The 57,671-nt window shown below is 62.5% G+C and carries 55 protein-coding genes (2 of these 55 only partly in view); 46 read left to right on the top strand and 9 right to left on the bottom strand.

The annotated features are described in order from the left end of the window. Positions 1 to 393: the 3' portion of a DMT family transporter gene (locus ATN38_RS19280; protein ID WP_218748427.1), read on the top strand. Its footprint begins 564 nt before the window's first position; 393 of the gene's 957 nt are visible here — the last part of the coding sequence; the start codon falls outside the window, past its left edge; it ends in the stop codon at positions 391 to 393. Here ATN38_RS19280 and ATN38_RS19275 read toward each other — a convergent pair. The 3 genes from ATN38_RS19275 to ATN38_RS19265 all read right to left on the bottom strand — a co-directional run bounded on the left by ATN38_RS19275 (position 355) and on the right by ATN38_RS19265 (position 2,411). Continuing rightward, the gene (locus tag ATN38_RS19275) at positions 355 to 1,188 is read right to left on the bottom strand and encodes an SDR family NAD(P)-dependent oxidoreductase (RefSeq protein WP_003942723.1); all 834 of its coding nucleotides are present in this window, start codon (positions 1,186 to 1,188) and stop codon (positions 355 to 357) included. The two genes, ATN38_RS19280 and ATN38_RS19275, sit on opposite strands and share 39 nt — an antisense overlap. After that, positions 1,185 to 1,682: a nuclear transport factor 2 family protein gene (locus tag ATN38_RS19270; protein ID WP_007735030.1), complete on the bottom strand. Its 498-nt coding sequence runs from the start codon at positions 1,680 to 1,682 to the stop codon at positions 1,185 to 1,187. The genes ATN38_RS19275 and ATN38_RS19270 overlap by 4 nt, the downstream gene beginning before the upstream one ends. A gap of 93 nt (positions 1,683 to 1,775) precedes the next feature. Further along, entirely contained in the window at positions 1,776 to 2,411 is a 636-nt protein-coding gene (locus ATN38_RS19265; protein ID WP_218748390.1) for a TetR/AcrR family transcriptional regulator, read from the bottom strand. A gap of 83 nt (positions 2,412 to 2,494) precedes the next feature. Here ATN38_RS19265 and ATN38_RS19260 point away from each other — a divergent pair, with 83 nt between their 5' ends. After that, on the top strand, positions 2,495 to 3,919 hold the full coding sequence (locus ATN38_RS19260; RefSeq protein ID WP_215515860.1) for an MFS transporter: 1,425 nt from the start codon (positions 2,495 to 2,497) through the stop codon (positions 3,917 to 3,919). 51 nt (positions 3,920 to 3,970) lie between these two features. Here ATN38_RS19260 and ATN38_RS19255 read toward each other — a convergent pair whose 3' ends face one another. After that, on the bottom strand, positions 3,971 to 4,426 hold the full coding sequence (locus ATN38_RS19255) for a ferritin-like domain-containing protein (RefSeq protein ID WP_058226297.1): 456 nt from the start codon (positions 4,424 to 4,426) through the stop codon (positions 3,971 to 3,973). Continuing rightward, entirely contained in the window at positions 4,423 to 4,872 is a 450-nt protein-coding gene (locus ATN38_RS19250; protein ID WP_042450877.1) for a hypothetical protein, read from the bottom strand. Before ATN38_RS19250 ends, ATN38_RS19255 begins: the two co-directional genes overlap by 4 nt. Positions 4,873 to 5,143: 271 nt before the next feature. Here ATN38_RS19250 and rimP point away from each other — a divergent pair, with 271 nt between their 5' ends. From rimP to ATN38_RS19190, 12 genes are all read left to right on the top strand, one after another. Beyond that, the gene (gene rimP / locus ATN38_RS19245; protein ID WP_050655155.1) at positions 5,144 to 5,764 is read left to right on the top strand and encodes a ribosome maturation factor RimP; all 621 of its coding nucleotides are present in this window, start codon (positions 5,144 to 5,146) and stop codon (positions 5,762 to 5,764) included. Beyond that, positions 5,761 to 6,792 (top strand): transcription termination factor NusA, encoded by a 1,032-nt coding sequence (gene nusA / locus ATN38_RS19240; RefSeq protein WP_003942738.1) that lies wholly within the window; start codon positions 5,761 to 5,763, stop codon positions 6,790 to 6,792. The genes rimP and nusA overlap by 4 nt, the downstream gene beginning before the upstream one ends. 44 nt (positions 6,793 to 6,836) lie before the next feature. Beyond that, complete coding sequence (locus ATN38_RS19235) at positions 6,837 to 7,187, top strand: YlxR family protein (protein ID WP_019748063.1); 351 nt, start codon at positions 6,837 to 6,839, stop codon at positions 7,185 to 7,187. A gap of 108 nt (positions 7,188 to 7,295) precedes the next feature. Next, positions 7,296 to 10,241, top strand: coding sequence for a translation initiation factor IF-2 (gene infB, locus ATN38_RS19230; RefSeq protein WP_030535614.1), 2,946 nt, complete (start codon positions 7,296 to 7,298; stop codon positions 10,239 to 10,241). Positions 10,242 to 10,354: 113 nt separating this feature from the next. Continuing rightward, complete coding sequence (locus ATN38_RS19225) at positions 10,355 to 10,645, top strand: DUF503 domain-containing protein (protein WP_003942205.1); 291 nt, start codon at positions 10,355 to 10,357, stop codon at positions 10,643 to 10,645. A 310-nt stretch (positions 10,646 to 10,955) separates the two neighbouring features. Next, complete coding sequence (gene rbfA, locus ATN38_RS19220; RefSeq protein ID WP_003942248.1) at positions 10,956 to 11,435, top strand: 30S ribosome-binding factor RbfA; 480 nt, start codon at positions 10,956 to 10,958, stop codon at positions 11,433 to 11,435. 12 nt (positions 11,436 to 11,447) lie between these two features. Further along, entirely contained in the window at positions 11,448 to 12,440 is a 993-nt protein-coding gene (locus tag ATN38_RS19215; RefSeq protein ID WP_063316554.1) for a bifunctional oligoribonuclease/PAP phosphatase NrnA, read from the top strand. Between the two features lie 10 nt (positions 12,441 to 12,450). After that, a complete protein-coding gene (locus tag ATN38_RS19210) occupies positions 12,451 to 13,854 on the top strand; it encodes an MATE family efflux transporter (RefSeq protein ID WP_230359783.1) in 1,404 nt (467 codons plus the stop codon). After that, positions 13,839 to 14,762 (top strand): metallophosphoesterase, encoded by a 924-nt coding sequence (locus ATN38_RS19205; protein ID WP_058226293.1) that lies wholly within the window; start codon positions 13,839 to 13,841, stop codon positions 14,760 to 14,762. Before ATN38_RS19210 ends, ATN38_RS19205 begins: the two co-directional genes overlap by 16 nt. A 13-nt stretch (positions 14,763 to 14,775) precedes the next feature. Next, positions 14,776 to 15,435 (top strand): 4'-phosphopantetheinyl transferase, encoded by a 660-nt coding sequence (locus tag ATN38_RS19200; RefSeq protein ID WP_003942126.1) that lies wholly within the window; start codon positions 14,776 to 14,778, stop codon positions 15,433 to 15,435. A 24-nt stretch (positions 15,436 to 15,459) separates the two neighbouring features. Further along, positions 15,460 to 16,380, top strand: coding sequence for a tRNA pseudouridine(55) synthase TruB (gene truB / locus ATN38_RS19195; protein ID WP_020907442.1), 921 nt, complete (start codon positions 15,460 to 15,462; stop codon positions 16,378 to 16,380). Further along, entirely contained in the window at positions 16,377 to 16,853 is a 477-nt protein-coding gene (locus ATN38_RS19190) for a GNAT family N-acetyltransferase (RefSeq protein WP_218748388.1), read from the top strand. The genes truB and ATN38_RS19190 overlap by 4 nt, the downstream gene beginning before the upstream one ends. A gap of 9 nt (positions 16,854 to 16,862) precedes the next feature. Here ATN38_RS19190 and ATN38_RS19185 read toward each other — a convergent pair whose 3' ends face one another. Beyond that, positions 16,863 to 17,609 (bottom strand): metal-dependent transcriptional regulator, encoded by a 747-nt coding sequence (locus tag ATN38_RS19185; protein ID WP_030535607.1) that lies wholly within the window; start codon positions 17,607 to 17,609, stop codon positions 16,863 to 16,865. A 117-nt stretch (positions 17,610 to 17,726) separates the two neighbouring features. Between ATN38_RS19185 and ATN38_RS19180 the strand changes: the two genes are divergently transcribed. The 23 genes from ATN38_RS19180 (at position 17,727) to ATN38_RS19075 (ending at position 42,598) form a co-directional block, all read left to right on the top strand. Next, positions 17,727 to 18,707: a bifunctional riboflavin kinase/FAD synthetase gene (locus tag ATN38_RS19180; RefSeq protein WP_003942148.1), complete on the top strand. Its 981-nt coding sequence runs from the start codon at positions 17,727 to 17,729 to the stop codon at positions 18,705 to 18,707. A gap of 158 nt (positions 18,708 to 18,865) precedes the next feature. Further along, positions 18,866 to 19,135 carry a 30S ribosomal protein S15 gene (gene rpsO / locus ATN38_RS19175; RefSeq protein WP_007735061.1) on the top strand — a complete coding sequence of 90 codons (270 nt, stop codon included), beginning with the start codon at positions 18,866 to 18,868 and terminating at the stop codon, positions 19,133 to 19,135. 452 nt (positions 19,136 to 19,587) lie between these two features. Beyond that, on the top strand, positions 19,588 to 21,858 hold the full coding sequence (locus ATN38_RS19170; protein ID WP_218748387.1) for a polyribonucleotide nucleotidyltransferase: 2,271 nt from the start codon (positions 19,588 to 19,590) through the stop codon (positions 21,856 to 21,858). A 127-nt stretch (positions 21,859 to 21,985) separates the two neighbouring features. Next, complete coding sequence (locus ATN38_RS19165) at positions 21,986 to 23,344, top strand: pitrilysin family protein (protein ID WP_003942169.1); 1,359 nt, start codon at positions 21,986 to 21,988, stop codon at positions 23,342 to 23,344. Between the two features lie 28 nt (positions 23,345 to 23,372). Continuing rightward, complete coding sequence (locus ATN38_RS19160) at positions 23,373 to 24,485, top strand: alcohol dehydrogenase catalytic domain-containing protein (protein WP_218748425.1); 1,113 nt, start codon at positions 23,373 to 23,375, stop codon at positions 24,483 to 24,485. 181 nt (positions 24,486 to 24,666) lie between these two features. After that, the gene (locus tag ATN38_RS19155) at positions 24,667 to 26,298 is read left to right on the top strand and encodes a cutinase family protein (RefSeq protein ID WP_042450727.1); all 1,632 of its coding nucleotides are present in this window, start codon (positions 24,667 to 24,669) and stop codon (positions 26,296 to 26,298) included. A 149-nt stretch (positions 26,299 to 26,447) separates the two neighbouring features. Beyond that, entirely contained in the window at positions 26,448 to 26,777 is a 330-nt protein-coding gene (gene hypA / locus ATN38_RS19150; RefSeq protein ID WP_073512368.1) for a hydrogenase maturation nickel metallochaperone HypA, read from the top strand. A 2-nt stretch (positions 26,778 to 26,779) separates the two neighbouring features. Next, positions 26,780 to 27,586 (top strand): hydrogenase nickel incorporation protein HypB, encoded by an 807-nt coding sequence (gene hypB, locus ATN38_RS19145; RefSeq protein ID WP_218748385.1) that lies wholly within the window; start codon positions 26,780 to 26,782, stop codon positions 27,584 to 27,586. Positions 27,587 to 27,767: 181 nt separating this feature from the next. Beyond that, the gene (locus ATN38_RS19140) at positions 27,768 to 28,883 is read left to right on the top strand and encodes a hydrogenase expression protein HypE (RefSeq protein ID WP_042922651.1); all 1,116 of its coding nucleotides are present in this window, start codon (positions 27,768 to 27,770) and stop codon (positions 28,881 to 28,883) included. Positions 28,884 to 28,937: 54 nt separating this feature from the next. Further along, entirely contained in the window at positions 28,938 to 30,731 is a 1,794-nt protein-coding gene (locus ATN38_RS19135) for a nickel-dependent hydrogenase large subunit (protein WP_007735075.1), read from the top strand. A 3-nt stretch (positions 30,732 to 30,734) separates the two neighbouring features. Beyond that, positions 30,735 to 31,637: a NifU family protein gene (locus ATN38_RS19130; RefSeq protein ID WP_218748383.1), complete on the top strand. Its 903-nt coding sequence runs from the start codon at positions 30,735 to 30,737 to the stop codon at positions 31,635 to 31,637. A 19-nt stretch (positions 31,638 to 31,656) separates the two neighbouring features. Then, the gene (locus ATN38_RS19125; protein ID WP_042922570.1) at positions 31,657 to 32,277 is read left to right on the top strand and encodes a DUF5947 family protein; all 621 of its coding nucleotides are present in this window, start codon (positions 31,657 to 31,659) and stop codon (positions 32,275 to 32,277) included. Further along, the gene (locus ATN38_RS19120; protein WP_007735081.1) at positions 32,274 to 32,912 is read left to right on the top strand and encodes a DUF6084 family protein; all 639 of its coding nucleotides are present in this window, start codon (positions 32,274 to 32,276) and stop codon (positions 32,910 to 32,912) included. The genes ATN38_RS19125 and ATN38_RS19120 overlap by 4 nt, the downstream gene beginning before the upstream one ends. Beyond that, positions 32,909 to 34,270, top strand: coding sequence for a hypothetical protein (locus ATN38_RS19115; RefSeq protein ID WP_218748381.1), 1,362 nt, complete (start codon positions 32,909 to 32,911; stop codon positions 34,268 to 34,270). The genes ATN38_RS19120 and ATN38_RS19115 overlap by 4 nt, the downstream gene beginning before the upstream one ends. Before the next feature lie 48 nt (positions 34,271 to 34,318). Continuing rightward, positions 34,319 to 34,438: a hypothetical protein gene (locus tag ATN38_RS33425; RefSeq protein WP_003942178.1), complete on the top strand. Its 120-nt coding sequence runs from the start codon at positions 34,319 to 34,321 to the stop codon at positions 34,436 to 34,438. A gap of 6 nt (positions 34,439 to 34,444) precedes the next feature. Continuing rightward, entirely contained in the window at positions 34,445 to 34,939 is a 495-nt protein-coding gene (locus ATN38_RS19110; protein ID WP_218748379.1) for a hydrogenase maturation protease, read from the top strand. A 3-nt stretch (positions 34,940 to 34,942) separates the two neighbouring features. Continuing rightward, entirely contained in the window at positions 34,943 to 35,230 is a 288-nt protein-coding gene (locus tag ATN38_RS19105; protein WP_054825610.1) for a HypC/HybG/HupF family hydrogenase formation chaperone, read from the top strand. After that, positions 35,227 to 37,515 carry a carbamoyltransferase HypF gene (gene hypF, locus ATN38_RS19100; RefSeq protein ID WP_050655148.1) on the top strand — a complete coding sequence of 763 codons (2,289 nt, stop codon included), beginning with the start codon at positions 35,227 to 35,229 and terminating at the stop codon, positions 37,513 to 37,515. The genes ATN38_RS19105 and hypF overlap by 4 nt, the downstream gene beginning before the upstream one ends. A 16-nt stretch (positions 37,516 to 37,531) precedes the next feature. Continuing rightward, on the top strand, positions 37,532 to 37,831 hold the full coding sequence (locus ATN38_RS19095; protein WP_003942168.1) for a HypC/HybG/HupF family hydrogenase formation chaperone: 300 nt from the start codon (positions 37,532 to 37,534) through the stop codon (positions 37,829 to 37,831). After that, positions 37,828 to 38,940, top strand: a complete 1,113-nt coding sequence (hypD, locus tag ATN38_RS19090; RefSeq protein ID WP_007735088.1) for a hydrogenase formation protein HypD — start codon at positions 37,828 to 37,830, stop codon at positions 38,938 to 38,940. Before ATN38_RS19095 ends, hypD begins: the two co-directional genes overlap by 4 nt. Beyond that, positions 38,930 to 40,000 (top strand): hydrogenase expression/formation protein HypE, encoded by a 1,071-nt coding sequence (hypE, locus tag ATN38_RS19085; RefSeq protein WP_058038669.1) that lies wholly within the window; start codon positions 38,930 to 38,932, stop codon positions 39,998 to 40,000. Before hypD ends, hypE begins: the two co-directional genes overlap by 11 nt. Beyond that, entirely contained in the window at positions 40,000 to 40,749 is a 750-nt protein-coding gene (locus ATN38_RS19080) for a DUF6390 family protein (RefSeq protein WP_218748377.1), read from the top strand. Before hypE ends, ATN38_RS19080 begins: the two co-directional genes overlap by 1 nt. Positions 40,750 to 40,780: 31 nt before the next feature. Further along, positions 40,781 to 42,598, top strand: a complete 1,818-nt coding sequence (locus ATN38_RS19075; RefSeq protein WP_218748375.1) for an ABC transporter ATP-binding protein/permease — start codon at positions 40,781 to 40,783, stop codon at positions 42,596 to 42,598. Positions 42,599 to 42,680: 82 nt separating this feature from the next. On the opposite strand, the gene ATN38_RS19070 is transcribed toward ATN38_RS19075, so the two are convergent. Further along, entirely contained in the window at positions 42,681 to 45,086 is a 2,406-nt protein-coding gene (locus ATN38_RS19070) for a LuxR C-terminal-related transcriptional regulator (RefSeq protein WP_218748373.1), read from the bottom strand. Between the two features lie 153 nt (positions 45,087 to 45,239). Between ATN38_RS19070 and ATN38_RS19065 the strand changes: the two genes are divergently transcribed. From ATN38_RS19065 to ATN38_RS19055, 3 genes are all read left to right on the top strand, one after another. After that, complete coding sequence (locus tag ATN38_RS19065) at positions 45,240 to 46,904, top strand: alpha/beta-hydrolase family protein (RefSeq protein WP_218748371.1); 1,665 nt, start codon at positions 45,240 to 45,242, stop codon at positions 46,902 to 46,904. Between the two features lie 103 nt (positions 46,905 to 47,007). Further along, positions 47,008 to 48,435: a hypothetical protein gene (locus ATN38_RS19060; protein WP_218748370.1), complete on the top strand. Its 1,428-nt coding sequence runs from the start codon at positions 47,008 to 47,010 to the stop codon at positions 48,433 to 48,435. Positions 48,436 to 48,748: 313 nt separating this feature from the next. Beyond that, positions 48,749 to 49,411 carry a GAP family protein gene (locus tag ATN38_RS19055; RefSeq protein ID WP_042450708.1) on the top strand — a complete coding sequence of 221 codons (663 nt, stop codon included), beginning with the start codon at positions 48,749 to 48,751 and terminating at the stop codon, positions 49,409 to 49,411. Positions 49,412 to 49,462: 51 nt separating this feature from the next. Here the strand turns inward: ATN38_RS19055 and ATN38_RS19050 are convergent, their stop codons facing one another. Beyond that, positions 49,463 to 50,926, bottom strand: a complete 1,464-nt coding sequence (locus tag ATN38_RS19050; protein WP_161121006.1) for a glycoside hydrolase family 5 protein — start codon at positions 50,924 to 50,926, stop codon at positions 49,463 to 49,465. A 176-nt stretch (positions 50,927 to 51,102) separates the two neighbouring features. Here ATN38_RS19050 and ATN38_RS19045 point away from each other — a divergent pair, with 176 nt between their 5' ends. Then, a complete protein-coding gene (locus ATN38_RS19045) occupies positions 51,103 to 52,023 on the top strand; it encodes an alpha/beta hydrolase (RefSeq protein ID WP_218748369.1) in 921 nt (306 codons plus the stop codon). Positions 52,024 to 52,074: 51 nt separating this feature from the next. Here ATN38_RS19045 and ATN38_RS19040 read toward each other — a convergent pair whose 3' ends face one another. Continuing rightward, positions 52,075 to 53,241 (bottom strand): CdaR family transcriptional regulator, encoded by a 1,167-nt coding sequence (locus ATN38_RS19040; RefSeq protein ID WP_007735099.1) that lies wholly within the window; start codon positions 53,239 to 53,241, stop codon positions 52,075 to 52,077. A gap of 196 nt (positions 53,242 to 53,437) precedes the next feature. On the opposite strand from ATN38_RS19040, the gene ATN38_RS19035 reads away from it, so the two are divergent. The 5 genes from ATN38_RS19035 to ATN38_RS19015 form a co-directional block, all read left to right on the top strand. Next, positions 53,438 to 53,695: a DUF3311 domain-containing protein gene (locus tag ATN38_RS19035; RefSeq protein ID WP_003942271.1), complete on the top strand. Its 258-nt coding sequence runs from the start codon at positions 53,438 to 53,440 to the stop codon at positions 53,693 to 53,695. Continuing rightward, positions 53,692 to 55,188, top strand: a complete 1,497-nt coding sequence (locus ATN38_RS19030; protein WP_030535588.1) for a sodium:solute symporter — start codon at positions 53,692 to 53,694, stop codon at positions 55,186 to 55,188. Before ATN38_RS19035 ends, ATN38_RS19030 begins: the two co-directional genes overlap by 4 nt. Then, complete coding sequence (locus tag ATN38_RS19025; protein WP_042922654.1) at positions 55,185 to 56,774, top strand: amidohydrolase; 1,590 nt, start codon at positions 55,185 to 55,187, stop codon at positions 56,772 to 56,774. Before ATN38_RS19030 ends, ATN38_RS19025 begins: the two co-directional genes overlap by 4 nt. A gap of 50 nt (positions 56,775 to 56,824) precedes the next feature. Next, positions 56,825 to 56,980, top strand: a complete 156-nt coding sequence (locus ATN38_RS19020) for a hypothetical protein (RefSeq protein ID WP_155277914.1) — start codon at positions 56,825 to 56,827, stop codon at positions 56,978 to 56,980. A 107-nt stretch (positions 56,981 to 57,087) separates the two neighbouring features. Continuing rightward, positions 57,088 to 57,671: the 5' portion of a tyrosine-protein phosphatase gene (locus tag ATN38_RS19015; RefSeq protein ID WP_007735104.1), read on the top strand. Its footprint extends 331 nt past the window's final position; only the first 584 of its 915 coding nucleotides appear in the window; it begins with the start codon at positions 57,088 to 57,090; its stop codon lies off the right edge, out of view.

Genomic DNA, 57,671 nt, shown 5'->3' with positions numbered 1-57,671 from the left:
GGACTGCCGGTCACGATTGCGTTGACGGTGGCGTCCATGGCCCAGGCTCCGGTCTCTGCCGATGTGAATTCGTGGCTTTCGTTTGCCTACCTGGGATGCGTGAGTATGTTTCTCGGGTTCTTTCCTTGGTACCGGGGTCTGGCGATCGGTCCCATTTCCACTGTGAGCCAAACACAGTTGGTTCAACCGGTGCTCAGCATTGCCTGGTCGGCGCTGATACTCGGTGAGACGTTGTCACCCTCGATTTTGGCCGGCGGTGTCGTCGTCATCGGGTGTGCCTGGCTTGCCCTGAAGGCGCGAGTGGCAGCGCCGCGTGCTGTGCCGGCACGCGACGCGACCACTGCTACTGATGAATCAGAAAAGCGGGCCGCCACCGAAGGCACTGCGGTGTGACGCCGGTTGTTTCCCGTTGGCGTCGGTGATTCCGTACTCGACGGCCGTCTCGGCGGTGATCAGTGTGTGACCGCTGCGCGCGTTCACTTCTGGATCGTTGGCCAATGCAGTGATGACTTGGCCGACGAATTCCGGGGTTTCGGCCTCGGCCAGTGAGAAGCCTTCGAAGCTCTCGATCCCACTCGCCTCCATCCGCTCGTTGCGGATCAACCCGAGCCAGAAGGAAAGTGCGGTGACGCCGGTCCCCTTCAATTCGACAGCCATGTCCGCGGCCATCTTGTCCAAACCTGCCTTCGACATCCCGTACAGCACAGAGTGCAGGTACCCGCGGGTGCCGAACGACGAGATGTTGCCGATCACTCCACTGCCCCGGGGAACCATCAACTTCGCCGCTTCCACCGAAGCAACGTAGTGGGCGCGCAGTCCGATTCCGATCAGCGAATCCCAATCGTCGATCGGCCTCTTCCAGAACGGATCGGCGAAGCCTGCATAACCCGCCGGGTTTGCCCAGACGTTGTTGACCAGAAGATCGAGGCGGCCTGACTGTTCCTCGGCGATGCGTGCAAACAGGTCGACGATCTGTTGATCGTCGGCGTGATCGCACTGCACGGCAATGCCGTGACCACCGCGCTCGGTGATCTCGGCTGCGGTGCGATCGAGTGGGCCGTCGTCGCCGACGGTTCCTCGGGCCGTCACGTACACCGTCCATCCGTCGCTTCCCAGCGCGAGGGCAATGCCCTTGCCGACGCTCCGGCTGGCACCGGTTACGAGCGCAACTTTTCCGTTCGTCGTCATCGCGGCCCACCCAACGAACCCTCGGCGATGTCAGCGTCCGGGGAAAGGGGAGTGGTGATCGACCACGTCTCCGTGAAATGGCATTGACTCATTTTCCACATACCGTCCTCGATCACGTACTTGTCGTCGTATTCGCCGGTCATCAACTTCTCGGTGCGCCCGACGGTGTCGATCTGGCGGAACTGCAGAGCCCATCGCCCCACCGCCGACGTCTCCGAGGTCAGTGTGATGTCGGGATGCAATCCGTGATGCATGTCGAGGACCGCGTACCGGCCGTCGACCTTGCGAAGAGCGATCTTCTCGAAGATGTCCGCCATCGGCCCCGCGTCGTCGAAGGCGCCGAGGCGGCCGTAGTCGATCGACGCTCCGGAACGGATGAAGCTGTTGCGGAACCCAACTGGATCCTTGGCATCACATGCTCGCCAGTAGCCGTGCTTGAGCTTCTTGATTTCCTCGATCTGTTCGAGCGCGTCGAGGCGTTGTGCGAGATCCAACGTCGGTCCTTTTCGTCTGGGTTTCCCGGAGACATGTCGGATCGACTGTAGGGTGTCCTCAGTCACATGTGTGTAGTTTTTCCCAGTGACCGGTCAGGAATCGGTGTCGGTTTCGCTCGAGGATTCGTCGCCGGTGAGCGTGATCGCAGTCGAGTCGCTGAAGACGCTGCCCCAGAGCTCGCCGAGGGCTGGATCTTCTTCGGCGTGTTCGGGCGCCATCATTGCGAGCAGACTGTTGATCAGCATCCCGTTCGCGATGAACAAACGCGCTTGCTCGGGTGTGCAACCGGTGCGCTCGCGCAGCAAGGTGTAGATGCCGGACATGGCGTTCCGGGAGACGGCGGCGACATCATCGGTGCTGGTGGCGAAGCCGTGCAACATGACAAGCAGTAGATCTCGGTCGAGAACCAGCTCGCCGTAGGCGGATCCGAGTTCGGCCCAGAACTGCGGATTGCTCGGATCGATCGTGACCGTATCCAATTTGTCGTTGAAGGTGCGGACGATTTCGTCGAGCGCGCGCGTGAACACTGCGTGGAACAAATCTGCCTTGGTTCCGAACATGCGCACGACGTAGGGCTGCGAGACACCGGCTTCCTTGGCGACGGCGTCCGTACTGGTCCCCGAGTATCCACCCTTTGCGAATGCTCGCGTTGCCGCGGCAAGGACCAACGCGCGACGTTCCGGTGCGCTCATCCTGCGGGTACGTGGTTCAGCTGCACCGATCGACATGTTGACACGTTATCACCGGATAGCTTAGTTTCGACCTAAGTAATCATTCGATGCCTTAAGGCACCTTCACTCGAGGAATCACGATGACCGTTTTGACGAAGTCCGGATCGGACGCCGCATCCGGGTCGGAAAGCAGTGGAGGACGTAAGGTTCCGATCGCGATAGCGATGGTTGCTGCCTCTCTGCCCATGTTCATGGCCACCCTCGACAACCTCGTGATGACGAGCGCGCTGCCGGTGATCGAGAAGGAGCTGAATGCGTCCGTCGGGCAACTTCAGTGGTTCATGAATGCGTACACGCTCTGCTTTGCGACGCTGATGCTTTCGGCGACGACGCTCGGCGATCGGTGGGGGCGCCGCAAGATGTTCGTATTCGGGATCGGGCTGTTCACGGCGGCGTCGATTGCTTCGGCGTTGTCGACGACACCAAGCCTGCTGATCGCGGCCCGAGCTTTTCAGGGCGCCGGCGCTGCCGCGATCATGCCGCTCTCACTCACTCTCCTCGTGGCAGCGGTACCGGAAGCCAAGCGTGCCATGGCAATCGGCGTGTGGGGTGGCGTCTCCGGCCTGGGGATCGCGATGGGTCCCGTGGTCGGTGGAGCGGTAGTCGACGGGTTCTCGTGGCAGGGGATCTTCTGGATCAACGTGCCGGTTGCGATCGTCGCTGTTCCTCTCGCGTTGTATGCGTTGCGTGAATCGACCGGTCGCACACAGCCTCTCGACCTTCCCGGTGTCGCACTCGCCGGACTCGGTGTGTTCCTGGCGGTGTGGGGGATCGTTCACGGCAACGACGAGGGCTGGGGGTCGCTTGGAGTAGTTGCGTCGTTGGTCGGTTCCGCAGTCGCGTTGGCACTGTTCGTTTTTCGCGAGATGAAGACCTCGCATCCGGTCATGCCCCTACGTCTGTTCCGCTCACGCAGCTTCTCGATGGCGAACGTCATCGGCTTGACCTTCTCGATCGGAATTTTCGGGGCGGTGTTCCTGCTCTCGCAGTACCTCCAGATCGTGATGGGCTACAGCCCGTTCCAAGCAGGCTTGCGGACGCTTCCGTGGACGGCAGCGCCGATGATCTTCGCGCCTCTCGCCGGTTTTCTGGCGCCGAAGGTCGGGCTCCGTTCGCTTCTGCTGACCGGTCTGTTGCTCCAGGCCGGAGCATTGTTCTGGTTGGCAGCGTTGATCGGTCCCGACGTGACGTACGGGTCGCTGGTTCCGGCTCTACTGATGGCGGGAATCGGCATGGGCTTGACCTTCGCGCCGAGCTCGACGGCGGTACTCGTCGACATGGACGAGCCTGATCACGGAACGGCCAGTTCGACCAACTCGACGCTTCGTGAGATCGGTGTTGCACTGGGAATCGCGGTTCTCACTGCGGTCTTCCTTGCCGCCGGCGGTGCCCTCACGCCACTCGGGTACGGAGATGCGCTGACACCTGCACTGCGCGTCGGCGGTTGCTTCGTGTTGGTGGCCGTGGTCGCGGCGTGGTTCGTGCCCTCGCATCGCAAGGCCTGAGCCGCTGTGCGCCTTTATTAACCGCCGGGGGTTAATAAAGGCGCACAGCAGTTACGAAGCCGGGTCCCCCGGGAACGCTGAGGTGGCCGGAGCGGTTCCCAGCGCGGACCGCCATCCGGCGCCGCGGATAGCCGCATCGGTCAGGCCGTCGATTCCGAACGTGCGGAGTTGGTCGGTATCGACCTGTTCGACGAATGCCCGGTAGGTCACGGCGGTGTCGGATTCGATCTGTGCTGCCAGCTGTGCCGCGGTAACGGCGTCCGTCACCGGAAACGGGATCTCGTAAGCTGCCGCGGCTGTCGGCGGGGTCACGCCCGCGTCGGTCGACAGGGCAACCAGCGCATCACGTCGTGCGCGGTGCGCTGCTGTGTGCGTGGCAACCTCGTTGACACGGGCAGGATTCGAAAACGCGGCAACCACTCCGTAAGCGAAGATCGCGGCATTCTCTGATTCGATTGCGGTCAGCAAGGCAGAACTCTCGGATCGACGGGTGTGCGAAATGATCACGGAAGCAACACCGCAACCTGAGTCGAGCACGACGCGCTGATCGAACCGAGCAGGCCCGCGCGATAGCCGGACATCGTCCGAGCGAGATCCGCGGCACTGCGCGCCGAATCGGCCAGCGAGGTACTCAAGGTTTCGACGCCCGTAGGAGCGTTTGCGACCGAGGTCGACGGGGGCGCTGTGGTCGTAGCGGCGCCGCTGCCCGCTGCTCGCGCAATCTCGGCGTCGAGTTCGAGTGCATGCGCTGTGCGTTCGGCGCTGATCGTGGTCAGTGATGCCGACTTGTCCGGCGCAAGAGCGATGGCGGCGGTTGCGGCTGCCGCGTCGGAGCGGGCTCGATCGGCCTGGGCCGTCAGCTGGTCGACTTCTGCAGCCGCCTCCGCTGTGCCGTTGTCGGTGCAGGCGGACAACGAGAAGGCAGCAGCGCCCAACGCTGCTGTTCCCGTCATCTTGAGCGCACTCCGCCGGGAGAGTGGGGTAGTAGTCATGGGCGTCAGCACCAGTCCATCGTGCCAGGTGGTCGGCCGATCGTTCGAATCCGCGGCACGTGTTCAAGTGTGACGTGCGTCGGGCACTCTGGTCACGGAGACGCGCAATGAGCGGTACTCTTGGATGCTTGCAGCATGTGGCACCTGGTGTCTTTTCATGCTCGCAGCCGCCCACGTCGACAGTCGACACAAGTCGGACAATCGACGACAACTGAAATGAGGAGTTCGCGAGATGCCGGTGCCATCCAGGGAGAGGGTGATCGAGCTGATCTCCGAACTCGTGCACGCCCAGGGTTACGACGTCGACGACGTTGTCGTGACCAGTGCGGGCAAGCACAGCGCGGTGCGCATCATGGTCGACAGCGATGCCGGGATCGAGCTCGATGCCGCCGCGGAGATCAGCAGACTCGTTTCGGAACTTTTCGACACCCTCGAGGAAATCGGTGAAACGCCGTACACCCTCGAGGTGACCTCCCCGGGAATTGACCGCCCACTGACGCTCGATCGTCACTGGCGTCGGGCTCGCGGACGTAAAGCGCGAATCGATCTGGCCGGCGAGACCGTGGTGGGCCGTATCGGAACGATGAACGACGATTCCGTGGCAGTTGTCATCGGTGGCCGTGGCGGACTGACCGTGCGCGAGATTGCACTGGGCGACGTTCAAAAGGCTGTAGTTCAGGTGGAGTTCTCGAAGCCCAGTGAGGCGGAGTTGGAACTCGCGGGCGGCATCCCGGAGGGGCGCGCAGTTCCTTCGGATGCGGTTGACCTCACCGAGGACTCGGGCGTGGACAGTGTCGAAGACGACGAAGCAGAATTAGAAGACGTAGAAAACGAAGAAGGGTTCGACAAGTGAATATCGACATTGCAGCGTTGCGAGCGATCGAAGCCGAAAAAGGTGTCTCGATCGAAACTGTGATCGCCACGATCCAGACCGCGCTGCTGACGGCGTACCGCCACACCGAGGGGCACAAGCAGAACGCTCGGATCGATGTCAACATCAAGACCGGTTCGGTGCGAGTGATGGCGCACGACACCGATGCCGACGGCAACATGATCGGTGAGGAGTGGGACGACACTCCCGAGGGATTCGGACGCATCGCGGCGACCACCGCACGCCAGGTCATCCTGCAGCGTCTGCGCGACGCCGAGCACGAGCGCAGTTTCGGTGAGTTCTCGACCCATGAGGGTGAAATCGTCGGTGGTGTCATTCAGCGTGACACGCGTGCGAATTCCCGCGGAATGGTCGTCGTCCGAATCGGCAGCGAATCCAATGGCGCCGAGGGATTGTTGCCGCCTGCAGAACAGGTTCCCGGCGAGAACTACGAGCACGGTGAGCGCATCAAGTGCTACGTCGTCGGAGTTGCTCGCGGAGCCCGCGGCCCACAGATCACCCTCTCGCGGACCCACCCGAACCTGGTTCGCAAGTTGTTCGCACTCGAGGTTCCAGAGATCGCGGACGGCAGCGTCGAGATCATCAACGTCGCGCGCGAAGCGGGACATCGTTCCAAGATCGCCGTTGCCTCACGTGTGCAGGGGCTCAACGCAAAGGGTGCATGCATCGGCCCGATGGGTCAGCGCGTCCGCAACGTCATGAGCGAACTCGCGGGGGAGAAGATCGACATCATCGACTTCGACGAAGATCCCGCGACGTTTGTGGGCAACGCACTTTCCCCGTCGAAAGTGGTCTCCGTCACTGTCGTCGATCCCGAGGCTCGTGCGGCCCGTGTCATCGTGCCCGATTTCCAGCTTTCGTTGGCCATCGGAAAAGAGGGTCAAAATGCCCGCCTGGCTGCGCGGTTGACGGGTTGGCGTATCGACATTCGGAGCGATGCGGCACCCGTTGGCGACGCGTCCGACCGGCCCGCCACGTCCAACGGATAACAGTGGAATGCAGTGATCGAGACGGTTCGGCGGTAGAGTGGACAATGGTTCGACGTGAGTCCTCGGATTCTGCGCGCGTGAAACCCGGTTCGCCGGTCAGAACGTGTGTGGGATGCAGGGAACAAGGGTCGGCTGTCGATCTGTTGAGGGTCGTGGTTGGTGAGCAGGGGCCGGAGGGTTCCCCGCTCGTCCCCGACGTATCGCGAAGACTCCCCGGTCGAGGTGCATGGCTGCACCTGGATCCGAGTTGTCTGAGCCTGGCAGAGCGGCGCCGAGCATTCAGCAGAGCACTGCGAGTGTCCGGAAATCTGGACACGTCCGCTGTCGACCAGCTGGTCGACGCAGTTCACACAAAAGCAGTACCTCTCGAGAAGAACAGGCACAAGCACTCATGAGCACACCGTGAAGCACCAACGATGAACGTCCATCGGCGATAACCCGAGGTCGTGCGGGACCCACATCTGTGGGATGCCTCCTGCTCGACCTCATCAGTGAGGAGAGCAGTGGCAGGCAAGGCCCGCGTGCACGAGTTGGCTAAAGAACTCGGTGTCACCAGCAAGGAACTACTCGCAACGCTCAAGGAGCAAGGCGAGTTCGTGAAGTCTGCGTCATCCACAGTGGAGGCGCCCGTCGCCCGTCGTCTGCGGGAGTCATTCCCGTCGGCAGGCGGAGCAGAAACCAAGTCCGAGACCGGCGCAGCCGCTCCGGCGGCTCGCCCCGCGGCAAAGCCCGGCGCACCGTCGCCGTCGGCTGCAAAGCCTGGCGCACCGCGTCCCGGCCCCAAGCCGGCCGCACCCGCACCGGCTGCTCCCGCAGCTCCGGCCCCGGCAGCCCCCGCGGCTCCCGCAGCCGCTGCTCCGGCAGCACCGTCAGCGCCGGTCCCCACCCCGACGTTCAACGCTCCGAAACCAGCACAGCCGGCACGTCCGGCTCCGGCTGCTCCCGCAGCGTCGGCACCGGCAGCCCCCGCGGCTCCGGCCGCACCGTCCACCGGCGCAAAGCCCGGCGGACCGCGTCCGGGACCGAAGGCACCTCGCGTCGGTAACAACCCGTACTCCTCGGCACCCGCCGAGCGTCCGGCACCTCGTCCGGCTCCCGGCGCACCGCGTCCGGGCGCAGGTCAGGGCGGTTCTCGTCCGGCTCCGGGTCAGGGCGGTCCCCGTCCGGCTCCGGGTCAGGGTGGACCTCGTCCGGCTCCGGGTCAGGGCGGTCCCCGTCCGGCTCCCGGTCAGGGTGGACCCCGTCCGCCTGCAGGTCAGGGCGGACCCCGTCCCAGCCCCGGCTCCATGCCTCCTCGCCCGAACCCGGGTGCAATGCCTGCTCGTTCCGCTCGTCCCGCGCCCGGTGGCGGCGGACGTCCGGGTCGTCCCGGTGGCGCTCCCGGTGGTCGTCCGGGTGGCGGCGGCGGTGGATACCGCGGTGGCGGCGCTCCCGGCGCCGGTGCTGGTGCAGGTGCTCCCGGTGGAGCAGCTCCGGCCGGTGGATTCCGCGGTCGTCCCGGCGGCGGTGGCCGTCCCGGTCAGCGCGGCGCAGCGGCAGGTGCATTCGGTCGTCCCGGCGGAGCAGTTCGCCGTGGACGTAAGTCGAAGCGGGCGAAGCGCGCCGAGTACGAAAGCATGCAGGCTCCCGCAGTCGGCGGCGTCAGGCTGCCACGCGGCAACGGCGAGACCATCCGTCTCGCTCGCGGCGCATCTCTGTCGGACTTCGCGGACAAGATCGACGCGAACCCCGCAGCACTCGTGCAGGCGTTGTTCAACCTCGGTGAGATGGTCACGGCAACTCAGTCGGTCAACGACGAGACGCTGGAGCTGCTCGGCGGCGAAATGAACTACGTCGTGCAGGTCGTCAGCCCGGAGGACGAGGATCGCGAGCTGCTCGACAGCTTCGACCTCACCTACGGCGAGGACGCCGGCGGAGAAGAGGACCTCGAGTCCCGTCCGCCTGTGGTCACCGTCATGGGCCACGTCGACCACGGTAAGACCCGTCTGCTCGACGTGATCCGTAAGGCGAATGTCCGTGAGGGCGAAGCCGGCGGCATCACGCAGCACATCGGTGCCTACCAGGTGCTGACCGAGCTCGAGGGCAACGAGCGTCTCGTGACGTTCATCGACACCCCCGGTCACGAGGCCTTCACGGCCATGCGTGCTCGTGGTGCCAAGGCCACCGACCTCGCGATCCTTGTTGTCGCAGCCGACGACGGCGTCATGCCGCAGACGGTGGAAGCGATCAACCACGCCCAGGCGGCCGACGTGCCGATCGTGGTCGCGGTGAACAAGATCGACAAGGAAGGCGCGAACCCGGACAAGATCCGGCAGCAGCTCACCGAGTACGGACTGGTGGCCGAGGAATACGGCGGAGACACCATGTTCGTCGACATCTCGGCGAAGCAGGGTCTCAACATCGACGCACTGCTCGAAGCAGTGCTGTTGACGGCCGACGCTTCCCTGGATCTGCGCGCCAACCCGGACATGGACGCGCAGGGTGTTGCCATCGAGGCGCACCTCGACCGTGGCCGCGGCCCCGTCGCTACCGTGCTCATTCAGCGCGGAACGCTGCGGGTCGGCGACTCGATCGTTGCCGGCGATGCTTACGGCCGCGTCCGCCGCATGGTGGACGAGCACGGTCAGGACGTCCACGAGGCACTGCCTTCACGTCCGGTCCAGGTCATCGGCTTCACGTCGGTCCCCGGTGCAGGCGACAACCTGCTCGTGGTCGACGAGGACCGTATCGCTCGTCAGATCGCGGACCGTCGCAACGCACGTAAGCGCAACGCGCTTGCAGCGAAGAGTCGTAAGCGCATCAGCCTCGACGATCTCGATGCAGCTCTGAAGGAACATTCACAGCTGAACTTGATCCTCAAGGGTGACAACTCGGGAACCGTGGAGGCCCTCGAAGAGGCTCTCCTCGGAATTCCGATCGACGACGAGGTGCAGTTGCGCGTCATCGACCGCGGTGTCGGTGGCATCACGGAGACCAACGTCAACCTGGCTGCTGCGTCCAACGCGATCATCATCGGCTTCAACGTCCGCGCCGAAGGCAAGGCAACGGAGCTGGCGAACCGCGAGGGCGTCGACATTCGCTACTACTCGGTGATCTACCAGGCCATCGACGAGGTCGAGAAGGCACTCAAGGGTCTGCTCAAGCCGGTGTACGAAGAGGTCGAGCTGGGCAAGGCAGAGATCCGCGCCATGTTCCGTTCGTCCAAGATCGGCAACATTGCCGGTTGCTTGGTCACGTCGGGCAGCATCCGTCGCAACGCCAAGGCACGTCTCATCCGCGACAGCAAGGTCATCGCCGAGACGGTCACCATCTCCTCGCTCAAGCGGGAGAAGGAAGACGCTACCGAGGTTCGCGAAGGCTACGAATGTGGTTTGACCGTCACCTATTCCGATATCAAGATCGGTGACGTTCTCGAGTGCTACGAGCTTCGCGAGAAGCCGCGCGACTGATTATGTCGACACGGGCGTTGGGGCGGACGCACGTGAGTACTAGCTGACATGGACTCTTCCGGACTTGAACATACAAGTCCGGAAGAGTCCATTCGGCTCTGTCTAGGGGGAAAATGTTTGTAGGGGCACTGGAGTTCGACATTCTTTTCGGCGATGTCCACTCACTCAAGGAAAAGCGTTCGATGCTGTCGCCGATCCTGACGGAACTCCGTCGATTCGGTGTGAGTGCAGCGGAGGCGGGGGAGCAGGGACGCCTGCGTCGTGCGCTCGTGGGAGTCGGTGTGGTCAGTTCGTCCGTCGATCACCTGCACGACGTTCTCGATCATTGTGAGCGGGCGGTCGCCGAGCGTCCGGAGATTCAGTTGCTGGCTGTGCGAAGGCGAATTTTCGGCCCGGAAGACTGAGCGTCATCGAGCGGTGTCGCTTAGCCACTCTTCCAGACGCCGTAACGAATCGAGTTCGTCGGCAAGGGATTCGGTGGCTTCGGGTCCAACTGTGGCGGTGTTTGTGCTCACGCTCGACACATGCGACAACTGTGGAGATCGACGACGGCCCTGGCGGCGGTGGCTCGTGGTCGAAGACCTCTACCGATGGTGATTTGGTTGCCGGGTAGCCGATGGACGAGACTGTTGTCGGTAATAATTCTTGTTAACCAGAACTTTGATCGATCGAGTCACCTCGATTCGAGTGGCCAGGTAGAGGAGACTGACAGTCATGGTAGATCCAGCCCGGGCACGCAAGTTGGCAAAGCGTATCGGAACCATCGTCGCGACCGCGATCGATCACGAGATCAAGGATCCGCGACTCGCATTCGTGACCATCACGGACACCAAGGTCACCAACGATCTGCACGACGCGACGGTGTACTACACAGTCATGGGCGAGAAGGTTGATTCCGCACCCGATGTGGAAGCCGCCGCCGCAGGTCTCGAGAAGGCCAAGGGTGTTCTCCGCTCGAAGGTCGGTGCCGGAACCGGAGTTCGCTTCACACCGACTCTGACGTTTGTCGCCGATACCGTTCCAGACACCGCGCGTCATATGGAAGAACTGCTGGCCCGTGCCAAGGCCGCCGACGACGAGGTCGCCAAGGCGCGTGAGAATGCACAACCGGCCGGAGATGCAGATCCGTACAAGGAGCCGCGAGTGGCTTCGGACGAAGACGAGGCGTCGCCAGATGTTCGTGAAGCCGACTGACGCGCACCGAGAATGACGATCACCGCACTTTCGGACGTCGACCCCTGCGAGGCGAAGTTCGCTCAGGTGGCCGAGGTTCTCGAATCGGCACACACGGTGACAATTCTCTGCCATGTGCAGCCGGATGCGGACACGATCGGCAGCGGACTTGCGCTCGGTCTCGTTCTCGAGCGTCGGGGCATTTCGGTGCAGGTCGCGTTCAGTCGGCCGTCGGCGCTGCCCGAGTCGATGCGCGATTTCCCCGGTCTCCACTTGCTCGTGGCGCCCACTGATGTTCGGGAAAGTGTCGATGTACTGGTGACGGTGGATGTCGGCAGCGAGGGCCGTCTCGGTGAGTTGTCGAGTCGACTCGCCGGCGCGAATCGCACGATCGTCCTTGATCACCATCGCTCCAATTCCGAATTCGGAAGTATCAACGTCGTCGACGAAACCGCTGCTTCGACGACGGCGCTCATCGCACGATTCTTCGATGCGTGGGGAGTCGCGATCGATCGCGATATCGCGCACTGTCTCTATGCCGGACTGGTCACCGACACCGGCTCCTTCCGGTGGGGAGGTCCGCTTCCGCACGTGCTCGCGGCGCGTTTGCTGGCGACCGGCATCGACGGCGACGCGATTGCGCGAAAGCTGCTCGACACCCATCCGTTCGGGTGGTTGCCGATGCTGGCTTCGGTACTCGGGTCCGCGGTGCTGGTCCCGGAAGCCGCGGACGGCCGTGGGCTGGTGTACGCGGTGATCCGACGCAGTGACATCGGCGATCTTCGCTCCGAGGAGATCGAGAGCGTCGTCGATATCGTGCGGACTACTTCGGAAGCCGAAGTTGCCGCCGTACTCAAAGAGTCGGTTTCCGGAAGCTGGTCGATCTCGTTGCGTGCAAAGTCGGCGATCGACGTGTCGGCGGTCGCTGAAAGTCTTGGTGGCGGCGGGCACCGGCTGTCGGCCGGATATACGTCGACCACTTCCAGCGACGAGATTGTTGCCGCGCTCGTCGCGGCACTCGGCTGAATCCGCGGCATTGAGCGAATCTGACGCCACCTCGGCGGGATCTTCGGCAGCTGATTTCGACGTCACTGGGCGACGAATCTTTTCCCTGGCGTTTCCGGCACTCGGGGTGCTGGCAGCCGAACCCCTCTATCTGTTGTTCGACATCGCCGTGGTCGGCCGACTCGGGGCACTCCCGCTGGCCGGATTGGCAGTCGGTGGTCTGATCCTGTCGTTGGTGAGTACGCAGCTGACCTTCTTGTCGTACGGCACGACGGCGCGCGCCGCACGGCTGCACGGGGCGGGCCGCGAGCGCGACGCGGTGGGTGAGGGTGTTCAGGCGACCTGGCTGGCGGCCGCGATCGGCCTGGCCTTGGTCGTGATCGTGCAGGTGATCGCCGGCCCGCTGACTTCGGCGGTGGCCGGGACTCCCGACATCGCCGCGGCTGCGGAAAGTTGGCTCCGGATAGCGGTGTTGGGTGTTCCACTCATCCTGGTGGCCCTGGCCGGCAACGGCTGGATGCGCGGGGTTCAGAACACGGTGCGACCGCTGCGGTTCGTCCTTGTCGGCCTGGGTATTTCGGCGGTGTTGTGTCCGATTCTGGTGCACGGCTTGCTCGGTGCTCCGCGTCTGGAACTCGAAGGATCAGCTGTTGCGAATCTGGTGGGCCAGAGTGTTTCGGGTGTGCTGTTCGCCTGGGCGCTCTTTCGTGAACCGGTTTCGGCTCGACCACATTTTGCGATCATGCGGGCGCAGATGCTGATGGGCCGTGACCTGATTCTGCGCAGCCTCGCATTCCAAGCGTGTTTCGTTTCCGCGGCTGCAGTGGCGTCGAGGTTCGGTGCGGCTGTAGTCGGTGCGCACCAAGTCGTCCTCCAACTGTGGAACCTGGTTTCGCTCCTTCTCGATTCCTTGGCGATCGCAGCTCAGACGCTGATCGGAGCGGCGCTCGGCGGTGGATTCGCAGCCGCGGCGAAAAGGATGACCTGGCGGATCACCGCTTGGTCGACGGTATTTGCCGTGGTGCTCGCGATCTTCTTCGCCGCCGGCCACTCCGTGATCCCCGGACTCTTCACGTCCGACGCCGAGGTGCTCGGTCAGATGTCGATCGCATGGTGGTTCTTCGTCGCGATCATGCCGGTGGCGGGAATCGTCTTCGCACTCGACGGTGTTCTACTCGGCGCCGGGGACGTGGTGTTTCTGCGCAACGCGACCATGCTCTGCGCAGTTCTCGGGTTTCTGCCCGCGATCTGGCTCTCCCTCGCCTACGACTGGGGTCTGGCCGGAATTTGGGCAGGGCTTACCGTGTTCGTAGTACTTCGGATGGTCGCGGTGTCGTGGCGAGCGTTTTCCGGCAAGTGGGCAGTGACAGGTCCGGCGACGGCGAGGCGCGGAAGTTCAACTGAGGAAGCAGAGGGATCGTGGCAGCAAAGTTGATGGCGGTGAGCGACATTCATGTCGGTCACAACGGCAACAAGCCGATGACGGAGGAACTGTTCCCGGATTCGCCTGACGACTGGCTCATTCTCGCCGGAGATGTCTCCGAGAAAACTGACGACATTCGGTGGGCGTTGAAGCTCCTTCGCAGCCGATTCGCAAAGGTCATCTGGATTCCTGGCAACCACGAACTGTGGACGACCGCCAAGGATCCGGTTCAGATTCACGGAGCGCCGCGGTACGAGTACCTGGTCAACATGTGCCGCGAACTCGACGTCATCACGCCCGAGGACCCGTTCCCGGTGTGGGAGGGAGACGAGGGACCGGTCACGGTCGTCCCGATGTTTCTTCTCTACGACTACTCCTTCCTGCCGGAAGGTGCGCGAGACAAGGAACACGGGCTCGAGATCGCGCGTGACAAGAACGTCGTCGCCACCGACGAGTTCCTACTCTCACCGCAGCCGTATGCGACGCGCGACGCATGGTGCCGGGCGAGGATCGAGTACACCCAGGCGCGGTTGGATGCGCTTCCCGAAGGCACAAGAACCGTTCTCGTGAACCATTTCCCGATGGTCCGGCAGCCGACGGACGTACTCATGTATCCGGAGTTCGCACTGTGGTGCGGAACCACCGCGACCGCCGACTGGCACGTGAAGTACAACGCGGTGTGCTCGGTGTACGGGCACCTGCACATCCCTCGAACCACGTACTACGACGGCGTCCGCTTCGAGGAAGTCTCACTCGGATACCCGCGCGAGTGGCGTCGGCGTGGACTGCCGGAGAAGTTGTTGCGTCAGATTCTTCCCGTTCCGGAGTACCCGCCGGGAACGCTCAACAAGTGGGGTGGCCACTTCAAGGTCACGCCGGAGCAGGAAGCCGAAGTCGAGCGCATGCGCGCCGGACGCTGAGAGGTATCGCTACGTGATCGAACAGATTCTTCCCGGTGGAGTTGCGACGGCCGAGGCCTTCGTGGATCCGCCCGGTCTGGTTCCGCACCCCAGTGAGGAGGCGTTGATCGGCCGCGCGGTCGAGAAGCGTCGTCGCGAGTTCGTGACTACCCGGCACCTTGCGCGTCAGGCGATGGGCAAGCTCGGTGTTCCGTCTGCCGCTGTCATGCGCGGCGAGCGTGGTGCCCCACTCTGGCCGCAGGGAGTGGTCGGGAGCCTCGCCCATTGCGACGGCTACCGCGGCGCTGTCCTGGCGTACTCCATGCAGGTCCGCTCACTCGGTATCGACGCCGAACCGCACGGCCCGCTGCCGGACGGGGTATTGCCCGCGGTCAGCATCGAGGCGGAACGAACGTGGTTGGACACTCAGGAAACCGGCGGTCCGGTGCACTGGGATCGAGTGCTCTTCTGCGCGAAGGAAGCCACGTACAAGGCGTGGTTTCCGCTCACCGGGCGCTGGTTGGGTTTCGAGGACGCCCACATCACGTTCGAGGCGGAGTCGGAAACGTCCGGCACTTTCAACTCGCGTCTGCTGGTCCCCGGCGAGGCGACGTCCGGTCCGCCGCTCACCTCTTTCGACGGCAGGTGGTTGGTGTCGGACGGGCTCATCCTGACGGCAATTTCGGTGCAGTGAGCGCGACTGGCAGAATCGGCACACGTGTCAGCTCGTGAAAAGCCTTCCTCCGGTCTTGTCGGCGCCGGAATTCTGATTGTCGACAAAGAGGCGGGTATCACCAGCCACGACGTGGTCGCTCGGTGCCGCAAGTTGTTGAACACCCGGAAGGTGGGACACGCCGGGACGCTGGATCCCATGGCGACCGGCGTCCTTGTTCTCGGTGTGGAGCGTGCGACCAAGTTGCTCGGACTCCTGGCGCTGACCACCAAGGCGTATTCGGCGACCATTCGCCTCGGTGCAGCGACGGACACGGACGACGCCGAGGGTGAGGTCCTGACTTCCGCAGACGCATCGCAAGTGACGGACGCGGAGATCGCGGCGATCGTGGCCACGCTGACCGGAGACATCAAGCAGATCCCGGCGAGCGTGAGCGCTATCAAGGTCGACGGTCAGCGCGCACATGCTCTGGTGCGTGCGGGAGAAACCGTCGAGCTGGCGCCGCGTCCGGTAACGGTGTCGACTTTCGAGGTTCTGGCTCGGCGAGATGTCCCGGGTGGCTTCGTCGATCTGGACGTCGACGTGGAGTGCTCGTCCGGTACGTACATCCGCTCGCTTGCCCGCGACCTCGGTCGTGAATTGGGCGTCGGCGGTCATTTGACGGCATTGCGCCGCACCCGCGTCGGGCCGTTCACTCTCGAACATGCGCGCACGCTCGAAGATCTCGCGGATCAGCCGGGTGTGAGCCTCGACATCGATCAGGCCGCGCAGACGGCTTTTCCGCATCGGCAGATCACGGCGGAGGAAGCCGAGGCGATCAGCCAGGGGCGCTGGCTCGAGCCGATCGGGATGAAGGGGATCTGTGCGGCGATCGATCCCACCGGTCACACGATTGCGCTCCTGCAGGAGAAGGGTCGACGCGCCAGTTCGGTGATGGTCGTGCGACCGGCGACGCTTCGCGGGTGATCGTCCGCGAGCGTGTCGACGGCGACCTCGACGGTTGCGTCGATGCGCTGGTACAGGTCCACGAGTGCGACGGATATCCGAACACGTGGCCGCAACACCCGCGCCGCTGGCTCAGTTCGCCCACGGTGGTGAAGGCGTGGGTCGGTGAGAGTGACGATCGTGTTGTCGGTCATGTGGCCGTCGACAGCGAGGTCGCAGGTGCGCCCACAACCGCGGGATCGATAGCCGTGTCGCGATTGTTCGTTCATCCTGGCTCACGTGGAAACGGCCTCAGCGATGCGCTACTCGACGCCGTGACGGATTTCGCAGCCGAGAGTCGGTTGGAACTGGTGCTCGACGTCGTCGACGACGCTCTGCCGGCGATCGCACTGTACGAGCGTCGAGGGTGGGTGTACGTCGACGAGAGGCTCGCCGACTGGACCCGGACCGACGGCGTCCGGCCCGTGGAACGCCGATACCGACTGCCGCTTTGACTACCTCGGCTAGACGAGCCAAATTGCTTGAGCGACTGGACTTCCCAAGTCGATGGTGTTGGGGCTGTCGCCGAGTCGAACGGACACTGTCCCGGCGAAATCGCGGCGCTCCTCGACGGTGATCTCGACATCGAGACTGACGCCGACGGAATCGAAGTACCGGAGCATTTCGGGATCGGAATCGGAGATCCGGGCAACGCGGCCCCGCTCACCGTTGGCGAAGTCGCTGAGCTGGCGGGCCGGGGGAGTCGGCACCGAACCGTCGGTGGCGGGAATGGGATCACCGTGCGGGTCACGTTCGGGGAAGCCCAGTTTGGCGTCCATCCGAGAGATCATCAGATCGGAAACGGCGTGTTCGAGGACTTCGGCCTCGTCGTGGACTTCGTCCCAGCCGTATCCGAGTTCCTGAACCAGATAGGTCTCGATCAACCGGTGGCGCCGGACCATGGAGACGGCGGCGGCGCGGCCGCTGTCGGTCAGGGCGATGGATCCGTAGCGGGCGTGATCGACCAGGCCTTGGTCCGAGAGTTTGCGGATCGCCTCGGAGACCGTCGAGGCCGAGACGCTCATTTTCTCGGACAGGAGCTTGGTGGAAACCCGCTCGTGGGACCACTCCTGGATAGTCCAGATGACCTTGAGGTAGTCCTGGGCCACCGACGAGAGTGCGAGCGTGTCGATTGCCGCGTCGTGCGCCGAAGTGCTGTCGCCGTCCGACGTCGATGATGCTTCCGAGGTTCCGGTCTTGTGAGCTGCCACAACGCTTAGCTTAGGCTACGAAATCCGGAACTTCCGTACGTGATCGGCAGCACAGCGGTGATTCGCTGGGCGGGTCCGAACGTGACCCGCCGCCGGTGGACCCGTAGGCTGCCAATCGTGCTGAGATGGCGTGGTCTCGACGAAGTTCCGGCCGATTGGGGTCGTTGTGTGCTCACTATCGGTGTGTTCGACGGTGTGCATCGTGGGCATGCCCAATTGATAGCGAGAGCGGTTACCGCTGCCCGCAAACGTGGTGTTCCGAGCGTGTTGATGACGTTCGACCCGCATCCCATGGAGGTTGTGCGGCCGGGTAGTCATCCTGCCCAGTTGACGACGCTGCAACGGCGTGCGGAATTGGCTCAGGATCTGGGCATCGACGTGTTCTGCGTGATGCCGTTCACCGCTGATTTCATGAAGCTGACGCCGGAGCGCTACGTCCACGAGATTCTCGTCGAACGTCTACATGTCGCCGAGGTCGTGGTGGGGGACAACTTCACCTTCGGCAAGAAGGCGCTCGGCAATGTCGATCTTCTTCGTGAAATGGGCGCTCGCTTCGGCTTTGCCGTCGACGGCGTCCAGCTGCTCGCCGAGCATGCGGTGACGTTCTCGTCGACCTACATCCGCTCGTGCGTCGACGCAGGCGACATGGAAGCGGCTACCGAAGCTCTGGGCCGTCCACATCGTGTCGAAGGTGTGGTCGTCCACGGTGACAAGCGTGGACGCGAGTTGGGGTTCCCGACGGCCAACGTTGCACCGCCGATGTTTTCGGCGATTCCGGCCGACGGCGTGTACGCGGCGTGGTTCACGGTGCTCGGTGCCGGCGAGGAACTCGGAACCGTCGTTCCCGGTCGCCGATACCAAGCCGCGGTGTCTGTGGGTACCAATCCGACCTTCTCCGGCCGGACCCGAACCGTCGAGGCATACGTTCTCGACACCGAAGCTGACCTGTACGGACAACACGTCGCGGTCGACCTGGTTTCGCGGATTCGCGGTATGGAGAAGTTCGACTCGATCGAGTCGCTCATCACGGCAATGAACCGAGATGTCGAACGCGCACGCCGGATTCTGAGTGAGGATGCAGAACGCAGCGTCGGTTGAGTTCCTCCTGTGTCAGTGGCGGCCGCCACATTCGCTCCAGGTGGGCGAGAGCGCCTCACTGTTGCTGGTAGGATCTTCTCTCGGTGCGTGCTGCGGTTTGCGGTGGCCGCGCCCGATCTAGTTCCTTTCACGCAAACGTCATCACAGGAGTGAATCAAGTGGCATTGACCACGGAAGAAAAGAAGGCCGTTCTCGGCGAGTACGGCTTGCACGAGACCGACACGGGATCGCCTGAAGCTCAGGTGGCAATGCTCACCAAGCGCATCACCGATCTCACCGAGCACCTCAAGACCCACAAGCATGACCACCACTCGCGTCGTGGACTGCTCTTGATGGTCGGTCGCCGTCGTCGTCTGCTGAAGTACGTGGCAAAGACCGACGTCGCTCGCTACCGCACGCTCATCGAGCGTCTCGGCCTGCGTCGCTAGATTTTTCTCACGACGCTGATCGAAAGCAACACGGCATGCTTCGGTTTGCCGAACACTCCGTCAGCCGGCGAAGCCACGCATATACTGGGCTTCGCTGGCTTTCGGCGTTAGCTGCCGCAAGGCAGTTTCCGCTGTCGGCGCTATGCACAGTTGTCCAGGCGCAGTTGTTTATGCGCAGTTGTGCAGTGCGCAGCCAGCACACCGTATGCACCAGAGAACGTGGTGTCGGTTGTCGGTAGTGGTTCTCCGGACCGGGCAAGTGCCCGAAAGCTCCGGCGGACTTCGATCGACGGCCGCCCGAACGTCGTGACGTCCCGAAGCAGAAATCGCTCGCATCGCAAGGAGCGTCTGCAATTCAAGAGGGGGACGTCCCTCGGTGCGCAGTTTCCACCAGGAGGGTGGAAACGCCCGCGCGGGTACGGCGAAGACGAGAGGGAAGTGAAGAGAAAAGAATGACAGAGAATTCCGTAGTAGAGGTCGACGAAGGCGTGTTCGAATCCACCGCCGTGATCGACAACGGGTCCTTCGGTACCCGCACCATCCGTTTCGAGACCGGACGCCTTGCTCAGCAGGCCGCCGGCGCCGTCGTTGCTTACCTGGACGACGAGACCATGCTGCTGTCCGCCACGAGCGCCAGCAAGCACCCCAAGGAGCACTTCGACTTCTTCCCCCTGACGGTGGACGTCGAAGAGCGTATGTACGCAGCGGGCCGCATCCCCGGTTCGTTCTTCCGTCGTGAGGGACGCCCCTCCACCGACGCGATCCTGACCTGCCGCCTCATCGACCGGCCGCTGCGCCCGTCCTTCGTCGACGGTCTCCGTAACGAGATCCAGGTCGTCGTCACGGTCATGAGCCTCAACCCCCAGGATCTGTACGACGTCGTGGCCATCAACGCCGCTTCCGCGTCGACGCAGATCGCCGGCCTGCCGTTCTCCGGACCCGTCGGTGGCGTGCGCGTTGCACTCATCGTCTCGGACGAGAACAAGACCGGCCAGTGGGTTGCATTCCCGACGGTCGATCAGCTCGAGAACGCCGTCTTCGACATGGTCGTCGCCGGCCGCGTCGTTTCCGGTAGCGGTGACAACGCCGACGTCGCGATCATGATGGTCGAGGCCGAGGCCACCGACAACGTCATCGCGAAGATCGCCGACGGCGCTCAGGCACCGACCGAGGCCATTGTCGCCGAGGGCCTCGAGGCCGCCAAGCCGTTCATCGCACGCCTGTGCGCTGCACAGGCAGCACTTGCATCCAAGGCTGCAAAGCCCACGGGTGACTACCCGGTCTTCCCGGCGTACCAGGACGACGTTTTTACTGCCGTCGAGGCTGCTGCGTCCGAAAAGCTCAATGCCGCACTGACAATCGCCGGCAAGCAGGAACGCGACGACAAGACCGACGAGGTCAAGGTCGAGGTTCTCGAGCAGGTTGCACCCAACTTCGAAGGCCGCGAGAAGGAACTGGGAGCAGCGTTCCGCTCGCTCACCAAGAAGCTGGTTCGCCAGCGCATCCTGCGCGATCAGTTCCGCATCGACGGCCGCGGCGTCACGGACATCCGTTCGCTGTCCGCCGAGGTTGCGATCATCCCGCGCGCACACGGCTCCGCACTGTTCGAGCGTGGCGAGACCCAGATCCTGGGTGTGACCACTCTCGACATGGTGAAGATGGCTCAGCAGGTCGACTCGCTCGGTCCCGAGACCACCAAGCGCTACATGCATCATTACAACTTCCCGCCGTACTCCACCGGTGAGACGGGCCGCGTCGGTTCGCCGAAGCGTCGCGAAATCGGTCACGGTGCACTCGCCGAGCGCGCTCTCATGCCGGTTCTGCCCAGCGTCGAAGAGTTCCCTTACGCGATTCGCCAGGTCTCCGAGGCTCTGAGCTCCAACGGTTCCACCTCGATGGGCTCGGTGTGCGCGTCCACGCTCGCACTGCTCAACGCCGGTGTGCCGCTTCGCGCTCCGGTTGCCGGTATCGCCATGGGTCTGGTTTCCGACCAGGTCGACGGCGAAACCCGCTACGTCGCGCTGACCGACATCCTCGGCGCCGAAGACGCCTTCGGCGACATGGACTTCAAGGTCGCAGGTACCAAGGACTTCGTCACGGCCCTGCAGCTGGACACGAAGCTCGACGGCATCCCGTCGCAGGTCCTTGCCGGTGCACTCTCGCAGGCCAAGGACGCACGGACCACGATCCTCGAGGTCATGGCGGAAGCCATCGACACCCCGGACGAGATGAGCCCGTTCGCTCCCCGCGTGACGGCCATCAAGGTCCCCGTCGACAAGATCGGTGAGGTCATCGGCCCCAAGGGCAAGATGATCAACTCCATCACCGAGCAGACCGGTGCCAACATCTCCATCGAAGACGACGGCACCGTGTTCGTCGGCGCCACCGATGGACCGTCTGCACAGGCCGCGATCGACATGATCAACGCCATTGCCAACCCGCAGCTCCCCAAGGTCGGCGAGCGGTTCCTGGGCACGGTCGTCAAGACCACCGCCTTCGGTGCCTTCGTTTCGCTCCTGCCGGGACGCGACGGACTGGTGCACATCTCGAAGCTGGGCAGCGGTAAGCGCATTGCCAAGGTCGAAGACGTGGTCAACGTCGGATCCAAGATCCGCGTCGAGATCGCCGACATCGATGCACGTGGCAAGATCTCGCTGATCCCGGTCGAAGAGGGCAACGACGAGGCTGCCGCTCCGGCCGCCGACGAGGCTGCTTCCGAGTAGATCTCACTTCGTACTCTGATGCGGCCCCGCGCGGATTTCCGTGCGGGGCCGCATCTGTACTGTCTGTAGACACAGAGCCTGTAGATACCTGATTGACCACTTGCACCGAGGACTGCTGAACCTTTTCATGGCAAAGACCACTCCCAACACCACGCGCAGCCGCAGCGCTGTGCTGAAATCGCCGATCGATGCGACTCCCGAATCCGGAGTACAGCGCACGGTCCTTCCCGGCGGCCTGCGCGTCGTCACCGAGTTCATTCCCGGTGTGCGTTCCGCCTCCGTCGGTGTGTGGGTCGGAGTCGGCTCGCGCGACGAGCAGCCGAGTGTGGCCGGTGCCGCGCATTTTCTCGAGCACCTGCTGTTCAAGTCGACGCCGTCACGGACGGCGTTGGACATCGCGCAGGTCATGGATGGTGTGGGCGGCGAACTCAATGCATTCACGTCGAAGGAACACACCTGTTTCTACGCGCACGTGATCGACGACGACCTTCCGATGGCGGTTGACCTTGTCGCCGACGTCGTGCTGCGAGGGCGTTGCAGAACCGCGGACGTCGACGTCGAGCGGCAAGTAGTGCTCGAAGAGATCGCGATGCGTGACGACGATCCGGAAGACTTGCTCGGCGACGCGTTCCTGACCGCGTTGTTCGGCGATCATCCTGTCGGCCGTCCGATCATCGGTAGCGTCGAATCGATCGAGTCGATGTCGCGCAATCAGTTGCATTCCTTCCATGTTCGGCGTTACACACCGCAGCGGATGGTGCTGGCCGTAGCGGGAAACGTCGACCACAAGCAGGTTGTGACGCTCGCTCGCCGTGCATTTGCCGGACATCTCGAGCGCGGGGTCAAGCCGGCGCCGCGGCGCGAAGGCACTCTGCGTTTGCGAACGATGCCTGAACTGAGCTTGACCCACCGCGACAGCGAGCAGGTCCACCTTGCGCTCGGGGTGCGCGCGTTCGGCCGGCACGAGGGCCATCGCTGGGCGCTGTCGGTGCTCAACGCCGCAGTGGGCGGTGGGCTGAGTTCTCGTCTGTTCCAAGAGATTCGGGAGAAGCGCGGGCTTGCGTACTCCGTCTATTCGGGCGTCGACACCTTCGCGGACACCGGAGCATTCTCCGTGTATGCAGGTTGCCAGCCGGAGAACCTCGGGGAGGTTGCCACAGTGATCCGCGAGGTACTCGCGAACGTGGCGACGGACGGAATCACCGATGCCGAGATCGCCCGCGCCAAGGGATCGCTGCGCGGCGGATTGGTTCTGGCACTGGAAGATTCAGGCTCACGCATGAACCGTATCGGTCGCAGTGAACTGAACTACGGCAACCATCGCAGTGTTGCGCAGACGCTCGCGACCATCGACGCAGTCACCTCCGAAGAGGTGCTCGAGGTGGCGCAGGTGCTCTTGACGAGGCCGTTTGCAGCCGCCGTCGTGGGTCCGTACAAGCGGGTTCGTGACCTCCCCGCGTCGGTACGCGGGATCGTGGGCAAGTAGTTCGAACTATCGAAATCGGGGTGTGCAGTTGAAGATCCGTGGTGCAGTGCTCGAAGAGATCGGCCGGAAGCGTCCCTTCGCAGATTCGACTCCGATTTCGATTTCGGAACTCGACCTCGAATCCCCGGGCCCGGGTGAGATCCTGGTCAAGATCGAAGCTGCCGGGCTTTGTCACTCCGACCTCTCCGTGGTCGACGGGAATCGGGTACGACCCGTGCCGATGTTGTTGGGCCATGAGGCGGCAGGTCGAATCATCGAACTCGGCGACGGAGTTGATTCGTTGTCGGTGGGCACCCGCGTCGTGATGACTTTTCTTCCGCGGTGTGGTGAATGCGCGGGATGCGCCACTGACGGCCGGATGCCTTGCACGGTGGGTAGCGCCGCCAACAACGACGGCAGTTTGCTCGGTGGCGCGCATCGACTGCGGCGCTCCGGCGAGAACGTCAAACATCATCTCGGTGTTTCGGGTTTCGCGACGCATGCTGTGGTCAACGCCAAGTCGGTTGTTCCCGTCGACGACGACATCCCGGCCGAAATTGCAGCCGTACTCGGTTGCGCGGTGTTGACCGGTGGGGGAGCGCTCCTCAACGCGGCGAAGCCTCGCCCGGCAGACACCGTGATGGTGGTCGGCTTGGGTGGCGTCGGGATGGCCACAATCCTGACGGCTAGGGCACTCGGGGTCGAGAACGTCATCGGTGTCGACGCACTGGAGTCCAAGCTGGCTCAGGCGCTGGAACTGGGCGCGACCGAGGTCTTCACACCGTCCGGCCTGTCCGAGAGTGGCGCTCGCGCAGACATCGTCGTCGAGGCCGCGGGAAATGCTCGGGCCTTCGAGACAGCGGTGGCTGCGACGGCAGCGGGTGGCACGACCGTCACGGTCGGGTTGCCGGCGCCTGACGCGCGCTCGTCGATCTCACCTCTCGGACTGGTCGCCGAAGCGCGGACCATCATCGGCAGCTACCTGGGATCTGCGGTCCCGTCCCGCGACATCCCGATCTACGCGCAGTTGTGGCGCGACGGGAAGCTGCCGGTCGAGAAGCTCATTTCCTCGCGAATCGAATTGGCCGACATCAATTCGGGTATGGACGAACTCGCCGACGGAAAAGCAATCCGACAGGTCATTATCTTCGACGCCGAGTAGGTGCACGTCGGTGTTATGCAGCGGAAATGAGGCGTTTGCGCTCCCGATTCCCTCCCGAGTCGCCACGGAAAATCGTTACCCGTTGTAACGCTCCTCTCGTACTGGACGACTACTCGAATGACGTTGCGTGACGCCCCGGGGGGCGGTCGTACGTTTTCCAAAAGTTGATTGGGGAGAAGATATGCCGGTTCGTGGGTTCTTTTCGCGACATCGAATACTGGCGGGTGCAGTAGCGCCCGCAGCGCTCGGCGTGGCCGCACTGGTCGCGGTCGCAGTTGCCGTGGATTCTCCGCAATCGCAGACGATCGAGACCGAATTGACCGCGTCTGTCACCGAGTGTCACGACACGGTCGGGATCGGTGTCGCCGGTCGCGGTGACACGCCGGTCGAGGGTACGACGAAGATGCTCGTCGGTGCGGATGGAAAGACACTCCTCCCGGCGGCGCTCACAGACGACTACAGCAGCCACTGGGTGGACCCGGTACTCAAGGCGCCCGCCGGGTCGGTCAAGGACGGCTCGTACGCCTCGGTCTACATTGCGTACCCCGCCAACATGGACAGTTACGAAGAAGCCGTGACGACGGGCGCGGACAACACGCGAGCGGTCATGAAGGCGATCAGTGCCGCATGCCCGAACACGAAGTTCTCGATTGTCGGCTACAGCGAGGGCGCTGACGTAGTGCGCCGCGTGGCGATGGACATCGGCTCGGAGTCGAGCACCTCCGGCATCAATCCGGACAACGTCGTCGGTGTGGTGATCTTCGCCGACGCCGGTCGACTCGCGGGCGAGGGCCCGTTCCCCGGCGCGAAAAACCCCTACATGAACCCTGACGGTTTCAACGAGCAATATCAGGACGGTAAGAACACCGCTTCCGGATCTGGTGCACTTCCAGGTACCAGTGGGGACTTCGGGGCCCTGAAAGGCAAGATTGCGTCGTTCTGCTCTGACGGCGACCTCACCTGCGCAGCCCCCGAGAACATTTCACTCCTGATCCTGGCGGCAAACGTCGGTCGGCAGCTCAACGTCGACCAGTTGCAAGCGCAGAATCTGACGCCCGCCACCGGCATGGATATCGCGGTTGTGATGGGACGCGTGATGTTCGACGCGTTCAACGACATCTCGAGCAATCCCACCTGGATGCAGAGCGACGAAACCTTCCTCGATGTCTTGCTGAAGGTGTCCGACCCGGCGTACAAGCCGAGCGAGGCCACCACCAAGCCAGTCGCAAAGGACTCGGTTTCCACGGAGGAAGTGTCGCCGTTGGCGTACCTGCCGCAGAAACTGTTCAAGGAAATCGTCGGCCTCATCGCCACGAACCAGAACACGATCCCCGTCGTCATGAACGATCCGTACGGCCTCACTTTGGGCCCGGACGTCGGTCACCACTTCGACTACTGGCGTGATTCGGATGCTGCAAACGGCAAGCCCCTGACGTCAGCGGAGTATGCAGCGGCGTGGCTGACTTATCTGGCCAAACAGGCGCAAGACGGCAAGCCGGTCGATTCGTCGGCGAAGCCGACCGCAGAAGAGATGGCGGATGCCATCGATGCCTTGGCTGCTTCGCCTTCGGTTACCGACTCGGCCAAGCCCACCACAACCACGGGCGCAGCTGCACAACCCGCACCCGCAGGTTCGGGATCTGCAGCACCGGCACCCGCGGTGCCGACGACGTCATCGGTTGCGCCGGCCGCGACGCCGAGTGTGACGTCGACCGTGGCGCCGTCGACTTTGGTCCAGTCGAGTGCACCGCCCGCCGCGACCACGGCGACGACAACATCGACGACAACGACGACACAAGCTGCAGCCGGCTAGAGGTTTCCGTTCGTCAAAAACGCTGTCACAGGCTGCGATCCGCAATTAGTTGCGGATCGCAGCCTGTTTTCGTGTACGGGTTACGCACAACGACCGTTGGTGCTTATCGTGGAAGGGAGGTTTCCGGATCACGAATCGTGGGTTTCACCGTGCACGAGCTGTCCATTGCGCAGAGTGTGGTCGAAGCCGTGTGTGAGCGTGCCGGCGAGCGACGAGTATCGAGCGTGCGGCTTGAAGTAGGGCAACTCTGCGCGGTGGTTCCACACTCTCTGCTGTTCTGCTTCGACGTCGTCACCGCGGGTACTCACGCCGAAGGTGCCAGCTTGCACATCGATGAGATTGCAACCAGCGCGCGATGCAAAAGCTGCGGCGTGATGTTCTCGCCGCCCGACATGTTCTTGCTGTGTGAATGCGGCAGTGCTGATGTCGAGGTGCTTGCCGGCCGAGAGTTACGGATCCTGTCGATGGAAGTGAGCTGAGCATGTGCGCGACGTGTGGGTGCGGGGACACCACAGGACCTCGGGTGTCGGTAGTCGCAGATGGAGAACACGAGCAGGAACACGACGGTCACGGTCACGGGCACGGTCACGAGCATGACCATGAGCACGGCCACCCCGACCACACCGTGATTCTCGAGCAACAGGTGCTCGCCAAGAACGACGGCATTGCGGTTCACAATCGTCAGTGGATGCGGAGCCGCCGAATCACGGCGCTCAACATCATGAGTTCCCCCGGCGCGGGGAAGACGACATTGCTGGCGCGAACTATCCGGGAGCTCGGATGTCAGCGACCGATAGCCGTGATCGAAGGTGACCAGGAAACCCGGCTCGACGCCGAGCGGATCCGAGAGACCGGCGCGTCGGTGGTGCAGGTGAATACCGGGGCCGGATGTCACCTCGATGCCGCGATGATCGACCGCGCACTGCGCGCCTTGGATCCCGCTGAAGAATCGCTGCTTCTGATCGAAAACGTCGGAAACCTGGTGTGCCCCGCGCTCTTCGACCTCGGCGAGGAAGGCAAGGTTGTCCTAATTTCGACGCCGGAGGGGGCAGACAAGCCGAAAAAGTACCCACACATCTTCGCTGTCGCGGACCTCGTGGTGATCAACAAGATCGACTTGCTCCCGTACGTCGAGTTCGACGTCGATGCCTGCGTCGAGCAGGCGAGAATACTCAATCCTGCTGTGCGCGTTGTTGTTTTGTCTGCCACGACAGGTGAGGGCATGGGCGAGTGGTACGAGTGGATCGGTAGTCGTTCGGCGATTTCTCCGGTGGCCGTTGACAACTGATCTGCTCGGGTAGTTAATGAAATGAGTGGGTGCCACGCAAGTGGGCCGAGGTTCGACTCCGGTGGCGTCAGCGTTTCGGTGCCGCGGCAATTCGAGGCCACAGAGTCTTGAGGCCATAGCGTGTCAGGCCAGTCGCGGCGCTGAGAGTCAAGGCGCAAGTGCACCCGTGAAAGCGGCTGACATGGACACACAAAAATCGACTGCTGGCACCACGGCGGAACCTGCCTCCGAAAGCGCAGCTACCCCCGCAAGCGCAGCGGCCAAAGCGGAAGAAACTCTGATCCACGTGCTGTGGATCAATGCCGGTCTCAGTTGCGACGGAGATTCGGTGGCGCTCACTGCAGCCACGCAACCCAGTATCGAGGAGATCGCGCTCGGCGCCTTGCCCGGCCTGCCGCAGGTAGCGGTTCATTGGCCGCTCATCGACTTCGAATGCGGACCGCAGGGTGGCGCTGACGATTTCCTGGAGTGGTTTTGGAAAGCCGACCGCGGAGAACTGGAACCCTTTGTTCTTGTCGTCGAAGGATCGATACCGAACGAGAAACTTCACGACGAGGGGTATTGGTGCGGCTTCGGGAACAATCGCGAAACCGGCCAACCGGTCACCACGAGCGAATGGCTCGACAAGCTGGCACCGAAAGCCACTGCGGTAGTTGCGGTCGGTACGTGCGCGACCTACGGCGGCATACATGCGATGGCCGGCAATCCAACCGGTGCGATGGGCGTGCCGGACTATCTCGGGTGGACCTGGAAATCGAAGGCGGGCATCCCGATCGTCTGCGTTCCCGGGTGTCCCATTCAGCCGGACAACCTCTCCGAGACCCTGACCTACCTTCTGTACATGGCCACTGATCAGGCGCCGATGATTCCCTTGGACGAATCCCTGCGCCCGCAGTGGCTTTTCGGTGCCACCGTTCACGAGGGCTGTGACCGTGGCGGATACTACGAACAGGGCGAGTTCGCGACGGAGTACGGGTCACCGAAGTGCATCGTCAAACTCGGATGTTGGGGTCCGGTCGTGAAATGCAATGTCCCCAAACGTGGTTGGATCAACGGAGTCGGCGGGTGTCCTAATGTCGGCGGGATCTGCATCGGGTGCACGATGCCGGGATTCCCCGACAAGTTCATGCCGTTCATGGATGAACCACCTGGCGGCAAACTCTCCACCAATGCGGTGGGAATGTACGGGTCCGTGATCCACAGTCTCCGCCGGATCACCGGAAACACGTTGGACAAGGAACCGCACTGGCGCGAGCGGGGGTCGAAATTACTCACCGGTGCGACGCGTACGTGGTGACCGACCGGATACATTCAAATCAGTTCGTGAGCAACGTCTCTGGGAGGCACTGCAATGACGGCCATCGTTCCCGAACCCACCTCGACTGCGGACCGCGACGGTCTTGTCGAGATGGCGTGGGACCCCATCACCCGAATCGTCGGCAGTCTGGGCATCTACACCAAGATCGACTTCGCCAATCGCGAAGTGGTGGAGTGCCACAGCACGTCGTCGATCTTTCGCGGGTATTCCCTGTTCATGAAGGGGAAGGACCCGCGCGACGCGCATTTCATCACCAGTCGTATCTGCGGCATCTGCGGTGACAATCACGCCACATGCTCGTGCTACGCACAGAACATGGCGTACGGCGTCAAGCCGCCGCATCTGGGCGAGTGGATCGTCAATCTCGGCGAGGCCGCCGAGTACATGTTCGACCACAACATCTTTCAAGAGAATCTTGTCGCCGTCGACTACTGCGAGAAGATGGTCTCCGAGACGAATCCCGGTGTGCTGGCGCAGGCAGAGAACACGCGCTGCCCGCACGAGGAGCAGCACGGGTATCGCACGATCGCGGACATCATGCGGACTCTCAATCCGTTCACGGGTGAGTTCTATCGCGAAGCGTTGCAAGTCTCGCGTTCGACTCGCGAAATGTTCTGCTTGATGGAGGGCAGGCACGTTCACCCGTCGACGCTCTATCCCGGCGGCGTCGGCACCGTCGCGACGATCGAACTGATGACGGACTACATGTCGCGGCTGATGCGGTACGTCGAATTCATGAAGAAGGTCGTGCCGATGCACGACGACCTGTTCGACTTCTTCTACCAGGCGATGCCTGGTTACGAAAAGGTTGGCCTGCGGCGGACCCTGCTGGGTTGTTGGGGATCGTTCCAAGACCCCGAGTACTGCAATTTCTCCTACAAGGACATGACCGACTGGGGCCGGAAGATGTTTGTCACTCCCGGTGTGGTTGTCGACGGAAAGTTGGTCACCACGGATCTGGTGGACATCAACCTCGGTATCCGGATCATGCTGGGCTCCTCGTATTACGAGGACTGGAGTGATCAGGAGATGTTCGTCAAAACCGATCCGCTGGGTAACCCGGTCGATCGCAGGCACCCGTGGAATCAGCACACCAACCCTCACCCGCAGAAGCGGAACCTCGAGGACAAGTACAGCTGGGTCATGTCACCGCGATGGTTCGACGGAAAAGACAACCTTGCTCTGGATACGGGCGGGGGAGCATTGGCTCGTCTGTGGAGCACCGCTCTGGCCGGCCTGGTCGACATCGGATACCTGGAGTCGACCGGACACAGTGTGAAGATCAATCTTCCGAAAACAGCACTGAAGGGTCCTGTCTCGCTCGAGTGGAAGATTCCCGAACATGGCAGCAATACCCTCGAAAGAAACCGCGCGCGAACGTATTTCCAGGCATACGCAGCCGCGGCTGCCCTTCATTTCGCCGAGAAGGCGCTTGTCGAGATCCGGGCCGGCCGGACCAAGACGTGGGAGTCGTTCGAGGTCCCGGACGAGGGTATCGGTTGCGGATTCACCGAAGCCGTCCGCGGAGTTCTCTCACACCACATGGTGATTCGTGACGGAAAAATCGCGAACTATCACCCGTACCCACCGACACCGTGGAATGCGAGCCCGCGCGACAGCTACGGAACCCCCGGCCCGTACGAGGATGCCGTGCAGGGTCAGCCGATCTTCGAGGAGAACGATCGAGACCACTTCAAGGGCATCGACATCATGCGGACCGTGCGTAGTTTCGATCCCTGCCTGCCGTGTGGTGTTCACATGTATCTCGGCGGTGGCAAGACCCTGGAGAAGTTGCACTCTCCGACGCAGTCCGTGACCGGGGAGTGATCGATGGGGCAATCGGCCGACTACTGGCGCGGAGCAGGTGAGCGCATCGAGACGTTGTTGCAGGCCAATGCCGGCGCAGGCCCGGTGGCGAGAGATCGCGCCGAGCAACTGGTGCGTGAAGTCGTGCAGTTGTACGGCGCAGCACTCGAACGCACCGTCGCTCTGGCAGATCCGGCCACGATGGATGCGATGGTTCGCGACGATCTGGTGTCCAGCCTGCTACTGGTGCACGGACTTCACCCGCACGACGTGGAGACCCGCGTCCGCACTGCGCTCGACAGCGTGCGTCCGTACCTCGGTTCGCACGGAGGCGACGTCGAACTGATCGAGGTGGCGGACGGCGTAGTGCGACTACGGCTTCTCGGAAGCTGCAACAGTTGCCCTTCGTCCTCGGTGACCCTCGAAACCGCGGTCCAGGACGCGGTGCAGGCGGCGGCACCCGAGACCACCGGAATCGACGTCGAAACACCGGATTCGCATGAGCTGAAGTCGGGTGTGATTTCGGTCGAGTCCCTGTTCTCGCACGTTCACGCCGACGGGGGAGGTACGCACTGGGTGGAGGTCCCCGAATTCGCCGAAGTCGAGGTGGGAGAGGTCGCGGGCTTCCGCGTGTCGGGCACCGATCTGTTGGTCTGCCGCTCCGGTGACGATCTGTACGCGTATCGCGACCATTGCCCGGTGTGTGAGCACTCGATGGCGGGGGCTGTGCTCGAACGCATGATGGGCCGTCCTGCCCGAGACGCCGCTGTCCTCACCTGTCCGACGTGCTCTGTCCACTTCAGTGTGTACGGGGCGGGAGCGCGGGTGGGCACCGGCTCCGAGCACCTGGCGCCTGTGCCGGTGCTGATTCGCGACGGAGTGCTCTCGGTCGCGCTTGCTGACGAGTCTGTGATACCGGTGACCTAGCCGTGAACGCAGCCCCGTCATGAAAGTCACTGTGGGAGAGGTGCTCACACGAATCGCCTCGTCGCGTGTCGTTCCGACCGGACCGAGGTGTGAGATGTGTGCGGCGGGCATAGGCGACGAACACCAGCACGTCGTGGACGTACAGGTCCGGAGCCTGATGTGCGTGTGCCGACCGTGCTATCTACTCTTTGCACCGGTCGACGCGGACCTTCGATACAAAGCGGTTCCCGATCGGTACCTCGAGTTTCCGGACTTCGACCTCGGCCCTGGCCGGTGGGAGTCTCTGGAAATCCCCGTCGGCCTGGCATTCTTCTTCCGCAACTCACTCCTCGACAAGTACATAGTCTTCTATCCGGGACCGGCCGGAGCTACCGAATCCGAGTTGCCCATCGACTCGTTCGAGACTGTGCTCGAGGAGAATCCGGGGCTCGCGCAGATGCGGGCCGACGTCGAGGCGTTGATCGTGTCGGTGCCCACGTCAGGACAATCGCCGAGATGCTTCGTTGTTCCCATCGACGCCTGTTACGAACTGGTGGGACGATTGCGCACCGTGTGGCGCGGATTCGACGGTGGCCAGGATGCCGCACGCGCAGTGGACGAGTTCTTCGGGCGCGTCGAGGCGCGAAGCAGGTCGGCATGACTGTTCTCGACTTCTCGATCGACAACATGGAGGTGGAACCGTACGCGGTTACGCCGAATCTGACGGTGAGATTGAGAATGTCGGAATCCACCGGCACGACCGTCCGTGCGGTGGCTCTGCGCGCGCAGGTACGAATCGAACCACACCGCCGACCGTACTCCGACGCCGAAGGCGAAGGTCTGCGCGATCTCTTCGGTCCGCGGGAGCGTTGGTCGAGTACGCTGCGCACCTTCCTGTGGATGGAATGTTCCACGGTCGTTCAAGGATTCACCGGAACAACGGTCGCGGCCTTGCCCATGGCGTGTACGTACGACTTCTCGGTGACGGCGTCGAAGTACATGCACGCACTCGGAGACGGAACGATTCCGATCGTGGTTCTACTGAGCGGCACGGTATTCACCGACGGACCGCGTGGGTTCTCCGTGCAGCAGATCCCGTGGGACAGATCTGCTGCCTACGAATTGCCGGTCGACGTGTGGAAACAGCTGATGGCTGCGCATTATCCGGCGTCTGGTTGGGTACGCCTCGACCATGAGACGATTGCCGATCTCGTGCGGTTCAAGGCAGCGCACGGCCTCACGGACCTCGATTCAGCCGTGCGGCAGTTGCTGACGGCGAGCCAGGTGCCGCGATGACTCGAACGGGGATGGATCACGACGTTCGGGCCGTGGCCGACGCCGTCCTGTACGAGGGATATCTTCTCTATCCCTACCGGGCCGGCTCGGCGAAGAATCAATCCCGTTGGCAGTTCGGGGTTCTCGGACCGCCCGGCGCCGCCGAGGTCGGAGTCGGCGAGGAACCGTCGATGTCCGCGCAATGTCTGCTCGGCGAATTCGAGCGGAACGGCGTCGAAGTTTCTGCGACTGTGAGATTTCTGCACCACCAGTCGCGGACGGTTGAACGACTCGGCGCCGGCGGGGCGTGGATCCCGGTCGATCGGTTGGTAGTCGGCGAGCGGGAGTCGATCTCGTGGGACGAAGCCACCGAGTCCGAGATCGTGTTGGGTCCGTGGGGTCTGGACGAACTCGAGGCCGGCGTCGAAGAAACCTTCTGTGCGGCCGGAGTTGTCGAAGGAGAGACTTTGTCGGACTCTCGGGGCAGGGTGGTCGGACGGATCGTTCGGACACGGCTTCCGGTGAATGGCCTCTTGGCAGTGAGCGCCTCCGCCGGGGACGGACGCACGGTGATTTCCGTGGAGATCATGAACGTCACGAGCGTCGACGCACGGGACAAGGGCACGGCCACCGCGCAATCGATGCTGGGGACTCACGTCATTGTGAACTGCACAGGCTCGAGGTTCCTGTCGTTGTTCGAAGAAGCAGATCACTCGGAGCAGTTGCGGCAAAATCGCTGTTATCCGGTGCTTGCGGGGACCGAGAACCCCACTCACCCTGGCACATCGCCCACCGTTCTGGTGTCACCGATCATCCTGTACGACTTTCCCGAGATTGCGCCGCAGAGCGAGGGATCTCTCTTCGACTCGACCGAGATCGACGAAATTCTCACCCTGAGAATCCTTGCCATGACCGACGAGGAAAAGGCGCGGGCGCGAGCTACCGACTCCAGAGCTGCCGACATCATCGACCGATGTGAGCGATTGACGGACGACGATCTAGCCGGCCTGCACGGCGTGCTGCGAGATTCGAATGCCGGTTCTGATCTGATACCCGAGGTGCCTGACGGTGTGGACTGGTGGACCCCGGAAGCCGACACCAGTGTTCAACCACGCACCGACGCAGTTCTGATCAACGGCGTCCGTGTCTCTGGTGGAAGTACGGTTCGGCTCCACCCCTCACGCCGCGCTGATGCTCAGGACCTGTTCTTCGACGGCCGGATCGCCCACGTCGCCACCATTCATGAAGACGTGGACGGCGACATTCATGTTGGGGTGACACTGTTGGACGATCCGGCCGCCGATCTGCACAACTGGTACGGCCGCTACCTGTACTTCGCGCCGGACGAGATAGAGCCGATGCCGCGCGACAGCGCGTGACGTACTCACAGCTATCGAACTTCACAGCTATCGAGAGGAGAACTCGCCATGAGGAGCATGGGATTGCTGTCGACGGCACTTCTCGGCGCCACCGCGATCGCAGCCGCGATCGTCCTGGTGGTGTCGATGCCGGACATCCAGCGCTATCTGCGAATGCGAAAGATGTAAAGCGCTGTGCGCGTGCTGATTGCAGGTGTCGGAAACATATTTCTCGAAGACGACGGATTCGGCCCCGAAGTTGTTCGGGCGCTGCAGCATGAGAATCTCCCATCGGGAGCTCACCTGGTCGACTACGGGATTCGGGGCGTGCATCTGGCGTACGACTTGTTGGAGTCGTGGGACGCCCTGGTCCTGATCGATGCCTTACCGGCGACCGGAGTCCCGGGCAAGCTCGCGATCATCGAAGTGGACCCCGAAAGTGAAGGCCCGCAAGGAGGTTTCGACGCGCACTCGATGCATCCGAGTTCGGTGTTTGCCAGCCTGCAGGCCCTCGGCGGAACACTACCGCGGACGTTCGTGGTGGGGGCACATGCGAAATCGATCGGCGACGGAATCGGATTGACTGCGGAGATGCGTGATTCGGTAAGGCAAGCCGCTTCGGCGGTGCTGGCACTCGTCCGGTCCATCGACGTGGACTGTGATGCCACCACACTGGGGCCGGAGGTGTGAGTCATGTGTCTGGGGATTCCGGGACGGGTACGCGAACTACTGGACGGATACGGCGGTCAACTCGCTCTCGTCGACGTGGAGGGGGCACCACGCAAGGTCAACATCGGAATGCTCGACGAAGGCACCGTCACGGCAGGTGACTGGGTGGTGATCCACATGGGCTTTGCAGTCGAGAAGGTCGACGAGCAGGGAGCTCGCCACGCTCGGGCCGGCCTCGAACTGATGGGCCGTGGTGGCCACGACGGTGAGGTAGTCGACTCCGGTTCTGGTAACGGCGAGGTCGGGACATGAAGATCGCCTGCCGTGTCATCGTTCGTGGCGTAGTCCAGGGGGTGGGCTTCCGGCCGTTCGTCCATGCGACCGCCACCGAACTGGGACTGTCGGGTTCGGTGGGAAATTCTGCTCTCGGTGTCGTGATCGACGTCGAAGGCGACGGAGAGACAATCGATGCATTTGTCGCTCGGGTGCGAAACCGCCCCCCACCGCTGGCACGGGTGGAGTCGGTAGAGCGCGAGGACTCGCGGCCGGTTGGTCGTGAGGGGTTTCGTATAGTCGAGACGGATGCGGGGTCGGTCGGGCGAACCTTGGCGCCGGCGGATGTCGGGATCTGCGACGACTGCCTCCGGGAACTGACTGATCCGAGCGATCGGCGATATCGTCATCCATTCATCACCTGCACCAACTGCGGTCCGCGATTCACGATCATCGAATCGCTGCCCTACGACCGCGCCGCTACGACGATGAAGCGATTCCCGTTGTGCGCGAACTGTGCGGCGGAGTACGTGGATCCCGCCGACCGCCGGTTTCATGCGCAACCGATTGCCTGCCCGCAGTGCGGTCCAACGCTATCGTTCGTGGAAGGGGACGCGCCCGCCGTGACCGGTGAGGGTGCACTGCTACGAGCCCGATCCCTACTGCGAGACGGGAAGATTCTTGCTGTCAAGGGAATCGGAGGATTTCACCTGGCTTGTGATGCCCGCGACGACCGCGCGGTTCACGAGTTGCGTGAACGCAAGCATCGAGCAAGCAAGCCGTTGGCGGTGATGGTGCGCGATGTGCCAGAAGCCAGAGAGTTGGGTGTGGTCGGTGATGCCGAGGCTGATGCCATGTCCTCGCGCGAGCGCCCGATTGTGCTGGTTGCCAAAGCGTCTGGATACGCGCTTTCCCCCTTGATTGCCCCCGGCATTCCGGATATCGGAATCATGCTGGCCTACAACCCGATTCAGCATCTTCTTCTGGGTTTGGCCGGAGAAGAGGCGGGCCCAGCGGTGTTGGTCATGACATCGGCGAACATCGGCGGTGAGCCGATTCTGTACTCCGACAACGATCTCGAACGATTGGGTGACCTGGCCGACGGGGTATTGACCCACAACCGTCCGATCTTGATGCCGTGTGACGACTCGGTGATGCGAATAGTCGGCAGTGGAAGACAGTTGCTTCGTCGCTCGCGCGGATATGCTCCGCTGCCCGTCACCGCGCCGTTCGACGTACCGCCTACCTTGGCGGTCGGGGCCGACCTGAAGAACACCTTCTGTCTTGCCGAGGACGGATATGTGTGGCCGAGTCAGCACATCGGAGACATGGGCGACCTCGCTGTCATCGACAGTTTTGCTGCGTCGGAGAGTCACTTCGAATCGATCACGGGGGTGGTGCCGCACCAGATCGCCTGTGACGAGCATCCTCGGTATCGCTCGTCCTCGTGGGCTCGCAGTCGTAGTGGTGACCGACCGGTGCGCATCGTCGGGCATCACCACGCACATGTGGCTTCCGTGATGGGGGAGAACGGCCGGGACGGGAGCGAACCAGTTCTCGGAATAGCGTTCGACGGCACCGGCTACGGGGCGGACGGCGCAGTGTGGGGAGGGGAACTACTGCTGGCGACGTACAAGGGTTATCGCCGTCTCGCGCATCTGGGATACGTACTGCTGCCCGGTGGCGATGCCGGAGTGGAACGGCCGTACCGAATGGCGCTCGCCCACCTGTGGCATGCCGGGTTGGACTGGGAATCCGACCTCGCGCCCGTGGCAGCCTGTCCGCCCCGAGAGCAGTCGGTCCTACTTCACCAGATGGAAACCGGTTTCGGGTGCGTGGACACCTCGAGCATGGGGCGGTTGTTCGACGCAGTCTCCTCGCTGACCGGGGTCCGTCAGAGGGTCGACTACGAAGCGCAGGCTGCCATCGAGTTGGAGGGGGTGTCGAGGGGAGTCGACAGCGCCGGTTCGCGGTACACCTTCGATTGGACGCAGTCGGACGACGATTCGTGGACAGCAGATCCGCGGTCGGTCATTCGGGCTGTTGTCCGCGATCTCCGGGAGAAGTTGCCCGCTGAAGTGATCGGCGCCCGTTTCCACGAATCCGTAGCGCACCTGGTGCTCGAGTGGGCAATTCGTGGCCGGGAACTGGCGGGAGTGGACGAGGTAGTACTCACCGGAGGTGTCTTTCAGAACCCTCTACTGCTCGTTCGGGCGTGTGCTCTGCTCTCAGACGCTGGATTCACGCCGTTGACAGGACTGGAGTTGCCGCCGAACGACGGCGGTCTCGCCTACGGCCAAGTGCTGGTGGGGAGTTCGTCATGAGGTCAGGAGTTGTGTCATGTGCCTAGCCGTACCGGGACGTATCGAGTCCCTGGAGGAACGCGACGGAACGACGATGTCGGTGGTGAACTTCGGTGGCGTCCGAAAAGAAGTGTGCCTCGAGTACATTCCGGGCGCCCAAGTCGGCGAGTACGTCGTGGTGCACGTCGGATTTGCCATCCAGCGACTCGACGAGGAATCCGCTCGCAGCACGCTGGCGGAATTCGAGCACCTCGGCGTACTGGAAGAGGAATTCGGTGACGGGTTCGAAAGGGCTGCCCGGGCCGCGGGGATCGAACCGAAGGAGACGGAATCATGAAATATCTGGACGAGTTCTCCGATCCGGAACTGGCCGGCAAACTGCTGGATCAGATCCGTGCGCTGGCCACACGGCGATGGGCGATCATGGAAGTGTGTGGTGGTCAGACACATTCGATCATCAGACACGGCATCGATCAATTACTTCCCCAACAGATCGAGATGATCCACGGACCCGGATGCCCGGTCTGTGTCACCCCGCTCGAGATCATCGACAAAGCTCTCGAAATCGCGGCAAGACCCGATGTCATTTTCTGCTCCTTCGGGGACATGTTGCGAGTTCCGGGGAGTTCGTCGGATCTGTTCCGCATCAAGAGCGCCGGCGGTGACGTGCGGGTGGTGTACTCACCGTTGGATGCACTGACTATTGCCAAGGAGAATCCGGGCCGGCAAGTGGTGTTCTTCGGGATCGGATTCGAGACCACCGCGCCGGCCAACGCCATGACCGTCTATCAGGCCAATCGCCTGGGTATCGAGAACTTCTCGCTACTCGTCTCGCACGTTCTGGTCCCGCCGGCGATGGCCGCGATCATGGATTCGCCAGAGTGCCGCGTGCAGGCATTTCTGGCGGCCGGGCATGTGTGCAGTGTGATGGGAACGTCGGAGTACCCGGCGCTGGCCGAGAAGTACAAGGTCCCGATCGTCGTCACCGGATTCGAGCCGCTGGATCTGCTGGAGGGCATCCGAAAGACGGTGCTGCAGTTGGAATCGGGTCGATACGAGGTCGAAAATGCCTACGCCCGTGCCGTCACCGCGCAGGGCAACACCGCAGCGAAAGCGATGCTCGAGGATGTGTTCGCCGTGTCGGACCGGACGTGGCGCGGCATCGGATCGATCCCGGACAGCGGTTGGCAGCTGGCACCGAAGTATGCGTATTTTGATGCCGAAGAGCGTTTTTCGGTGACCGATATCCACACTGACGAGTCGAGCGTCTGCCGTTCCGGAGAAGTGTTGCAAGGTTTGATCAAGCCACACGAGTGCAGTGCCTTCGGGAAGGAATGCACTCCGCGGAATCCGCTCGGTGCCACGATGGTGTCGTCCGAGGGGGCGTGCGCCGCGTACTACCTGTACCGGCGCCTGGAACTTCAGGAGGCGGGCCATGCCGGCTGAGGAGACCGCTGTCGTGGACTTGTCGGCGTGGGTCTGCCCACTGCCGCTGCGTGATTCGCCGAACATCGTCATGGGGCACGGCGGTGGAGGAGCGATGTCCGCCGAGCTCATCGAGCACCTGTTCCTGCCCTCGTTCGGAAGCGCTGCCGATGCAGAACTCGGTGACTCGGCCGTATTCGACGTCGGCGGGGTGCGGCTCGCGTTCTCGACCGACTCGTATGTCGTCAAACCCATGGTGTTTCCCGGCGGAACTATCGGCGATCTCGCTGTCAACGGAACGGTGAACGACCTGGCGATGACTGGAGCGCAGCCATTGGTGATGTCGACGGCATTCATCCTGGAAGAAGGGACGGCACTGACCGACATCGCGGGAATCGCGAAGGCGCTCGGTGAGGCCGCGCACGTTGCCGGCGTTCGGCTGGTGACGGGTGATACCAAGGTCGTCGATGCCGGTCACGGCGACGGAGTCTTCATCAACACCGCAGGAATCGGGATTGTCGCAGACGGGGTGGACATCAGCCCCACTCGCGCACAAGTGGGTGACGTCGTGATCGTCAGCGGCGACATCGGCGTTCACGGCGTGGCCGTGATGAGTTGTCGCGAAGGTCTCGAATTCGGGACCGAAGTGCGCAGTGATTGTGCGGCCCTGAACGGCGTGGTGGCCGACATGATTGCCACCGGCGTCGACATCCACGTCCTGCGCGACCCTACGCGGGGCGGAGTCGCCGCGACCCTCAACGAGATCGCTCAGGCGTCGAACATCGGGGTTGCGCTGGTGGAGCGAGATCTGCCGATTCCCGCTGACGTGCGCGACGCCTGTGGGCTACTCGGCTTGGATCCGTTGTACGTCGCAAACGAGGGCAAGTTGATCGCTTTCGTTCCACGCGAAGATGCCGCCCTGGTTCTGGAAGCGATGCACGGCAATCCACTGAGTGTGGGAGCCGCCGTGATCGGGGAGTGCGTGGCCGAACATCGCACAATGGTGGTGGCGCGTACGGCATTGGGAGGCAATCGGGTAGTGGATCTGCCGGCAGGTGAACAACTCCCGCGGATCTGCTGATGACTGCCGTCGGTATGAACGGGCCGGCATTGTTTGCCCGCTACGCGTATCCGCCGAACGAGTTGGGTTACTGCGGACCCGACGATCCTTCAGTGCTGCTTCGTCTGGCCAGCGGCAACTCGGGCAGCGGCGACCGTGATCGCGCTCGTCAATTCGACGGTGCGTGGCCGTACCTCGAGGCATTGGCTGTAGGAGCGGGCATCGACGACCCCCTGGATTCGCGAGTGATCCAAGCCTATTGGGTGGGAGGTGATCTCCTCGACTCTCTCGATTCGGGGAAGTTGTTGCAGCACCTGAGAAAAGCCTTCCGTGAACGGGAGAACACCGGGTTCCTCCCTGTCCTCGGGGGTCGGGACCGCGCGCTTGCGCACCACAGTTTTCACGTATTTCTGGTGTATCCGTGGGTCAAGCTTCTTCGGAAGCGCGGTGCGGTCCCACTGTCCGTCCTCCAGAACTGCCGGATCAGATGGGGAGTGGTCGAGGACGTCGGCGAGGAGCATGCATTGGTGGTTTCGTCCCCGCTCGAGTTCGACGGTGAGCAACTCGCACGCGGCCGACCGGCAACGCAGAGGGTGCGGTGGAGGGTCGAGGGCAACGCGCTAGCGGCGATGCCCGTCGCCGGCGCTGTGGTGACGATGCACTGGGATTGGGTGTGCGACAGGATAACGGCAGAGCAATCACGTGCATTGGATGCCGCGGAAGACTCGGGATTGCGGATCGCGAACCGAATGCTGTCGACCGATATGTGATCGTCAGTTCCCCTCCAGGACGGAGGCTACGGTGAATTGGGGTAGCGCGGTACCGGACAGCGCACTGTGGTTGGCAGAGGCATATGCGATCACGGTAGCGGTTCTCGTCGTCACCGCGCTGCTGCTTGCTCGGTATACCCGCTGGGGCAACCAGTTTCGGCGAATGGCTTGGCCCTACTTCGATCCCCGGCGCACCGTCATTCCGCTGTCGATTCTCGCGTTACTGCTGCTGCTCACGATATTCGGTGTCCGCGTGACGGTGTTGTTTTCGTACTGGTACAAGGATTTCTACGACGCCATTCAGAACCTCGACGAAACCGCTTTCTGGCACTACCTGCGAGTGTTCGCGATATTGGCCGCAGTCCACGTCGCTAGCTCACTCGTCGTCTACCTGGTGGGCCAAACACTCGATATCAATTGGCGCAGTTGGCTCAATGACACATTGACCGACGATTGGCTCGACGGCCGCGCCTACTATCGCGGAAACTTCCTGGAGAACCCCGTCGACAATCCGGACCAACGTATTCAGGCAGACATCACCGCATTCGCGACGTCGTCCCGCACGTTGTCCATGGGCGCCGTCGCCGCAATGGTGTCGATCGTCAGCTTCACCAAGATCCTGTGGGATCTGTCCGGGCCGTTGACTGTTTTCGGTGTCGAGATTCCGCGAGCGATGATCTTTCTCGTCTACATCTACGTGTTGGTGACCACGGCACTCGCGTTCTGGATCGGCCGGCCTTTGATCATGCTGAACTTCTTGAACGAGAAACTCGGCGCCAGCTTCCGGTACGCGTTGGTTCGACTACGGGAGTACGGCGAAAGCATCGCCTTCTATCGCGGAGAGAACGTCGAACGACGCACGCTCGGACTACGTTTTGCTGCAGTGATCCGCAATATGTGGGCGATCGTCTTCCGGACGCTCAAGTTCAGTGGCTTCAATCTGGCAGTGGATCAGACAGCGGTGGTGTTTCCGTTTCTGGTCCAGGGATCTCGATTGTTCAGCGGGCAGATCACTTTCGGCGACGTGATGCAAACTGCTCAAGCATTCGGCCAGGTGCACAATTCGTTGTCGTTCTTTCGAGAGTCCTATGCCGATTTTGCAAGTTTCCGGGCCACACTGATCCGTTTGACCGGGCTCGCCGATGCCAATCGACGTGCCCGCGCACTTCCCGTGCTCGACGCGTTCTCCGCTGGCAGTCATTTGGTTGTTCGGGGACTCGACGTGCGCACGCCGGTTGGTGAGGCGTTGATCTCCGAACTCGACATGTCACTGGGGCCCGGCGATGCACTGCTGGTGAAGGGTCCGTCGGGTAGCGGCAAAACCACGCTGCTCCGCAGCATCGCGCAGTTGTGGCCGTACACAAACGGTTCCGTGACCACCCCGGTCGGAGACGTCCTGTTCCTCTCACAACGGCCATACCTACCATTGGGTTCTCTGCGCGCGGGTTTGGCATATCCGGACCAGTTGCCCTCAGGTCAGCCGAACACCGGGCGCTCGAACTTCGACGACCGCAGGCTCCACGACGCGCTCGCCGAGGTGCATCTCGCACATTTGATCGGTCGGCTCGACGAGCCGGCTGATTGGACTCGAATTCTGTCGCCGGGCGAACAACAACGGTTGGCGTTCGCCCGAGTCCTCCTGATCCGACCGCGAACCGCATTTCTCGACGAGGCGACATCCGGAATCGACGAAGGCCTCGAGTACACGCTCTACGACATCCTTCGCCGTGAACTGCCCGACAGCATCATTGTCAGCGTCGGGCATCGCAGCACTCTCGACGTTTTTCACAATCGACAACTCGAACTGCGCGGTGCGGGACACTGGACTCTCGCTGATCACGAAGGCTGAGAAAACTTTCGACGGTCGGATTCTTGCGACAGGATTCGGCCGGGTTACCCGCCGCGCCGCGATCGATCGAAGACACCGACCGTCACGAGGTCGAAGGGTTGCGGAAGTCGTTTGTGTGCTGGAGCACCCAGGCCGCAATCCTGGTGCGCGAGTCGTACCCCAGTTTGTTCAGTATGTGATCGACGTGGCCGTCGACAGTGCGCTGAGAAATGACCAGCTTGTCCGCGATTGCTCGGTTGGTCAGGCCCTGTGCGACGAGTTCGGCCACCTGCTGCTCCCGCGGAGTCAGCACTTCGTCAGCCGCCGATTTCGGTGATCCACCGGGCGGTTGCTCTCTCAGCGCGCGGGCCGCTGCGTCGTCGAGAGTCAGAGCTCGTCCATGATCGAATGCTGTTTGAAACACCCTGTCTCCGATCCGGTTACGAGCCTCGGTCACGCTGTTTTCGTGGTACGGGACCATGCTCCTGAAGGTGTCCATCGGGCTGCCCGTGGCGGTGAACAGCGTGTCGGCAGCTCCCATCAGTGTGGCTGCCAGCTTTGCGTCCCGGTCGACAAGCGTCCACGCGATTTCCTCGAGGCACCATGCACATCCGAACTGGTTACCCAGCCCTCGAAGCAATCGGAGAGAATCTTCGAGTAGCTCGATACCGCGAGCGTGGTTGCCATGACGCCACAGGGCGGATCCGTAGTCCGACATCGTCATCGACCGCCACAAGATTTCGCCGCGCGATTCGGTGAGGGCCAACTCCTCCTCGTAAATGCTTGCAGCCCGGTCGGTTTCGCCGAGTGCGTCGACGACGAAGGCGAACCAGTAGAGCGCGGGTACCAGACGGGCGATGTCGTCGTTTGCCCGGAATGCTGCGACAGCCTGCTCCAGGTACTCGGCGCCGCGCACGAGATCGCCGTCGGCGACCGCGACGAATCCGAGCGTGTACCGCGCCAGTATGCGACCGTCGTCGTTCCGCTGCATCTCGGCCTGTCGCCGAGCCTCTTCGGCAATGCTTGTCGCCGAAGCGATATCTCGTTGGAGGGCTGCCAGCAGTGCGCCTGTCGCGGCGGCCTCGACTACCGCCTCACCGAGAGTGCCCTCGGTCAGTTCGGGCACCTCGGCCAGGGCGCGACCCAACCAGTAGCGACCTTCGTTGAATCGACCACGTGCAAGCCAGTAATCATGCAAGGCACTTGCGGTACGCAATGTGGCTTCGACCGAGTCGGGTTCGGTCAGACCGAATTCCAACGCGGTGCGCACGTTGGGTAAGTCGCGGTCGATCCGCGTCATCCAATCGATTTGGTGCGGCCCCGTCCAGTCGACTCCGGCGCGGAAGACGAGTTGCCTGAACCACTCACTGTGCCTGCGCTGCAGCGAGACCCACTCGTCGACTGACACCAGTTCACGCCCGTAGTCGCGAAGAGTCTCGAGTAGGCGGTAGCGGACGTACGAGCCGTTTTGTTCACGGATGAGGATCGACTTGTCGACAAGGGACATCACGAGATCGCCCAAGTCGTCGTTTTGTGCTTCGTCGGCGAGAATTCCTTCGACGGACCCGAGATCGAAGCTACCCGCAAATACGCTCGAGTTCGCCCACAACGACTTCTCCGGCGGCGTACACAGATCGAAGCTCCAGTCGATACTCTGTGCAAGCGTTTGTTGACGCGCTGGAGCGTTCCGGCTGCCCCGCGTCAGCAGTTGGAAGCGGTCGTCGAGTTTTTGCAGGATCTGATCGACCGACATCGCCCTCAGTCGGGCAGCCGCCAACTCGATCGGCAGCGGTAGTCCTTCCAACCGGCGGACGATCTTCTCCACAGCCGCGCTGTTCTCGCTGGTGATGCGGAAGTCCGTCACGGAGGAACGTGCCCGCTGCTCGAACAGCATCATCGCATCACCATCACGGGTGTCGGTTGGCGACGGCGCCTCGGTGGGAAATCGCAGAGGCGGCACCCGTAATACCATCTCGCCGGGAATGTCGAGCGGTTCTCGGCTGGTCGCCAGAAGTGCCAATCGGGCACAGCACCGGAGAAGTTCGGCGGCGGTGTCGGCAACCCAGCCGATGAGGTGTTCGCAATTGTCCAGAACAAGCAGGACACGTTCGTCGACGAGACGGCCGATCAGTACCGATCGCGGTGACCGCGTAGATCGGTCTTGTACTCCGAGTGCGGCAAGAATCGTCTGATCGAGAAGTGCCGGCTCCCGCAGTTCGCTGAAGTCGACGAACCAGACGCCCCCGGGGAACGTACGGGAGGAATCATCGGCGGCACGGAGCGCCAAGCGGGTTTTGCCGACCCCACCCAGGCCCGTAAGGGTCACGAGCCGGTAGTCCGACAGCAGGCGTCGGACTTCTTTGGCCTCGGACCGGCGACCGACGAAACTGCTCAGTTCGATCGGTAGGTTTCCTCGTTTTGCCGCCATGAGAATCGCGCCGAATTTGTACGTGCTGAGTGGATTGACCCCACACAGTGTACGCGGAATCGCGTGTGTGAAATCTGTCAACGCACCACCGGTGTTCGCCCGTGATTGCCGTTGGGCCGAAGCTTTTCGGTGCATGACGCGGAATAGCGAACACTTTCCACCGACGTAGTTCGCGCCTCATTCGAAAGGGATGAGAGGCGCATTTCATCTTTCTGGCGCACTTACGATTCGGGCATGAAACGTGTGTGGGAAGGTGTGCGGCGCTACGGCAAGACACTGCACTCGGTCGGGTTGTCGTTCGGTCTGGTGTTTTTCGTCCTCTCGATGAGCCCGTCCCTCTTACCGCGCGCGTGGTACCTGCAGGGCGTGGCAACCGGTATTTCCGTCGCCACCGGGTACGGCATCGGTGTGAGCGTGGCGTGGATGATCCGCAAATGCGGAGTCGAACCGAGATGGTCGGACCGGACCAAGCGGATCGGTTGGGCCGTACTCGCCGTACTGGCAGTGATATTGGTGCCTCTTTTTCTGATCTTGGGTTCGTGGTGGCAGCAGATCGTCCGTGATCTGGTCGAGGCGCCTCGCGTGAACCGGGCGAACTATCTTCTGGTGCTGCTGATTTCGCTGGTGGTGTGGTTGATCTTGTTGGAGGTGGGTCGCGGTCTGCGGCATCTCACCAGAGGACTCGCTGCCGTTGCTCTGCGGTTTGTTCCCAAGGAAGCAGCGAAAGTCGCGAGCTTGGTCGTCGTCTTCGCGTTGGTGATCTTCGTCGTCAACGGTGCCCTCTACAACGGGCTCATCGCTTTTGCGAACTGGAGTTTCTCCGGCGCGGACAACGACACGCCCGATGGTATCGACCAGCCTCTGATCGCCGAACGCAGTGGTTCACCCATGTCTGCCGAGGCATGGGATTCGCTGGGCAAGGAGGGTCGCACCTTCATGGGTAGCGGGCCGTCTGCGGTGCAGATTTCCGCGCTGACCGGCCGGGACGCGAAGCAACCCATCCGCGTGTACGCCGGCCGTGAGTCGTCGGATTCCGTCGACGGTGTCGCGCAGCGGGTCGTCAACGAACTCGAGCGCACCGGCGGCTTCGACCGTGCCGTCCTGGCAGTAGTGACCACCACCGGCCGCGGCTGGGTGAACGACGACGTGGCGTCCGCTTTCGAATACGTCCAGGGCGGCGACACCGCCATCGCGGCGATGCAGTACTCGTTCCTTCCCAGCCCTTTGGCATTCATCGCCGATCGCGAAACCCCGATGGCCGCAGGCCGGGCGCTGTTCAACTCTGTCTATGCGAAGTGGATCGATCTGCCGCTCGACAAGCGCCCCAAGCTTGTCGTTTTCGGCGAGAGCCTCGGATCGTACGGGGGACAGGCCGCGTTCGCGGGAGCACAGGACATGGCGACGCGGGTGGATGGGGCGTTGTGGTCGGGGACTCCGAACTTCACCGCTCAATGGCAGGAGATCACCAGCAGTCGTGACTCCGGCTCACGGGAAGCCGTGCCGGTGATCGACGACGGGCAGTCGATTCGTTTCGCTGCCTATCCGGGGGATCTCGAACTGGATGCGCCGTGGAACGACTCACGCGTCGTGTACTGGCAGCACGCCAGCGACCCAATTGTCTGGTGGTCTTTCGACCTGCTTCTGAACAAGCCGGACTGGCTTGCCGAGCCTCTCGGCCGTGATGTCGATCCGGGAATGACGTGGATACCGTTCGTGACATTCTGGCAGGTGACACTCGACATGGTCTTCTCGGCGGACGTTCCGCCAGGTCACGGGCACAACTACGGTGCCGAGGCGGCGGACATGTGGGCGCGGATCCTGCACCCCGACAACTGGTCTCAGTCGGACACCGACGCGATTCGCGGCGCTCTGACGAACGACTTTCAACCCACCAAGTAGTAGTGCGGAGTGCGGACCTCGTGACGGTCTCTCGTCGTTGGACCGGGAGTACTCGCTCTCGATCGTTCTATCACTGTTTGTCAGCTATCTAACAAGGAGCGCGATGCATTCATCAAGAACACTCGTAGCTGCGGTGGCGCTGAGTGCGATCACTGTATTTGCCGGGGCTGGGTCCGCGGTTGCCGCGCCGGCGGTCGGATCTGTCGATTTCGGCTCGTCGAGCGGATCCGGATCAGGAACCGGTTCGGCTAGCGGATCCGAATCTGGTTCTGTCGATTTCGGATCCGGCGGACCGGACGTCGAGCATCCGGTGTCGACCTGCTTCTGGTCCGTGCCGATCAATCCCGAGCGCGCGGACCCACAGCTCAACTACGCCTTTCCTGACACCGCGGCGATTTACTGGGCTGCGCAGTTCACAATCCCCGAGAACGCCGAGTTGGTTATCCGAGGGCAGTATGCGCATGCGCGCTATCAGTCGTTGAACTCGTACAACGCAGCAACCGCGATGCCGACCGCCGTCCTCAATGACATTTCGACAGCTCCCGACGCAGGTTCGCGCAACACCTATCTTCCCGGTGCCGATCGATCGAACGAAAGTGCCAGGTCGTACACGGCTTCCGTCCTCAACGAGGCCTCGCCTGCTGAGCCGAAACCCAACACCTTGTATGCCGGTGTGCCAGGTCAGGACCGGATAAGCCTGCTTTATCGCATCTACCTGCCGGACAACGGGCGTGATCTCACCGGCGGCGTTGGACTGCCGGAGCCAGAGCTGCACCTTCCCGGTGGTCAGGTGTTGCGCGGGCAGGATCTGTGTTCAGCGGTCGGTGCGGACAACGGAATCTTGAAGCCGGCTTCGCTGCCGCTGGACACGTACAAGGCATTGCGTGACCAACCGGGCAAGCCTGCGACATTCCCTTCCGAGCAGACACCAGTCTGGCGGGCGTACTACAGCGCCGAGTTCACGCTCGGCTGTACCTATCTCGGCAAATGCGATGGCACACCCCAGCGGGTGGGCGGGCAGTACTCCAACATCGACAACAGCTACGTCACCGCTGAAGTCAACCGTGGGTTCGGCGAAGTTCTAGTACTTCGGGGAGAGTTGCCGAGGACTCCGAAGACGACAGGCGGCGCAAAGAATCTCGACAGCGCAGTCGACATGCGGTTCTGGTCGATGTGCAGCAATGAATCGCTGGCAACGACGAAGGTAGCGACGTGTCTGTTCGACGAGCAGATGGCCACTGATGCGGATGGTCGCTACACGATTGTCGCGTCGCTCCCTGAAGACCGACCCGCAAACGCTACGAAGGAATGTGGGGTGTCATGGCTTTCGCTCTCGCCGGCCGGTGACGGCGCAGGGCACCCCGACGATTCCCTCTTGATCATGCGGAACATGCTGCCGGCCAAGGACTTCAGCCACGCTGCACACGACACCAAGACGCCCGGTGACGAGAAGGCAGTGATGGGAGAGTATCTGCCGGACGGGCAATATACGTCCAAGCTCGCGTTCGAGGGCAGTGGCTGCGCGAAGTAACCCGTCTTTACGCGTGAGGTCACTACTCGAGATTGTGTCTGGTGATCCTCCTCGATGATGTCGGCTGCGCTCTGCTGCGAGCGCAGCCGACACACCGTTGACCAAGTCTTTTCGCGATCTTCGGTGGGGAATCGGGGCCTGCGGTTCAGGCACTCATCCCTTTCGAATGAGGCATCAACTACGCAGGCGCTCGCAGTGTCAGCATTGTCGCGCAGCGGTATCGGCTGTGCTCTGTTGTCCGTCGTGGCGGACAGGGGCGGCTTTTCTCGCCTACCGCCTATCCTGCTTGCCGCAATCAGAAATGAGTTTTGACATGGGTTCCGTTGTCGGAGAACTTCTCCCGTTGGCCGTCGGTGTCGCCGTGTCGCCGGTGGCCGTCATCGCCACCATCTTGATGTTGCTCTCCAAGCGAGCGGGTAGCACCAGCGCCGGGTTCGCGGTGGGCTGGTTACTCGGAATCTTCATCGCTACAGTTTTTTTCGTCATCTTGTCCAGTGCCGTCAGCACGTCAGACGACGGACCGTCCGCCACGGTTTCGTGGATCAAACTAGCTCTCGGTGTCCTCCTGTTGGCCGTCGGGGTCAAGCAGTGGCGGGGGCGCAGCGGCGAGCACGAAACACCGAAGTGGATGCAAGCCGTCGACGAGATGACCGCGGTCAAGGGATTGGGCCTTGGATTCGCGCTCGCCGCGATCAACCCGAAGAACCTGCTCATGTGCATCGCGGCCGGAGTGTCGATCGGCTCGGCGTCGTTGGCGACCAGCGGAGCGATCACCTCGATTCTCGTCTTCACGGTCATCGCCAGTTCAACTGTCGCGATCCCGGTCATCGGATACCTGGTGGCTGCTGATCGCCTGCGAAAGCCGTTGGCCAATCTCAAAGTCTGGCTCCAGGACAACAACACCACGGTGATGAGTGTGTTGATCTTGGTCGTCGGAGTTGTTTTGATCGGCAAGGGAATTGGCGGAATCTTCTGATACCCGCTCTTTCGCGTGGTGTGAACGCGCGATTCCCGGATGATCGTTCGATCAGGCGCGCTTGACCGCGTAGTCGCCGTCGGCGTGGCCGATCAGTTGCCATCCGCCCTCGATCGGGGACAGTCGGACGTCGGAGAGATTCGTGGTCTCGAGCTGTGGCCGGTCGGTGCCGGGGTACCAGGCCTCGACCCGTCCGGTGCCGCTCCCGTCAAACCCGTCACGCGATACCTCCGTCAGCGTGCCGGGCGCTGCCCGCGGATACGCTCGCGAGAGTGGCGCGGCGAATCCCTCTACGAGCCCGAGTGATTCACCGGACGGGCAGTCGATGCGATTCAGATTTCCCTGCGGCTGGTGGGTATTGCCGTCGCGAACCGGGTGGGGGTCACCGCACGCTTGTGTCCACGACCACCACGCGCCGCCCATCCGGTACCTGTCGGTGGCATCGACGAAGCGGTCGACGTCTGCTCTCTGCTCGTCGGCGTCGCCGAACCAACCCCATTCACCTGTCCACAACGGTGCGTCGTACCAGGCGGCAGCGCGGTCGGCGATCTTGAATCCGTCTTCGATTCCGGGAAATTCGCTACTGACCGTTATCGATTCGCTGTAGAGATGGGGCGAGAAGACCACCAGGGGATCGGTCAGGTAATGGCGTGGAGGCAGCGCGTCGAGGCCGAAAGCCGACCAGATCGCGCTGGGCTCGAAGAACACGAGGTGTGGAAATCCTCCTGCTTCGGCCTGTCTGATGGCATCGGTGGCCCGCTTGTAGAACTGCCCGATCTGATCAGCTGCCGTGAATGGATCGCGCAGGCCGGGGTTCGGTTCGTTCAACAGGTCGTATCCGGCTACAGCTGGTTCGTCTTTGAACTCGGCAGCCAACCGCGCCCACGTCGCGACGAGGCGACTCTGGATTCCTTGCTCGTCGTCGTAGAACGCCTGGAAGGCATGGGCGATCGCGGGTGCGGCTTCCCTGAGTCCACCGATGTTGCAGGTTGTCCATCCGCCGGTCAGGGTTGCCCACTCGGGTGCGCCGTCCCAGCCGACTCCCGGCCGCATGAATGACGGGCACGACTGGTCGCTCGGAGTGCCGACGTACGGGCCCCATGCATCCTGATGCATGTCGAGAACGGTGTAGATGCCGTGGTCTTTTGCATCCTCGACCGCTACTCGAACGCGGTCGACGTACGCAGTGTCGAATGCACCGCGGGTCGGTTCCAGGAGGGACCACGCGACGTTGAGCCGGACGACGTTGAAGCCCAGCGCTGCCATCTGCGCGAAGTCCGTTCTTCCCAGCGGCGTAACGGTGGGTAGACCGGTGCCGTTGGTTGCGTAGTCATTGAGACCGTTGGCGTTCACGCCGCGGAGCAACACCGTTCGTCCGTCGACGTCCTTGATCGTTCGATCTGCGACGGTCAGTTGGGGGAGAGTCCAGCCCGGATCCGGTGGTGCAGCGTTCGCCGCCGGAGTTGCAATCTGGAGGACCAGGATTGCGAGGGTGGCAAGCAACAGCGCACGCATCCATCGACCTTTCTAGACAAACGTCCAATTCCGAGTCGAGGCTAGCGTGAGAAGACCTCTTTCCGGCGCGGTTTGCTCATACCTGTCACGGCCCCGCGTTGCCGAGAACACGTCGGACACGTGCTCCTGCTGGAGGTGTCATCATTGTCGACAAGTCTCGACCCGAGGGAGCCCTGGTGAAGCTTGCATTGACTGATCTGATCGAACAAATGCCTCGTGACGATTTGGCGAGTACGCGAGCGTTCTATGCGTCGCGGCCTGCCGGTGTCGGTCCGAGTTCCCTGCAGGAACTGCTTGTGGTGCGAGCATCCAGGGTGGTTGATCCCACGGCGAGCCGGGCTGTTGAACACACACTCGACATCGAGGGCCGATCCGTTTCGGTACGCGTAGTCACTCCGAACGACGGCGATGTCAACGGGGTCTATCTGTATCTTCCGGGTGGGGGTTTCTACATGAGTTCAGCGGCCAGCGCTGACGCCCGAAGCATGAGACTTGCCGACGAGGTCGGGGTGGTAGTGGTTACCGTCGATTACCGGCTTGCACCGGAATTCCCATGGCCGGCAGCGCCGGAGGATTGTGAGGCAGTCGCCTTGTGGCTGCTTGATGTCGCTGCCGAACGGTTCGGGACGACCAGGCTCGCCATCGGTGGCATGTCGGCGGGAGCAACCTTGGTGACGACGACGTTGCTGCGCCTTCGTGATCGAGGTCTGGCCAAGGCATTTTCGGGTGCGGTGCTGGAAGCGGGCACGTACGACGTCAGTGCCCAGACTCCCGCGGGCCGCACCATCAGCGACGAATACTTCATCGAAGCCTACGTCGGCCATGTCGATGATCGCACTCTTCCGGATATTTCTCCGACATTCGGCGACCTCAGCGGCCTGCCGCCGACCCTCGTTGTCGTTGGATCAGAAGACGTGGTCCTGGCAGAGAACCTTGCCATGGTGGCGCGACTGTCGGCGGCCGGAAACGACGTCGACTTGCGTCTCTATCCTGATGTCCCGCATGGATTTACAAACCACCCAACGCCTGTTGCCCGGCGTGCTGCGCTAGATATGGGTGCTTGGCTTCGGAATCGACTCGACTCCGACCCCGCGTGACAAGCACGGGCGCGGTTCAGTGTGCCGAGGAAAAGCGGACTGTGTTCGGTGTCAGATCTTGGCGAGCGTTTTACGATGAAACAATTCGAGGCTCACCATGGATTTCATCAGGCCGTCGAGGGTTCGCGCATCCCATCCAGTCAGATGCTGCCAGCGGTCGAGTCGATAGGTGACAGAGTTCGCATGTAGGTGGATGTCACGGGCGGCGGCGCTGACAGAGAACCCGCTTCGCGCGAAGGCGCGGACGGCGTCCATCAGATGTGAGTGCTCTTCGGCCACAGATGCCCCGGCCTGTAGAAGCGGCAGCAGCTCGTCCTGGTGGGTGGCAAGAGTGGCGATGAGCCATTCGTCGGCAAAACTGACCGTCGTGCCCGGCGCTGTCGCCAACTGCAATGTGCGCTCGGCGTCGGTGATGCTTTGAGCTGCGCCGACGAGCCCGACCCGGGGCATCCCGATACCTAGTGACGTTCGTGGATGATCTCGCATGATTGCGTGGATGACTTCGGTTGGTTCGCCCTGACACATCACGATTACTCGGGAGCCATGTCGACTGCAATGCGCGACAACATGCACGGAATCCAGGGTTCGTTGCAGGTGTTCCACTTGTGCTTCTGACCATTCGTCCTCGACGGCCGACAGTGCTTGGAACGATTTCTGTGTATCGAATCCGAGGGTTTGTGCCAGCTCTCGGGCGTTGCTCAGTTCCATATCCGTTGCACTGTGCAGTGTTTCGAAGAATCGGTATCGAACGCCGGCGCGGATGGCCTGCTCGCTGCGCGTTGCCTCGGAGTGTCCGACTGCGACTGCGCTCGTCGCGGCGTGAACGAGGTCCCAAAGTTTGCCGCCTGCTTGCAGCAGCTCGTGTGTTGGTTTCGTGGACCGCTGGACCATCGTGTCCCAGAGCTCACGAGATGCAATGTGATAGGTCTCGATGACATCGGAGAGGGGGAGCCCTTGCATCGCGCGACGGCGCCCGAGTTCGCGGTTTCGGTCGGTGTCTTCTGTGGTGATCGTTTCGTTCTCGGCGACGGCACACAGCATTGCGGACAACTGTTTGCGGATGTAGTTGCCTTGCTCGGCCACTGGTACCGCGGAGTAGGCCGGGAGTTCGCTGCGAATCTGTTGTACCGCGCGCTCGGTGAGCGCTTCGAGCTCGTCGGAAACCTCGCGACACAACCGTCGGATCGTGTCTTCTTCTTCGACGTCGGTTACGTCCACGGGGTTACTCCTTTGTGCGTGCTTGGTCTTGCGTCCCGTGAATTTCACGAACGAGCGTCGCGGATTCCGGGGTTCACCCATGGTCCCGCCATAGTGACGGGAGGCACACTCAACGCTAGACCGGACGACGATTCGACGGCAAAACGCCCCTCGCCTCATCTGCTCCGGATCGATCAACGGCTAAGGAGCCACAATCATGTCCAACGAGGCGAAGAGTGCCTTGCTCGCAATCGGAGTTCCGTTCGTCGGGGTGCTGGGCGGGATAGTTGCGCTCTCCGGATCCGAACTGACTGTTCTCGGATTTCCCATTTTGTTCGCGTGGCTTTTCTTGTGGATGCCGCTGACCTCGTTGTGTCTCCACATGGCATGGAAGTTCTTTGACCGCAAGGACTTCGAGGAAGCGGAACGAAACGAACTGGCTCAGGCCAAGACCGAGATCGGGGATCCGACATGATCGCTGCAACATTTACGCTCGTGCTACTCCTCGCGCTCGGCGCCGGAGTGCTTTCACGCCGTGGAAGCAAAAAAGAGATCTCCGACTACCTAGTGGGCGGGCGGTCTTTCGGTCCCGTGCTGGTTTTCATCCTGGGAGCAGGTGAGGCCTACAGCATCGGCACGCTCATTGGATTTCCCGGGGGTGTGTACGCCCACGGGGCAAGCTACGGCGTCTGGTTCATCGGATACATCTTGCTTGCCTACCCGATCGGATACTTCTTTGCGCCCTATCTCTGGCGGGCAGGCAAGCGGTATAACGCGATGACGCTGCCCGATGTGGCAGGGCGGCACTTTCGGTCGCGCGGGTTGGAACTGACAATCGCGATTGCCTCGGTAGTCTTCCTCATTCCCTGGGGGCAGTTGCAGCTTGCCGGCCTCCAGGTCGCACTGAGCGGACTTGGCATCACCATCAACCCGACGGTGGCGGTTTTCGTCGGCGCTGCGCTTGCTCTGCTCTTCCTCCTGCTTTCGGGTGTGCGTGCACCGGCGTTCGTGTCTTACGTCAAGGACGCAGCTCTGCTGTTGGGAGCGATCCTGATCGGACTGGCCGCCACGGCCAAATCGGGCGGTATCACGAAGCTCTTTGCCGATGCGGCATCCCATGGGGCCGGGCAGGCCTCGCAATCCACCGTCACCGGTTCGTCGCTGACCTTCGTTCTCACCACAATTGTGTTCCAGTCACTCGGTTTTTTCGTTTTCCCCTTCATCGTGCAAGCGGTGCTATCGGCGAAGTCCGAGGCAACCCTCAAGCGAGTCGCCCGATTCAACCCGCTGTACATGCTCATGTATCCCTTCCTCGTCGCTGCTGCCTTCGGCGCAATTTCATTGCTGCCCAACAAGCTCGAGGGCGCAGAGTCCAATGAGGTGCTCCTGCAACTGTCCCGTCTCGTGCTCCCGGACTGGCTGACCGGAGTGGTGGCGGGTGGTGCGGCACTGTGCGCGATCGTTGTTCTGTGTGGCTCGGCGCTGGGAATCGGCTCGATCGTCTCGCGAAACATCGTTCCTGGAATACCCGAATCACGTCAGAGAGTGTGGGTGCGCGGGGTCATCGTCGCCTACCTCGGCCTGTCGCTGATCCTCACCCTCGCCGCACCCCAATTGCTGCTGACGCTGGTGAATACCGCGTATTACGGGGTGACCCAGGCCGTGGTGGTGTTCGCGACGATGATCTTCGGATGGAAGCTGCGACCGGCAGCGCTCGCGATGGGCGTGGTGCTCGGCGACGTGCTGGTGCTCTGGCTGTACCTCGACACACACGGCACGGTATCGATGTGGTTGGCGGACAAAGGCATGAACATCGGTGCCGCAGCGCTCGTTCTGAACGTGTTGTTCGTGTCCGCCACCCGAGTGATGTGGCCTCCTGTCGAAGCGGTTTCGGGCCTCCGTGCAGAAAATCGATCGGCACCAGTGCCTTGCCCCGCAGCCCCGACCACGAAGGCGGATATCCGATGACTCGGACACTACTCACCGCAGATGCAATCCTCACCCAAGACGCAGCGTCACCCCAGGTTGAGGCACTCGTCCTCGATGGAGGCCTGGTTGTCGCCACCGGAAGTCGAAAGGACATGGGGGAGTACGCCGGACCGGAAACTCGTCGGCTCGATCTCGCCGGCGCTACTGTGATCCCGGGGCTGATCGAGTCGCACATTCACCCGACCTACTCCGGCTTGACTGACGGATGGGCCGATTGCCGGACGCCACCGTGCGCCTCGATCACGGATATCCAAGGGGCTCTGCGGAACTCCACTCCCACTCACGGCTGGATACGTGGATGGGGGTACGACGACACACAACTTCGAGAAGGTCGCCATCTCACACGCGATGACCTCGACGCAGTCTGCACCGACCGCCCGATCATCGTTCTGCACATCTCGGGGCACTTTGCGGTGGCAAACACTGTTGCGCTTGCAACTGCAGGCATCGACGAATCGACGGTGGATCCCGGGGACTCGCAGTTTCCGCGTGGGGCGGACGGGAGGCTCACAGGGATGGCCTGGGAAATCGACGCCGTGGCACGGTTGAGCGGCGCGATACCAGACCTGACACAGGCAGAGGTGCAGACCGCGTTGCTGCGTAGCTTGACACTGGCGCGTTCGCGAGGAATTACGACCGTCCACGATTTAGGGGTCGGCCTGTCGGCGGGCATGCAGGAGTTGGCCGCCTATCGTGCCCTGGACACCATGGGCGAGATGCCCGTGCACACGGTTGGCTTCCTTCGGGGTGATCTCGCGATCGCAGAACTGGAGGAAAGGAACATCGCTTTCACGGCTGCACCGGCCCCAGGGTCACGCTTCCGCCTGGCCGGCGCCAAATTCTGGGCGGATGGGTCCATTCAAGGATTGTCTGCAGCCTTGCGAACTCCGTATACCTGCAGCCCGAACCATCACGGTGATCTGCTCTATCCGCAGGAGCAACTCGACGACATGGTTCTCCAGGTGCACCGCGAGGGAGGTCAGGTCGCGGTGCACGCCAACGGCGATGCGGCTGTAGCCGCCGCCATCGCGGCGCTGCGCAGTGCGCACCGCAGTGACGGACGTCGAGCGCGGCACCGTATCGAGCACTGCCAGGTGAGTAGGCCTGCGGATCTCGAGGCGATACGTGATGCCGAGATCGGGGTGAGCTTTTTCGTCAACCATGTTTTTCATTGGGGCGATCGTCACCGTGACCGTTTCCTCGGTCCTGAGAGAGCCGGCAACCTGGACCCGCTGGCGTGCGCCGATGACATCGGCTTGAAATTCGGGCTGCACTCGGATTGCCCGATAACGCCGATGGATCCCCTCCAGACGATTAGGACTGCTGTGAATCGGCTGACCATGGGCGGTGCCGTGCTTGGCGCCCACCAACGGATCGGAGTGCAGCGTGCAGTGCAGGCCATGACTGTGGACAGTGCGTACTTGGTCCATGACGAAGGACGGGCGGGGATCTTGGCGCCGGGTCGTCGTGCGGACCTTGTCGCGCTCGACGGCACTCTTGCTGCTCTCGCAGACGCTTCGTCCGACATTCCTCAGCCTGCACTGGTCATGGTCGACGGCAGGTAGCGCATGAGATTGATTTCGTCCCAACGGTTACCAGCTCGAGGTGGAGATTCGTGCAGTTGCTCGACAGTGAAGTTGTTCGGCGCTGTGCAGTTACGGCTGCCGCCGCGGCCGCGGTCTGTCGTTCGAACGGGCCCGGCGTGGTCGATGGCGACGCAGTGACGGGCAAGAGTTTCTTCCTGCCGGATGGCGGCTGGCCGGGCACCTGAACACATGTCCGGTTTCTGGAGCAAAGTCGGGACGAGGAGCGTGCCACCCTTGTAATCTCGCACGGGAGTTTGCGGGGCGCGGGGTATCCCGCACAGCGAATGAGAGGATGAAGGTGACAACTGTCTACACGCGCCGCCGAGGGGCGCGCCCTTTCGGAATCGCCCTCGCTGCGCTGGTCGCCATGGGTGCGGCCCTGACAGGCCCCACACTCGCCTCCGCCTCGAGCGGCGACCTGCAATTGGGTTCGAGTCAGTTCGGATCGTCCGGGGAGCAACCGCCGCTGCCGGAGATCCCACCGCCGTCCGCGGCCGAGATCAGGCTCGACGAGGCGCGGAACTTCCGCGACATCGGCGGGTATCGGACTACCGATGGCAGGACCGTCCGGACAGGCCTGGTGTTCCGTTCCAACAAGCTCAGCTCGCTCAATGAGACTGATCTGGCAAAACTCACCGCCGCGAACCTGACCCTCGACGTCGACCTGCGCAACGCCTCCGAACGTGCGGAGGATCCCGATCGGATCCCCGCCGGGGTCACCTACCAGGTCGCCGACGTCGTCAGTATCGAACACGGCATCGCGTTCCACGAGTTCGTTCCCCTGACCCTCGGTCGCGCGTTGATCGACGGCGCAGTCAAGGGAACCTCGAACATCGGCCAGAGCATCGGCTACCCGTTCATGGTCAACTACCGGGG

Source organism: Rhodococcus sp. FH8 (assembly GCF_019266085.1).
GTDB lineage: Bacteria > Actinomycetota > Actinomycetes > Mycobacteriales > Mycobacteriaceae > Rhodococcus_F > Rhodococcus_F qingshengii.
The sequence above is the reverse complement of the archived record's forward strand: the minus strand, read 5'-3'. Positions and strand labels throughout refer to the sequence as shown.

What these genes read in the sequence shown, in the direction of transcription:
- ATN38_RS19275 (WP_003942723.1), bottom strand. Translation starts at nt 1,188, where the DNA reads ATGACGACGAACGGAAAAGTTGCGCTCGTAACCGGTGCCAGCCGGAGC.
- ATN38_RS19265 (WP_218748390.1), bottom strand. Translation starts at nt 2,411, where the DNA reads ATGTCGATCGGTGCAGCTGAACCACGTACCCGCAGGATGAGCGCACCG.
- ATN38_RS19260 (WP_215515860.1), top strand. Translation starts at nt 2,495, where the DNA reads ATGACCGTTTTGACGAAGTCCGGATCGGACGCCGCATCCGGGTCGGAA.
- ATN38_RS19250 (WP_042450877.1), bottom strand. Translation starts at nt 4,872, where the DNA reads ATGACGGGAACAGCAGCGTTGGGCGCTGCTGCCTTCTCGTTGTCCGCC.
- rimP (WP_050655155.1), top strand. Translation starts at nt 5,144, where the DNA reads ATGCCGGTGCCATCCAGGGAGAGGGTGATCGAGCTGATCTCCGAACTC.
- ATN38_RS19235 (WP_019748063.1), top strand. Translation starts at nt 6,837, where the DNA reads ATGGTTCGACGTGAGTCCTCGGATTCTGCGCGCGTGAAACCCGGTTCG.
- ATN38_RS19225 (WP_003942205.1), top strand. Translation starts at nt 10,355, where the DNA reads ATGTTTGTAGGGGCACTGGAGTTCGACATTCTTTTCGGCGATGTCCAC.
- rbfA (WP_003942248.1), top strand. Translation starts at nt 10,956, where the DNA reads ATGGTAGATCCAGCCCGGGCACGCAAGTTGGCAAAGCGTATCGGAACC.
- ATN38_RS19215 (WP_063316554.1), top strand. Translation starts at nt 11,448, where the DNA reads ATGACGATCACCGCACTTTCGGACGTCGACCCCTGCGAGGCGAAGTTC.
- ATN38_RS19170 (WP_218748387.1), top strand. Translation starts at nt 19,588, where the DNA reads ATGACAGAGAATTCCGTAGTAGAGGTCGACGAAGGCGTGTTCGAATCC.
- ATN38_RS19165 (WP_003942169.1), top strand. Translation starts at nt 21,986, where the DNA reads ATGGCAAAGACCACTCCCAACACCACGCGCAGCCGCAGCGCTGTGCTG.
- ATN38_RS19155 (WP_042450727.1), top strand. Translation starts at nt 24,667, where the DNA reads ATGCCGGTTCGTGGGTTCTTTTCGCGACATCGAATACTGGCGGGTGCA.
- hypB (WP_218748385.1), top strand. Translation starts at nt 26,780, where the DNA reads ATGTGCGCGACGTGTGGGTGCGGGGACACCACAGGACCTCGGGTGTCG.
- ATN38_RS19140 (WP_042922651.1), top strand. Translation starts at nt 27,768, where the DNA reads ATGGACACACAAAAATCGACTGCTGGCACCACGGCGGAACCTGCCTCC.
- ATN38_RS19135 (WP_007735075.1), top strand. Translation starts at nt 28,938, where the DNA reads ATGACGGCCATCGTTCCCGAACCCACCTCGACTGCGGACCGCGACGGT.
- ATN38_RS19130 (WP_218748383.1), top strand. Translation starts at nt 30,735, where the DNA reads ATGGGGCAATCGGCCGACTACTGGCGCGGAGCAGGTGAGCGCATCGAG.
- ATN38_RS19125 (WP_042922570.1), top strand. Translation starts at nt 31,657, where the DNA reads ATGAAAGTCACTGTGGGAGAGGTGCTCACACGAATCGCCTCGTCGCGT.
- ATN38_RS19120 (WP_007735081.1), top strand. Translation starts at nt 32,274, where the DNA reads ATGACTGTTCTCGACTTCTCGATCGACAACATGGAGGTGGAACCGTAC.
- ATN38_RS19115 (WP_218748381.1), top strand. Translation starts at nt 32,909, where the DNA reads ATGACTCGAACGGGGATGGATCACGACGTTCGGGCCGTGGCCGACGCC.
- ATN38_RS33425 (WP_003942178.1), top strand. Translation starts at nt 34,319, where the DNA reads ATGAGGAGCATGGGATTGCTGTCGACGGCACTTCTCGGCGCCACCGCG.
- ATN38_RS19105 (WP_054825610.1), top strand. Translation starts at nt 34,943, where the DNA reads ATGTGTCTGGGGATTCCGGGACGGGTACGCGAACTACTGGACGGATAC.
- hypF (WP_050655148.1), top strand. Translation starts at nt 35,227, where the DNA reads ATGAAGATCGCCTGCCGTGTCATCGTTCGTGGCGTAGTCCAGGGGGTG.
- ATN38_RS19095 (WP_003942168.1), top strand. Translation starts at nt 37,532, where the DNA reads ATGTGCCTAGCCGTACCGGGACGTATCGAGTCCCTGGAGGAACGCGAC.
- hypD (WP_007735088.1), top strand. Translation starts at nt 37,828, where the DNA reads ATGAAATATCTGGACGAGTTCTCCGATCCGGAACTGGCCGGCAAACTG.
- hypE (WP_058038669.1), top strand. Translation starts at nt 38,930, where the DNA reads ATGCCGGCTGAGGAGACCGCTGTCGTGGACTTGTCGGCGTGGGTCTGC.
- ATN38_RS19080 (WP_218748377.1), top strand. Translation starts at nt 40,000, where the DNA reads ATGACTGCCGTCGGTATGAACGGGCCGGCATTGTTTGCCCGCTACGCG.
- ATN38_RS19065 (WP_218748371.1), top strand. Translation starts at nt 45,240, where the DNA reads ATGAAACGTGTGTGGGAAGGTGTGCGGCGCTACGGCAAGACACTGCAC.
- ATN38_RS19060 (WP_218748370.1), top strand. Translation starts at nt 47,008, where the DNA reads ATGCATTCATCAAGAACACTCGTAGCTGCGGTGGCGCTGAGTGCGATC.
- ATN38_RS19055 (WP_042450708.1), top strand. Translation starts at nt 48,749, where the DNA reads ATGGGTTCCGTTGTCGGAGAACTTCTCCCGTTGGCCGTCGGTGTCGCC.
- ATN38_RS19050 (WP_161121006.1), bottom strand. Translation starts at nt 50,926, where the DNA reads ATGCGTGCGCTGTTGCTTGCCACCCTCGCAATCCTGGTCCTCCAGATT.
- ATN38_RS19035 (WP_003942271.1), top strand. Translation starts at nt 53,438, where the DNA reads ATGTCCAACGAGGCGAAGAGTGCCTTGCTCGCAATCGGAGTTCCGTTC.
- ATN38_RS19030 (WP_030535588.1), top strand. Translation starts at nt 53,692, where the DNA reads ATGATCGCTGCAACATTTACGCTCGTGCTACTCCTCGCGCTCGGCGCC.
- ATN38_RS19025 (WP_042922654.1), top strand. Translation starts at nt 55,185, where the DNA reads ATGACTCGGACACTACTCACCGCAGATGCAATCCTCACCCAAGACGCA.